The sequence below is a fragment of the Ectobacillus sp. JY-23 genome (genome assembly GCF_023022965.1).
Classification (GTDB): domain Bacteria; phylum Bacillota; class Bacilli; order Bacillales; family Bacillaceae_G; genus Ectobacillus.
This window is the reverse complement of the sequence record NZ_CP095462.1, coordinates 171,880-229,550: the sequence shown is the minus strand read 5'-3', so window position 1 is coordinate 229,550 and position 57,671 is coordinate 171,880. Positions and strand designations below refer to the sequence as shown.

At 38.2% G+C, this 57,671-nt stretch carries 64 protein-coding genes and 1 riboswitch (2 of these 65 only partly in view); of the genes, 29 read left to right on the top strand and 35 right to left on the bottom strand.

The annotated features are described in order from the left end of the window. Positions 1-828, bottom strand: partial view of a DEAD/DEAH box helicase gene (locus tag MUG87_RS01180; RefSeq protein ID WP_247084774.1) — the 5' portion only. The gene continues 339 nt to the left of window position 1, outside the view; 828 of the gene's 1,167 nt are visible here — the first part of the coding sequence; the start codon lies at positions 826-828; the stop codon falls past the left edge of the window. A 13-nt stretch (positions 829-841) separates the two neighbouring features. Beyond that, positions 842-1,354: a hypothetical protein gene (locus MUG87_RS01175; protein WP_247084772.1), complete on the bottom strand. Its 513-nt coding sequence runs from the start codon at positions 1,352-1,354 to the stop codon at positions 842-844. A 151-nt stretch (positions 1,355-1,505) separates the two neighbouring features. Between MUG87_RS01175 and MUG87_RS01170 the strand changes: the two genes are divergently transcribed. Next, entirely contained in the window at positions 1,506-2,441 is a 936-nt protein-coding gene (locus tag MUG87_RS01170; protein ID WP_247084770.1) for an AEC family transporter, read from the top strand. An 83-nt stretch (positions 2,442-2,524) separates the two neighbouring features. Then, the gene (locus MUG87_RS01165) at positions 2,525-2,806 is read left to right on the top strand and encodes a hypothetical protein (RefSeq protein WP_247084768.1); all 282 of its coding nucleotides are present in this window, start codon (positions 2,525-2,527) and stop codon (positions 2,804-2,806) included. Between the two features lie 38 nt (positions 2,807-2,844). Here the strand turns inward: MUG87_RS01165 and MUG87_RS01160 are convergent, their stop codons facing one another. Beyond that, the gene (locus MUG87_RS01160; protein WP_247084766.1) at positions 2,845-3,519 is read right to left on the bottom strand and encodes a class I SAM-dependent methyltransferase; all 675 of its coding nucleotides are present in this window, start codon (positions 3,517-3,519) and stop codon (positions 2,845-2,847) included. Positions 3,520-3,658: 139 nt separating this feature from the next. Here MUG87_RS01160 and MUG87_RS01155 point away from each other — a divergent pair, with 139 nt between their 5' ends. Beyond that, entirely contained in the window at positions 3,659-3,967 is a 309-nt protein-coding gene (locus MUG87_RS01155) for a permease (RefSeq protein WP_247084764.1), read from the top strand. 67 nt (positions 3,968-4,034) lie between these two features. On the opposite strand, the gene MUG87_RS01150 is transcribed toward MUG87_RS01155, so the two are convergent. The 3 genes from MUG87_RS01150 to MUG87_RS01140 form a co-directional block, all read right to left on the bottom strand. Continuing rightward, positions 4,035-4,808, bottom strand: a complete 774-nt coding sequence (locus MUG87_RS01150; RefSeq protein ID WP_247084762.1) for an oxalate:formate antiporter — start codon at positions 4,806-4,808, stop codon at positions 4,035-4,037. Positions 4,809-5,189: 381 nt separating this feature from the next. Continuing rightward, positions 5,190-5,639 carry a GerW family sporulation protein gene (gene ytfJ, locus MUG87_RS01145; protein WP_247087420.1) on the bottom strand — a complete coding sequence of 150 codons (450 nt, stop codon included), beginning with the start codon at positions 5,637-5,639 and terminating at the stop codon, positions 5,190-5,192. A 171-nt stretch (positions 5,640-5,810) separates the two neighbouring features. Next, the gene (locus tag MUG87_RS01140) at positions 5,811-6,233 is read right to left on the bottom strand and encodes a GNAT family N-acetyltransferase (protein ID WP_247087418.1); all 423 of its coding nucleotides are present in this window, start codon (positions 6,231-6,233) and stop codon (positions 5,811-5,813) included. 147 nt (positions 6,234-6,380) lie between these two features. Between MUG87_RS01140 and MUG87_RS01135 the strand changes: the two genes are divergently transcribed. Further along, positions 6,381-7,733, top strand: a complete 1,353-nt coding sequence (locus MUG87_RS01135; protein ID WP_247087416.1) for a MocR-like pyridoxine biosynthesis transcription factor PdxR — start codon at positions 6,381-6,383, stop codon at positions 7,731-7,733. A gap of 177 nt (positions 7,734-7,910) precedes the next feature. On the opposite strand, the gene MUG87_RS01130 is transcribed toward MUG87_RS01135, so the two are convergent. The 4 genes from MUG87_RS01130 to spoIIP all read right to left on the bottom strand — a co-directional run bounded on the left by MUG87_RS01130 (position 7,911) and on the right by spoIIP (position 11,500). Continuing rightward, the gene (locus MUG87_RS01130; RefSeq protein WP_247084760.1) at positions 7,911-8,840 is read right to left on the bottom strand and encodes an SPFH domain-containing protein; all 930 of its coding nucleotides are present in this window, start codon (positions 8,838-8,840) and stop codon (positions 7,911-7,913) included. Continuing rightward, the gene (locus MUG87_RS01125) at positions 8,840-9,262 is read right to left on the bottom strand and encodes an NfeD family protein (RefSeq protein ID WP_247084758.1); all 423 of its coding nucleotides are present in this window, start codon (positions 9,260-9,262) and stop codon (positions 8,840-8,842) included. The genes MUG87_RS01130 and MUG87_RS01125 overlap by 1 nt, the downstream gene beginning before the upstream one ends. Before the next feature lie 267 nt (positions 9,263-9,529). Continuing rightward, entirely contained in the window at positions 9,530-10,270 is a 741-nt protein-coding gene (locus tag MUG87_RS01120; protein ID WP_247084756.1) for a M15 family metallopeptidase, read from the bottom strand. Positions 10,271-10,357: 87 nt separating this feature from the next. Next, on the bottom strand, positions 10,358-11,500 hold the full coding sequence (gene spoIIP / locus MUG87_RS01115) for a stage II sporulation protein P (protein WP_247084754.1): 1,143 nt from the start codon (positions 11,498-11,500) through the stop codon (positions 10,358-10,360). Positions 11,501-11,745: 245 nt separating this feature from the next. On the opposite strand from spoIIP, the gene MUG87_RS01110 reads away from it, so the two are divergent. Beyond that, positions 11,746-12,051 carry a hypothetical protein gene (locus tag MUG87_RS01110; RefSeq protein WP_247084752.1) on the top strand — a complete coding sequence of 102 codons (306 nt, stop codon included), beginning with the start codon at positions 11,746-11,748 and terminating at the stop codon, positions 12,049-12,051. Between the two features lie 21 nt (positions 12,052-12,072). On the opposite strand, the gene MUG87_RS01105 is transcribed toward MUG87_RS01110, so the two are convergent. After that, positions 12,073-12,330 carry an HPr family phosphocarrier protein gene (locus MUG87_RS01105; protein ID WP_247084750.1) on the bottom strand — a complete coding sequence of 86 codons (258 nt, stop codon included), beginning with the start codon at positions 12,328-12,330 and terminating at the stop codon, positions 12,073-12,075. Between the two features lie 173 nt (positions 12,331-12,503). Here MUG87_RS01105 and MUG87_RS01100 point away from each other — a divergent pair, with 173 nt between their 5' ends. Continuing rightward, positions 12,504-12,986, top strand: a complete 483-nt coding sequence (locus MUG87_RS01100) for a DUF456 domain-containing protein (protein WP_247084748.1) — start codon at positions 12,504-12,506, stop codon at positions 12,984-12,986. A 27-nt stretch (positions 12,987-13,013) separates the two neighbouring features. On the opposite strand, the gene MUG87_RS01095 is transcribed toward MUG87_RS01100, so the two are convergent. Together MUG87_RS01095 and MUG87_RS01090 are read right to left on the bottom strand one after the other, a co-directional pair. Then, on the bottom strand, positions 13,014-13,625 hold the full coding sequence (locus MUG87_RS01095) for an NAD(P)-dependent oxidoreductase (RefSeq protein WP_247084746.1): 612 nt from the start codon (positions 13,623-13,625) through the stop codon (positions 13,014-13,016). A gap of 147 nt (positions 13,626-13,772) precedes the next feature. Beyond that, complete coding sequence (locus MUG87_RS01090) at positions 13,773-13,928, bottom strand: hypothetical protein (protein WP_247084744.1); 156 nt, start codon at positions 13,926-13,928, stop codon at positions 13,773-13,775. Positions 13,929-14,123: 195 nt separating this feature from the next. Here MUG87_RS01090 and MUG87_RS01085 point away from each other — a divergent pair, with 195 nt between their 5' ends. The 4 genes from MUG87_RS01085 to MUG87_RS01070 all read left to right on the top strand — a co-directional run bounded on the left by MUG87_RS01085 (position 14,124) and on the right by MUG87_RS01070 (position 17,199). Beyond that, positions 14,124-14,909: an SDR family oxidoreductase gene (locus MUG87_RS01085; RefSeq protein ID WP_247084742.1), complete on the top strand. Its 786-nt coding sequence runs from the start codon at positions 14,124-14,126 to the stop codon at positions 14,907-14,909. A gap of 175 nt (positions 14,910-15,084) precedes the next feature. Continuing rightward, complete coding sequence (locus MUG87_RS01080; protein WP_247084740.1) at positions 15,085-15,411, top strand: alpha-amylase family glycosyl hydrolase; 327 nt, start codon at positions 15,085-15,087, stop codon at positions 15,409-15,411. A gap of 78 nt (positions 15,412-15,489) precedes the next feature. Further along, on the top strand, positions 15,490-15,576 hold the full coding sequence (locus MUG87_RS01075; RefSeq protein WP_124564682.1) for a YjcZ family sporulation protein: 87 nt from the start codon (positions 15,490-15,492) through the stop codon (positions 15,574-15,576). A gap of 117 nt (positions 15,577-15,693) precedes the next feature. Further along, a complete protein-coding gene (locus MUG87_RS01070) occupies positions 15,694-17,199 on the top strand; it encodes a hypothetical protein (RefSeq protein WP_247084738.1) in 1,506 nt (501 codons plus the stop codon). 37 nt (positions 17,200-17,236) lie between these two features. Here MUG87_RS01070 and MUG87_RS01065 read toward each other — a convergent pair whose 3' ends face one another. From MUG87_RS01065 to MUG87_RS01040, 6 genes are all read right to left on the bottom strand, one after another. Beyond that, positions 17,237-17,539: an AzlD domain-containing protein gene (locus MUG87_RS01065; RefSeq protein ID WP_247084736.1), complete on the bottom strand. Its 303-nt coding sequence runs from the start codon at positions 17,537-17,539 to the stop codon at positions 17,237-17,239. Further along, positions 17,503-18,246 (bottom strand): AzlC family ABC transporter permease, encoded by a 744-nt coding sequence (locus MUG87_RS01060; protein ID WP_247084734.1) that lies wholly within the window; start codon positions 18,244-18,246, stop codon positions 17,503-17,505. Before MUG87_RS01060 ends, MUG87_RS01065 begins: the two co-directional genes overlap by 37 nt. Before the next feature lie 116 nt (positions 18,247-18,362). Beyond that, positions 18,363-19,301: a magnesium transporter CorA family protein gene (locus tag MUG87_RS01055; RefSeq protein WP_247084732.1), complete on the bottom strand. Its 939-nt coding sequence runs from the start codon at positions 19,299-19,301 to the stop codon at positions 18,363-18,365. 128 nt (positions 19,302-19,429) lie between these two features. Beyond that, positions 19,430-20,815 (bottom strand): putative polysaccharide biosynthesis protein, encoded by a 1,386-nt coding sequence (locus MUG87_RS01050; RefSeq protein WP_247084730.1) that lies wholly within the window; start codon positions 20,813-20,815, stop codon positions 19,430-19,432. Positions 20,816-20,895: 80 nt separating this feature from the next. Then, on the bottom strand, positions 20,896-21,495 hold the full coding sequence (locus MUG87_RS01045) for an undecaprenyl phosphate transporter UptA (protein WP_247084728.1): 600 nt from the start codon (positions 21,493-21,495) through the stop codon (positions 20,896-20,898). A gap of 477 nt (positions 21,496-21,972) precedes the next feature. Continuing rightward, a complete protein-coding gene (locus MUG87_RS01040; RefSeq protein ID WP_247084726.1) occupies positions 21,973-23,046 on the bottom strand; it encodes a CotH kinase family protein in 1,074 nt (357 codons plus the stop codon). Positions 23,047-23,236: 190 nt separating this feature from the next. Here MUG87_RS01040 and MUG87_RS01035 point away from each other — a divergent pair, with 190 nt between their 5' ends. Continuing rightward, entirely contained in the window at positions 23,237-23,644 is a 408-nt protein-coding gene (locus MUG87_RS01035) for a CotG/ExsB N-terminal domain-containing protein (protein WP_247084724.1), read from the top strand. A gap of 233 nt (positions 23,645-23,877) precedes the next feature. On the opposite strand, the gene MUG87_RS01030 is transcribed toward MUG87_RS01035, so the two are convergent. Together MUG87_RS01030 and MUG87_RS01025 are read right to left on the bottom strand one after the other, a co-directional pair. Beyond that, complete coding sequence (locus tag MUG87_RS01030) at positions 23,878-24,408, bottom strand: hypothetical protein (RefSeq protein WP_247084722.1); 531 nt, start codon at positions 24,406-24,408, stop codon at positions 23,878-23,880. A gap of 47 nt (positions 24,409-24,455) precedes the next feature. Then, entirely contained in the window at positions 24,456-26,120 is a 1,665-nt protein-coding gene (locus MUG87_RS01025) for a peptide ABC transporter substrate-binding protein (RefSeq protein ID WP_247084720.1), read from the bottom strand. A gap of 408 nt (positions 26,121-26,528) precedes the next feature. Here MUG87_RS01025 and namA point away from each other — a divergent pair, with 408 nt between their 5' ends. Then, positions 26,529-27,557 (top strand): NADPH dehydrogenase NamA, encoded by a 1,029-nt coding sequence (gene namA, locus MUG87_RS01020; protein WP_247084718.1) that lies wholly within the window; start codon positions 26,529-26,531, stop codon positions 27,555-27,557. A gap of 28 nt (positions 27,558-27,585) precedes the next feature. On the opposite strand, the gene MUG87_RS01015 is transcribed toward namA, so the two are convergent. The 4 genes from MUG87_RS01015 to MUG87_RS01000 form a co-directional block, all read right to left on the bottom strand. Then, a complete protein-coding gene (locus tag MUG87_RS01015) occupies positions 27,586-28,149 on the bottom strand; it encodes an HD domain-containing protein (RefSeq protein WP_247084716.1) in 564 nt (187 codons plus the stop codon). Between the two features lie 331 nt (positions 28,150-28,480). Continuing rightward, positions 28,481-28,630 carry a hypothetical protein gene (locus MUG87_RS01010; protein WP_247084714.1) on the bottom strand — a complete coding sequence of 50 codons (150 nt, stop codon included), beginning with the start codon at positions 28,628-28,630 and terminating at the stop codon, positions 28,481-28,483. Between the two features lie 102 nt (positions 28,631-28,732). Further along, complete coding sequence (locus MUG87_RS01005) at positions 28,733-29,545, bottom strand: TIGR03943 family putative permease subunit (RefSeq protein WP_247084712.1); 813 nt, start codon at positions 29,543-29,545, stop codon at positions 28,733-28,735. 56 nt (positions 29,546-29,601) lie between these two features. After that, positions 29,602-30,576 (bottom strand): permease, encoded by a 975-nt coding sequence (locus MUG87_RS01000; RefSeq protein ID WP_247084710.1) that lies wholly within the window; start codon positions 30,574-30,576, stop codon positions 29,602-29,604. 609 nt (positions 30,577-31,185) lie between these two features. Between MUG87_RS01000 and MUG87_RS00995 the strand changes: the two genes are divergently transcribed. Both MUG87_RS00995 and MUG87_RS00990 read left to right on the top strand, forming a co-directional pair. After that, positions 31,186-32,370, top strand: coding sequence for a GTP-binding protein (locus MUG87_RS00995; RefSeq protein ID WP_247087414.1), 1,185 nt, complete (start codon positions 31,186-31,188; stop codon positions 32,368-32,370). Between the two features lie 105 nt (positions 32,371-32,475). Continuing rightward, a complete protein-coding gene (locus MUG87_RS00990; protein ID WP_247087412.1) occupies positions 32,476-33,417 on the top strand; it encodes a metal ABC transporter substrate-binding protein in 942 nt (313 codons plus the stop codon). Positions 33,418-33,454: 37 nt separating this feature from the next. Here MUG87_RS00990 and MUG87_RS00985 read toward each other — a convergent pair whose 3' ends face one another. Together MUG87_RS00985 and MUG87_RS00980 are read right to left on the bottom strand one after the other, a co-directional pair. Further along, the gene (locus tag MUG87_RS00985) at positions 33,455-34,396 is read right to left on the bottom strand and encodes a CobW family GTP-binding protein (RefSeq protein WP_247087410.1); all 942 of its coding nucleotides are present in this window, start codon (positions 34,394-34,396) and stop codon (positions 33,455-33,457) included. Positions 34,397-34,463: 67 nt separating this feature from the next. Further along, positions 34,464-34,913, bottom strand: coding sequence for a Dps family protein (locus MUG87_RS00980; RefSeq protein ID WP_247084709.1), 450 nt, complete (start codon positions 34,911-34,913; stop codon positions 34,464-34,466). Positions 34,914-35,108: 195 nt separating this feature from the next. On the opposite strand from MUG87_RS00980, the gene MUG87_RS00975 reads away from it, so the two are divergent. Then, positions 35,109-36,143, top strand: a complete 1,035-nt coding sequence (locus MUG87_RS00975) for a YkvI family membrane protein (RefSeq protein WP_247084707.1) — start codon at positions 35,109-35,111, stop codon at positions 36,141-36,143. Positions 36,144-36,157: 14 nt separating this feature from the next. Here MUG87_RS00975 and MUG87_RS00970 read toward each other — a convergent pair whose 3' ends face one another. Further along, positions 36,158-36,523: a DUF3979 family protein gene (locus tag MUG87_RS00970; RefSeq protein WP_247084705.1), complete on the bottom strand. Its 366-nt coding sequence runs from the start codon at positions 36,521-36,523 to the stop codon at positions 36,158-36,160. Positions 36,524-36,847: 324 nt separating this feature from the next. On the opposite strand from MUG87_RS00970, the gene MUG87_RS00965 reads away from it, so the two are divergent. From MUG87_RS00965 to MUG87_RS00945, 5 genes are all read left to right on the top strand, one after another. Next, positions 36,848-37,576 carry an amino acid ABC transporter ATP-binding protein gene (locus MUG87_RS00965; RefSeq protein WP_247084703.1) on the top strand — a complete coding sequence of 243 codons (729 nt, stop codon included), beginning with the start codon at positions 36,848-36,850 and terminating at the stop codon, positions 37,574-37,576. Between the two features lie 14 nt (positions 37,577-37,590). Beyond that, positions 37,591-38,409 carry a transporter substrate-binding domain-containing protein gene (locus tag MUG87_RS00960; RefSeq protein ID WP_247084701.1) on the top strand — a complete coding sequence of 273 codons (819 nt, stop codon included), beginning with the start codon at positions 37,591-37,593 and terminating at the stop codon, positions 38,407-38,409. Positions 38,410-38,473: 64 nt separating this feature from the next. After that, positions 38,474-39,127, top strand: a complete 654-nt coding sequence (locus MUG87_RS00955; protein WP_247084699.1) for an amino acid ABC transporter permease — start codon at positions 38,474-38,476, stop codon at positions 39,125-39,127. A gap of 11 nt (positions 39,128-39,138) precedes the next feature. Beyond that, positions 39,139-39,843: an amino acid ABC transporter permease gene (locus MUG87_RS00950; RefSeq protein ID WP_247084697.1), complete on the top strand. Its 705-nt coding sequence runs from the start codon at positions 39,139-39,141 to the stop codon at positions 39,841-39,843. A 70-nt stretch (positions 39,844-39,913) separates the two neighbouring features. After that, positions 39,914-40,177: a transcriptional regulator SplA domain-containing protein gene (locus MUG87_RS00945; RefSeq protein WP_247084695.1), complete on the top strand. Its 264-nt coding sequence runs from the start codon at positions 39,914-39,916 to the stop codon at positions 40,175-40,177. Between the two features lie 124 nt (positions 40,178-40,301). On the opposite strand, the gene MUG87_RS00940 is transcribed toward MUG87_RS00945, so the two are convergent. Next, entirely contained in the window at positions 40,302-40,469 is a 168-nt protein-coding gene (locus MUG87_RS00940) for a Fur-regulated basic protein FbpA (RefSeq protein WP_247084693.1), read from the bottom strand. Between the two features lie 11 nt (positions 40,470-40,480). After that, positions 40,481-40,615 (bottom strand): hypothetical protein, encoded by a 135-nt coding sequence (locus MUG87_RS00935; protein ID WP_247084691.1) that lies wholly within the window; start codon positions 40,613-40,615, stop codon positions 40,481-40,483. A 186-nt stretch (positions 40,616-40,801) separates the two neighbouring features. Between MUG87_RS00935 and MUG87_RS00930 the strand changes: the two genes are divergently transcribed. After that, positions 40,802-41,125 (top strand): MerR family transcriptional regulator, encoded by a 324-nt coding sequence (locus MUG87_RS00930; RefSeq protein WP_247084689.1) that lies wholly within the window; start codon positions 40,802-40,804, stop codon positions 41,123-41,125. Positions 41,126-41,286: 161 nt separating this feature from the next. Here MUG87_RS00930 and MUG87_RS00925 read toward each other — a convergent pair whose 3' ends face one another. The 3 genes from MUG87_RS00925 to MUG87_RS00915 form a co-directional block, all read right to left on the bottom strand. Then, on the bottom strand, positions 41,287-42,603 hold the full coding sequence (locus tag MUG87_RS00925; protein ID WP_247084687.1) for a Na+/H+ antiporter family protein: 1,317 nt from the start codon (positions 42,601-42,603) through the stop codon (positions 41,287-41,289). A gap of 428 nt (positions 42,604-43,031) precedes the next feature. Next, entirely contained in the window at positions 43,032-43,937 is a 906-nt protein-coding gene (locus MUG87_RS00920; RefSeq protein WP_247084684.1) for an extracellular catalytic domain type 1 short-chain-length polyhydroxyalkanoate depolymerase, read from the bottom strand. Between the two features lie 214 nt (positions 43,938-44,151). Then, on the bottom strand, positions 44,152-45,192 hold the full coding sequence (locus MUG87_RS00915) for a M42 family metallopeptidase (protein ID WP_247087408.1): 1,041 nt from the start codon (positions 45,190-45,192) through the stop codon (positions 44,152-44,154). 198 nt (positions 45,193-45,390) lie between these two features. Between MUG87_RS00915 and MUG87_RS00910 the strand changes: the two genes are divergently transcribed. Further along, positions 45,391-47,034 (top strand): glutamine--tRNA ligase/YqeY domain fusion protein, encoded by a 1,644-nt coding sequence (locus MUG87_RS00910; protein WP_247084682.1) that lies wholly within the window; start codon positions 45,391-45,393, stop codon positions 47,032-47,034. 74 nt (positions 47,035-47,108) lie between these two features. Here the strand turns inward: MUG87_RS00910 and MUG87_RS00905 are convergent, their stop codons facing one another. Then, a complete protein-coding gene (locus MUG87_RS00905; RefSeq protein WP_124564007.1) occupies positions 47,109-47,306 on the bottom strand; it encodes a cold-shock protein in 198 nt (65 codons plus the stop codon). A gap of 253 nt (positions 47,307-47,559) precedes the next feature. Here MUG87_RS00905 and MUG87_RS00900 point away from each other — a divergent pair, with 253 nt between their 5' ends. The 4 genes from MUG87_RS00900 to MUG87_RS00885 all read left to right on the top strand — a co-directional run bounded on the left by MUG87_RS00900 (position 47,560) and on the right by MUG87_RS00885 (position 51,464). Further along, complete coding sequence (locus tag MUG87_RS00900) at positions 47,560-48,381, top strand: alpha/beta hydrolase family protein (RefSeq protein WP_247084680.1); 822 nt, start codon at positions 47,560-47,562, stop codon at positions 48,379-48,381. A gap of 103 nt (positions 48,382-48,484) precedes the next feature. Next, positions 48,485-49,135 carry an FMN-dependent NADH-azoreductase gene (locus MUG87_RS00895; RefSeq protein WP_247084678.1) on the top strand — a complete coding sequence of 217 codons (651 nt, stop codon included), beginning with the start codon at positions 48,485-48,487 and terminating at the stop codon, positions 49,133-49,135. A 295-nt stretch (positions 49,136-49,430) separates the two neighbouring features. Next, positions 49,431-50,141 (top strand): 23S rRNA pseudouridine(2604) synthase RluF, encoded by a 711-nt coding sequence (rluF, locus tag MUG87_RS00890; protein WP_247084677.1) that lies wholly within the window; start codon positions 49,431-49,433, stop codon positions 50,139-50,141. A gap of 81 nt (positions 50,142-50,222) precedes the next feature. Further along, on the top strand, positions 50,223-51,464 hold the full coding sequence (locus MUG87_RS00885) for a DUF445 domain-containing protein (RefSeq protein WP_247084674.1): 1,242 nt from the start codon (positions 50,223-50,225) through the stop codon (positions 51,462-51,464). Positions 51,465-51,502: 38 nt separating this feature from the next. Here MUG87_RS00885 and MUG87_RS00880 read toward each other — a convergent pair whose 3' ends face one another. After that, positions 51,503-52,906 (bottom strand): amino acid permease, encoded by a 1,404-nt coding sequence (locus MUG87_RS00880; protein ID WP_247084672.1) that lies wholly within the window; start codon positions 52,904-52,906, stop codon positions 51,503-51,505. Between the two features lie 112 nt (positions 52,907-53,018). Then, a riboswitch (Lysine riboswitch) is annotated at positions 53,019-53,196 on the bottom strand. Between the two features lie 241 nt (positions 53,197-53,437). Here MUG87_RS00880 and MUG87_RS00875 point away from each other — a divergent pair. The 3 genes in view from MUG87_RS00875 to MUG87_RS00865 are tightly spaced (at most 2 nt apart) and all read left to right on the top strand, a layout consistent with a single transcriptional unit that may run on beyond the window. Next, the gene (locus MUG87_RS00875) at positions 53,438-54,391 is read left to right on the top strand and encodes an AAA family ATPase (protein ID WP_247084670.1); all 954 of its coding nucleotides are present in this window, start codon (positions 53,438-53,440) and stop codon (positions 54,389-54,391) included. Beyond that, positions 54,391-55,584: a DUF58 domain-containing protein gene (locus tag MUG87_RS00870; RefSeq protein ID WP_247087836.1), complete on the top strand. Its 1,194-nt coding sequence runs from the start codon at positions 54,391-54,393 to the stop codon at positions 55,582-55,584. Before MUG87_RS00875 ends, MUG87_RS00870 begins: the two co-directional genes overlap by 1 nt. A 2-nt stretch (positions 55,585-55,586) precedes the next feature. Further along, positions 55,587-57,671: the 5' portion of a transglutaminase TgpA family protein gene (locus tag MUG87_RS00865; RefSeq protein ID WP_247084668.1), read on the top strand. The gene runs 87 nt beyond the window's last position; only the first 2,085 of its 2,172 coding nucleotides appear in the window; the start codon lies at positions 55,587-55,589; its stop codon lies beyond the right edge, outside the window.

The following is a 57,671-nucleotide window of genomic DNA, read 5'->3' as shown; positions in this document are numbered from 1 at the left end:
AAGTGTTGCTGCACGTTCTTGTTTTTTTGCGTCAGAGTGAATAACGCCTGCTGCCACTTTTCGAAACTGCAGCTTGGATGCCATATCGTCAAGTCGAAACGGATCATTCATAAATGCAACAGCCTTTACATTATCCATATTCACGATTTTGCGAATGTTATCCAGTTTCTCACGTAGTTCGCCAACTACGTACAAATGCTTCACACGACTCGTTTCTTCGCTCCGCTTAATGCGAATGATCGTAGGTTCATTCGCCATCTCTCGGGCTGCATCTTCTGCAATTTTTGGCATCGTCGCTGAATAAAACAACAATTGGCGATCTCGCATTGTTGTTTTTACTATATCTTCTAGCAACCCTTTCATATTTTGTTTGATCATTTGATCAAATTCATCAAATACAATCGTTTTCACTTCATGCATTTTTAGCTTTTTCATACGAATCAATTCTAAAATACGTCCGGGTGAGCCAACAATTATTTGCGGATGTTTTTTTAAGCGCTCCACTTGTCGCTTAATATCCGCACCTCCAACCAAAGATGCACCAGACAAAACGCTTCCTTCTGTAAACTTTTGTACTTCGCTATGAATTTGCATCACTAGCTCACGTGTTGGCGATACAATCACAATTTGTGGATTTGCAATGGCTTCATCCGTTTTTTGTAGCAATGGCAACAAATACGCAAGTGTTTTTCCCGTTCCTGTTGGCGATTCGGCAATTACATCCTTTCCCTCAAGTACAAGAGGCAAACTTTGTGTTTGAACATCAGTAAATGCTTGAAATCCTGCTTTTTCCCAGGCATTTTGTAAAAATGGCTTTAAATCCTTCATCCCTTTATCTCCTTCATCTTTGGTTTCCGAGGATATCCTTGAGCGTATGTAACGTGGTAATCATATACTCTACGACAATAGATAAATCATCTGCATGATCCTCTGTAATGTGCTTTTGGAACGCTACTGATATCTCATTTGTATATACCGGTTGTTTATATTCGTATGAAATTTGTTGTACAATCATGCGCTCCCGGCCCCAAATTTTCTCAACCAGTGCCTGTATATTTTCGCATACGGCAACAGACGACAACTTACAAGTAAAGGTAAGTTCCAAACGACAGCCAGGCATAGCTTGTTGTTCTAAAATTTCCCCAACCAAATTTTGTGCATCTACCGTCAATAAGAGCTTAGCCTGTGTAGTATCTGTCGGCAAACGAAACGAAATATGATACGCCCGGCTCATCGTAGCTAAATCCACACAGTCACTGCGGTTTATAACACAAATGTCTCCATCTAAATCTTTATCGTATATAGCACCTTCTGCGATTACTTTTAAATTATCAAACACAGTCGGATCAAACATGCGAGCCTCCCAAAAAACGGAACGCCTTTCATACTGAAAGGCGTTCCTTCGTCACTATACAGTGTACAAAGAACACTGGATAAAAGCAACCTTTACTGCTATGACACCTTTATAGGAGATTTGAATATCGTACCAAAAAGGAGGGATACATTTGAATCAGTTTATACCTTTGGTTGAACAACTCATAACATTATATGTAATTGCAGGTGTTGGATTTGTTCTAAAACGGCGAAATGTGCTCACACAAGCATCTGACCATGTTATGATGCAAATTGTTTTATTGATTACATTGCCTGCATTAATTGTGTCGTCTTTAGATACACACTTCGCCTTCACACTATTGTCCCACTTTTTTTGGCTTATTGGCATGTCTGCATTTGCTCTATTGACAGCAGTACTCATAGGAAAGCTGTTATCTAACATATGCAAGTTGCATTCAAAGTGCCGCAGCGGTTTTGAAGGTATCTCAGTATTTGGCAATCAAGGTTTTATCGGTTACGCTGTATGCGGCTACATATTAGGCGCAGAAGGTATTATATATACGATTATTTTTAACATCTTATACTTATTTCTCATTTGGACGTATGGTATTCATTTATTTAATAAAGATCATGCTATTTCTCGAACTGAGATTTTTTTGAATGCAGGCGTTCTATCTACTTGTATCGGCTTACTGTTATTTCTCACACCACTTTCCCTTCCAGCTGTTATTTTGCAGCCATTGCAAAACATAGGAGCCATGACCACACCATTATCACTGCTAGCAATTGGGAGCCTGCTTGGGAGCCTGTCGTTGCGATCAGCTGTAACTATTAGTGCCAGTCCCTACATTTGGATTGCTGCATTTACTAAGTTATTGCTTGTTCCACTTTTACTGTTTGCCTTCATTCCCTTTACCCCTAATTTTAGTGTCATTGCTGCAGCAGTCTTACTTGCTGGGATGCCTTCCGCTCCAACAATGTCTCTATATGCATTGAAGTATGGAGGCGATGCAGAATTTACATCTGTTGGAGTCGGTATTAGTACAGTTTTATCCATCGGTACATTACCTTTTATATACATCCTCTTAACTCTATTTTTTTCGTGAAAATCCGCAATAGTTTATTTCTTGTCCAACACACCTTCTACAAGACAAGCATAAGATATATTACATGAAGGGGGTGAAAAAGTATGAGTTGTTTCGGTTACAATAACTATGGAAATGGCGACCGCAATGGCAATAACGTTGCAGGTGCTTATGATGAGAACAGTATCGCTCGATTCTTAAGAACTTTAAGCCCTGGTACACCTGTTGTAATTCAATATGACGATCAAAGACCAGCTCGCGGTATCTTTGAAGGATTCCAAAACGGCAACTTGCTTCTATCTAGATTCAACGGTTTCCCTGGCCTAACACGTGTTAATGTGAACAGAGTTAATGCGGTATCTGTAGGTGGACGTTGCGACGACTAATCGTCTCTAAAAAACAGAGGTTGAAGCCCTCTGTTTTTTCATTGCTTTTCTAAGATGAATAACCATAAAAAGCTCAGGGCTTGTTGTAATTCTTCTGGCATTTGTTTTGCTTCTTTCTCTAACACGCCACGCTTATATACACCTTGTCCTGCTAACACATTAAATCCGTTTTCTTGTGCCAATTTTTTAAACTCCCAGGGCATCATTGTATTGCATACCACATGGTCACCGTACAAGCGACGATAGCTATATGAACGTGGTGCTGCAGTTGGGCCCAGTATCGCTATACACACTTTACCATGCGGCTTTAAAACACGTTTTATTTCCAGTAATGCCTGCCATGGATTCTCTGTCCATTCCAAAACGTTTACAACCATAACTGCATCAAAATTGTTATCTGCAAAAGGAAGCGCTTTTAAGTCAGCCTGCTGAAAAGAGAGCTTTTTATCTTTTACCCGTTTTTGCGCAAATGCAATCATATGCTCCGATAAATCTATGCCAACTGCTGCATAACCCGCCTCATGTAACTTATATGTACCATACCCATCACCACACCCTACGTCTAATACATAAGATCCAACAGGAACAAATTGCTGCATCAATGGAATGATCGTACTTCTACTTCCAGTTTCCCACATGTTTTCACTACTTTTATGCCAGTTTTCTGCACCTTTATCCCATGTTTGTTGTGCTTGCTCATGCCATTTGAACATATCTGTCACCACTTTCCTTTTATTCCGTATATATTCCATGAGAATGCTGGATTTACCTTTGGGAAAATCCGGAACGCATTTTTCTTCGTCACAAACACAACATACTAATACCTCTACACTAAAGAAGGAGGAATAACTTTTGAAACTAAAACGAGGCACAAAACACTATCATATTCGCCGTCATGATGAAGAATATGCAGCTGAAATTACACCGCATGATTCTGTAAACTTACTTACATCTAAGACCAATAAGGGTGTTATACTGGGGTACATTGCTCTATTTATTTCCTTATTTTCTATTGCTTTTTATCCTGTTTTTCTTGGATCAATCGGTATTGTAGCTGGTTTAATTGCTTTACGTTACGGAGCAAAAACGTTAGCTTTTACTGCCATTGGATTCAGCGCATTTTCTATTGTATTTAGCTTGTTTTTTCGTATAGCTATGTAAAAGAACACACCGTACGCGGTGTGTTCTTTTACATGTGTATGATAAAAAAGCTTTACAATCATTCCATCTATTCCGTTTCCCATTTCCATTCTTGTTCTTTTTTATCAAAAATAAGCCACGCACGATCTTGCGCCTGTGCTCTTAGCTCTTCCAGATTTTCCATTACATCGTCTGCATTCGTGTAAGAACCTACTACATACAATGGTATTTCTAATCCTCTTCTCGTTTCCTGTTTATTTTCCAGATCAATGAGAAGACCATCTTCTGTCCAAGGTAACATCTGTTCCATTACCGCTCTAGTAATGGCAGGATATATTTTGGTTTTTTGAAACAATGAAAATCTTTTTTTTCCGAATGCACCTAACTTATACGGAATCACTTTACTGAGAAGACCTGCAAAATCCTGTAGTCTTCTGAAGTACACTTTGTTTAACCAGCCATCATCCGGAGATAGATACACGTATTTATTTTTGAGCAGTGCAAAGAAAGGTTTTCCCATTGGCTCTTTTTTATGAGCTAAGTATAATAACTCTGCTATCTCAATGGGTTCCATTTCTTCTAAATCATTTACATCGTCAAAATCAATCCAGCAAAATTCACGAAACTGTTTTACATCAGCTGAAATCAGCCTTTGTATATTTTCTTCTTCAACATATTCAAACAGCGTATGATAATTATAATCTGTCCATTCGAAATCGTGCTTTAGCAGAAGAACATTGCGAAGCGGTGATGGAATATTGTTAGCAAACTCATGGAAACTGATGCCCGATGTGAGAAAACACTGATTGCGACGGTCTCCATTAATATAAATAGCATTTATTTGGTCAGATCCTCCAGACAAAGCACCTAGCCACCTTTTTATAAATTCATTACGATTCATTCTATCATGAATTTTATCAGAAACATAGAGGAACGCTCAGGAATAGTATTTTTTTACCATTACATTTTCAATACTAATGTAACAAATCCGTTACAAAGAAAGACTTATCATCTATGATGTTCTTTATATATAAACAGAAAATTCAATATTATTTTTAGACAGAAAAGAAAAGTGGCTAATGTGTAGATGCAAGACACATTTAAGAAGCAGTTCTAGTACTTTCTTATAGCTTTTGTTGCTACGTTGGAATAGCTACGTATCATGGATATAATGTCGTTCTTGATTAACAGGTAGATGGTATTAAGAATTGTATAATACAAAAAACCTGTGCTAGCACAGGTTTTAGACAAGATCATTCGGATTTGTTTTCATGTGATTCGTATAATGATCAGTATGTTCATTTTGCTTATTATGCTGTTGCTTATTAGATCCAAACATATTTTGCAGCTTATCGATTGTCTGTGGAGCCAAATCGATTACCTTTTCTACTAAATGTGTTGTGTTTTGCAAATGCATAATGTTAATGCCTTCATCATTCACCACTAAAAAGGCAACTGGTGTAATAGATACTCCTCCTGCACTTCCTCCGCCAAACGCATGATCATCTTCTGCTCGTCTTTCAGCCGAAAAATCACTGCCACCTGCCCCAAAACCGAAAGCTACCTTAGATACCGTTAATACTACTCCGCCATCTGCCGTTTGCACAGGCTCTCCAATAATTGTATTTACATCGACCATTTCCTTGAGGTTTTCCATCGCCGCTCGCATTAAACCCTGAATTGGATGTTCCATCATACATTCCCTCCTATTCTGTTTCTTTCCTAGTTTTTCCGAAAAGTCTTGAAGTAAACATAAAATATAAGGAGGTTCGTACTTTATTAAAAGATTTGCTGTGTTAAAACCCGATGTAGCTAATCAAGGAGAATTTTTCACAGGACTAAAAATAAAATGCAAAGCATACATTTACAACCCTTTACCGAATGAATAACTTTTCTTTATATATCCTTCTCTTTCATAGAAGCGATGAGCATCAATACGCTGAAATCCGGATGTTAATTCTACACTTGTACATCCTTGGTCTTTTCCCCACTGTTCAATATAAGAAAGAAGAGTCTTTCCATAGCCTTTAGAACGATGCTTCGCAGCCGTAATCAAATCATATACATAGACATGCTTTAAAGAATAAAAATTGGTCATAATAGCGACACCACCAAGCGCTACTATTTCTCCATCTACATATAGTCCAATCAAAGTGTAACCACTCTTCTTCATATCTTGATACAATTGCAGATATGTTTTTTCGCTTAAATGCGGTCTAAGCTCTTGCATGACCGAAAACGCATGCAACACCTCGCGTTCTTCTGCTACAAATCGAACATCATGCATCATATACATCTCCTTATCATCAAATTTCTTATTTTCATCGTATAAAAATACTGCCCCTATCGAAAGGGACAGTTTATAATAATTTTACCAAGGCAGATATGAGGTGGTTGAAAATTGACAGAAATAACACTACACCTGCGGCAAGATATGAACATGCCGCTATATATGCAAATTTACGAGCACATAAAACAAGAGATCATACAAGAACATATTACCGTAGGCTCTCGTTTACCGTCGCATCGTAAACTATCCGAGCATTTGCAGGTGAGCCGAAACACGGTAGAGCTTGCCTATGCACAACTCGTGGCGGAAGGATACGTACACAGCATCCCCAAAAAAGGATTGTATGCCGCAGACCTTTCTTATGATATACAACCGGCATCGCCAGGTGTTACGGCTCCTTTTGCACAAATGGAACGGCCAACATTTGATTTCAGTCAAGGCTTGGTCGATGCTTCTGCGTTTCCAATAACATTATGGAAGCGAACGATGATTCAGTGTTTATATGATAATGAAAAAGAATGGTTTACGCCTGAACATATCCAAGGGGAAATTGTACTCCGTGAGCAGCTAACAAATTATTTATATCAATCTAGAGGTGTTGTTTGTACACCGGAGCAAATTGTATTCGGGGCTGGTACACAGCTACTACTTTCCATACTCGTCGAACTTATGGGAGTGACTACTTACGCAATGGAAGAACCTGGTTTCCATAGAGCACGCGCTGTTTTACAAAATAGCCGCCACCCGCTTACTTATGTTGAGATTGATGAACATGGTTTGTCTGTACAAGCATTGCGAAATACAGAGGCAACCATTGTATATATCACACCATCGCATCAGTTTCCATATGGAATGATTATGCCTGTACATCGCAGGCTAGAGTTGTTGGATTGGGCGAAAGAAACAGACGGATATATTATAGAGGATGATTACGATGGGGAGTTTCGCTACATAGGACGCCCAATTCCTGCACTACAAGGTCTTGATGCAAGCAATCGAGTCATTTATTTAGGCACATTCTCGAAAGCATTTTTACCAGCTATGCGCATGAGTTATATGGTTTTACCACCATCCTTACTTGAGGTTTACAAACAGAAGGGGGCACTATATAAACAAACTGTTTCTAAAATACATCAGCTCACGATGTATCATTTTATGAAGAATGGTCATTGGCAGCGCCATTTAAATCGTATGCGAACATTATATAAAAAAAAGCAAAAAAAACTAATTAGCTCTATTCAACATTGGATGGGTACGAATGTTACAATTATTGGCTCCCAATCCGGTCTTCATATTGTACTGGATGTAAAAAACGGTATGACAGAGAGCGAGCTCATTCAAGCGGCTGCCCGCTACGATATCAAGGTATATCCGCTTTCTGTCTATTATGCAAATCCCCCATTTTCCTGCTCTCACATTTTACTTGGGTTCGGTGGCTTAACAGAGCAAGAAATTGAAGTAGCTATAAGCTTGTTACATACAGCCTGGTTTGGATAAGTGGGTCGTGACTTTCTTAAGAAGTAGGGTGGGGGGAAGTTCTCTTTTGATTTCCGCTGCAAGAGTCTCACCTCTTTCCCCTTCAATTAACAGGTACCAATTATCAATATTGCGCTTTAACACAGCAAAGAAATAAAATCCTGCAAATATAATAAAAAGAGCCTGCATGACAGGCTCCTACGACTTCTCTTTAAAAATCTCCCCTATGGCTCCGATGCTACCTAAAGTCTCGACAGCGCCAGTCGGTAGAAATACTTTCGTAGCAGTTCCATTTGCAATCGTCTCCAAGGCCTCAAAAGACTTATAAGCAAGTACCTGCTCTGTTAATCCAGCATCCTTTAGCAATTGAATGCGGCGCTGCTCAGCTACTGCGACAGCCTCAATCGCTTTTGCCTCACCAAGTGCTTCTAGTTCCTTTGCTTGCCGAACTCCTTCAGCTTCCCGAATACGCGCTTCCCGGTCTCCTTCTGCAATTAAAATTTTACTTTGCTTGTCACCCTCCGCGCGAAGAACCATATCTTGCTTTGCTGCCTCTGCTTCTAAAATAATGGCACGCTTGTTTCGTTCCGCCTTCATTTGCTTTTCCATGGATACTTGTACGTCCTTTGGGGGATTGATATCCACAACCTCAACACGTTCAATGCGCACACCCCACTTTTCCGTTGCTTCGTCAAGTGCCAAGCGAATATCGGTAGAAATTTTTTCCCGGCCAGACAAAGTTTCATCAAGCTCCATATTCCCAAGAATTTGCCGCATTGTCGCAGTCGTGATGTTTCGTACACCGTTTGCATAGTTAGAGATACCGTATGTGGCTTGCTCTGGATCGATGACCTGATAAAAAATAATAGTATCAATTTCTACCTGCACGTTGTCTTTTGTGATCACTTTTTGCGGAGGTACACTCGTTTGTTGAATGCGTAAATCATGGTACACACGTACACGATCTAAAATGGGAACGAGAATGTTTAACCCTGCATGCATGGTGCGATGAAATTTACCTAAGCGCTCTACCACCGCTACCTGTTGCTGTGGTATGATTTTTACTGTTAATGCAGCAAATACGACAACAAGAATAATCAGTAGAATGGATAAAATTGTTCCGACCACTAATTCGCCCTCCTAACAGTAAGAACTGTATTTTGCCTATTCACAATTACCACTTTTTCACCTACCCCAATGGTTTCACTCGCTGTAGCACTCCACGTATCACCTCCGACCTTGACAATACCATTTTGTTTCGGTCTGATATCCTGTGTCACTACTGCTTCCCTTCCAACAATTGTGTCAACGGCATCTTTAAACCCTTTGCCAATGCGAAACTTTCCTACAATACGTTTAGAAAAAATGGTTAATGCCAAACTTACAACAGACGCACAAACAACTTGTATCCATAGACTCGGTACAATGAACGCAACTGCGGCACCGACAACAGCTCCCAGTCCGAGCCACAGCAGATAAAATGTAAGTGTAAACATCTCAGCTAAGAGCAAACCTCCGCCCAATAAAAGCCATATGACCCACGTCGCCACAACCTCACCTTCTTTCCTTACAAAGTGCATTTACAGATTCATATTATATATATGTCTATTAGCACCATTTCAGAAAAGGTATATAAAGTTACTTTTCTAACCTCACAGTAACAGTCAACCAAAAGCGCAAGAACTTCTCCCGTGTTGAGCCTCTCTTAGCCACTGACCACAACTGCACATGGCCGGTTCATCATTCACATCTAGATAAGAATTTCGGTTTTTCTACTTGTATATATTTCTTTCTTCCATTCAAAAGATGATCTCTTCTTATTTCTGCATCACTTCCTCAAGCGTTAAACGTCTTTCATAAAGATATCTAGCATGCGGCTCACCCACGTACCGAATATGCCATGGCTCATATGTATAGCCTGTAATTTCCTCCTTATACTCAGGATAACGAATAATAAAACCGAATTTATGTGCATTCTCCTGCAACCATTTCCCTTCCTTAGTTGTGGCGAACGATACATCTAATAAAAAGCGCGTTGACTGTGCCGAAATATCCACAGCCAAGCCTGTTTGGTGCTCGCTTGTACCAGCGACTGCGCTTGACGCAGCTGCGATTTCTTTTCCTTCTTTTTGCTGATACATAGTGTAGAGGGATTTTTGCCTGTCATAAGACCGGTAGGCTGAAACGGCAAATAGATAAATGTCTTGTTTTTCTCCTGCTTGAAACAACGCTGCGAGTTCTTCAGCAGCTTCTTTGCGCAATTTCATCTTTTCCTTATCTCCGTTAAAAGAGAATCGTACATTAGGGATTGTTAAATCAGGCGGTACATAAGAACTTGGCAAACGACGCTGTTTATTGACCAACACTAATAAAGATTCTGGATTGCGAACAATACCTTCTTTTGTGACTGTTGTCTGTGTATCAGGAAACAGTATTTCTCCTTCGTATTGCATACTTTCACGACCTGGATGCATGATATAAAACAGTTCATTGCTCCACACAAATATGCTCACCGCAACAACAACGATTCCCATTGCTATACCGGTAACTAATTTCATATTTCACCCGCTTTGTATCGTAGTCATTTTCCAGTATTGTACTTATACGATACACATTCGCTATTACAATAAATGATTCCTTGTTTATTACCCATTAACACGTTCTGCCTGCCAAAAATATTCACTAAATACTTCTGCAAGCACGTCTATGCTTCGATTCAGCTCTTCTACTGTATTATCTACACCACCTAATTCAATTAAAATCGCTTGTCCAGATAAATCCTGATTGTAAATCCCGTTCCCCGTACGAAAATCTTTACGACCTACTCCTCGGCTGAGCCCTGGATATTTTTTTTCAATCTGCTCATGCAAAGCAAGCGCTAGTTTTTCGTTTTGCGTGTAGTTTTTGTTACCTGCTCCAATAATAAAATAAAATTTGGCATAAGACTTGCCGTTCAATTGTTTTGTTGTGACTGGTTTTCGCGCGCTATCACGATGGATATCAAAGAAATATTGCAAATCTTTGTTACTTGTCATAGCTGTTTGTACAACTTGTCTTGAGACTTTATATGAGCTATTCGAATTCAGACCTTTTGAGATTAACAGTTTTCCAATATCAGTTTTATCATTTGTTGTTCCAATTCCGTAACCCTCCAGCTGCTCACGCAGACGATCTCCAAAGATAGAGATATTAGAAACAGAACTTGAAGCTTTATTTGCATTTGGATCATTCGTTAAGTTAAGCATTGGCAAATATGACTCCCAGCTATGACTATGATAAATAAAAACAACTTTTTTGCTTCCTGTAGAACTAGGGGGTTTTTGCTTCGGAGCTTCAGCAGGTGGGACGGCTTCTCCTTTTCTTTCTTTTGTTAACTCTTCGAGCGGCACGCTAGATTCAATTGGAAGGTTGGAGTAGTTTGTTCCTTCCCCCGCTATTAAAATTTCTGTATCATATTTTGTAAACCCAGGAAGCTCTGTCCCAATCAAACTCCGCACATCATCAAATCGAATATTTGTTACGGTAGATAAAAATAAAGATGATAGAGAAAACTCTTTATTTAAACTTCGGTATTCCTGCGTAAAATAATGGTTTTCCATACCAAACGCGTACATATATCCGTTCATTGAAAGTTCTCCCAAAAAGCTATGTAAATAAGTAGACTTGGCGTGCTTTAAAGAAGTTACCATCATGCTTGTACATAAAAATGTTGATATAATTGCCACTAGAATAAATAAAAAAAGCTTAGATACTCTTGTCTTTTGCACATAAAAATAACTTCGCTTCATTCTATCACCCTTTCTCTAGCAATATATGTACAGATAGTGAGGAATAGAACACGTAATCTTTGTCTATATATAGAAATAGACAAAGTAAGATGATTTTTAGATCAATCAGTTGAAAAGGCCATGTACTGTTAAAGCATAAAAGCGCTCTTTCCGAGGAAAATCATAGACATACAGCAGTTGTACGTTGTTTTACACTGATGTTAAGAAAGCTACTTTTGTTGCTATATGTAAGGTGAGGTGAAATCGTGAAACTATTAATTATATATGCTCCTATGATTGCTTCTGTTGTACTTTATTTCATAACCCGGTACATAAAAATAAAATTGCTACTAGATATTGTTTCATATATAGCACTGTATACGTTCGGGTGTATCTTATCGCTGGCCATTTATGATGTTTTACAAAAAGATGTTGTGTTCATGACAACCATTCATAAAGTGCTGTTAAATAGCTATTTTCTCAGTGCAGGTGCGTACCTTGGCGTATATCTGCTTTATCTCCTGCTTCATATAATTATTAGAGGCATAAAAGAAAACAGAGCCGGCGAATAACAGCTCTGTTTTCCTTTTCAACTATGAAGGCTGATTTGTATGAAACAATTGCTTAACAGCGTGTAACGCCTCCTCTTCATCGTCGCCAAATACACAAATCGTAACACTTTCTCCCTCTTGTAAAAGCAAACTGCAAAGCCCAAGTAGACTTTTCATATTGATTGTTTTATCCTTCGTTTTTAATAGAAAGTCGGCTTCATATAAACCTAATTCTGCAACAAGCTCTTGACAATAGCGCAAGGTCCATTCCTTTTGTAGCGTTGTTTCCCATACCCGCATCAGCCTCGCTCCTTTCTTTTATCGTATCCTTATTACAAAGACAGGAAAAACACAACAACTTTTATACTTTTTAATACGACAAAATGCGCTTTATCTTTCATTCACCTGTCGACATTCTTCTGAGCTCCATGTATCCTTAACTTGTAGTATATAGTTAGAAAGGAGCGTTACTGGTGACAGTCATATTTTGGGTTTTGATTGTTGTTTGTTTTGCACTCGCATTTGTCGGACTCATGTATCCCGTTATTCCTGGCGTACTTGTGCTGTGGGGCGGCTTTCTTATTTATCAATTTGGAATCAATCACCTAGAGCTGACATGGACGTTTTGGGGACTGCAGATTTTATTTACAGTTATTTTGTTTGTTGCTGATTTTATCGCAAATAGCTATTTCCTTAAAAAATACGGCAGTACAAAATGGGGAGAGCGAATTGGTGTTATATCAATTCTAGTAGGTTCGTTTGTTTTTCCTCCGTTTGGTTTATTAATCGTCCCGTTTTTCTCGGTGCTCATGACAGAGCTATTACATAAGAAAAGCGGCAAAGAAGCCTTTGCTGTTGCACTTGCTACGGTTATCAGCTTCTTAAGCAGTTCTGTCGCAAAAGCTGTTATTCAACTACTGATGATTGCAGTATTTATACTTTACGTTGTTTTGTAAGGGGGTGACCTAAAAAGTCAGCCTCTTTTAATATGCAATCCCTACTCGTTTCTTGCTATATTCGCTAGAAGTTAGCTGCTGATATGTAAATAAAGCTGTATCTCCTACTGTAATTTGCTTTCCATGTTCCGGTAGCATATGCGCTTCTGTACGAAAGTCTCCTCTTGCCTCGCCATCAATCAAATGCGTTGGACAAACAATTGTCCAATCTAGATTAGATTGTGCAAGCTCTAAATAAGCCTGTAAGTGATCTTCTGCAGCACGCGTTGATTTTCGTTTTGACTCTCCAGACTGGAAGCGGTATAATTTTGGATTTGTACGCGCCTGCAGAACTCCTGCGGTGCCAACCGTTACAATACGTGACACACCCTCTTGTTTCATTGCTTCTATAATAAACGGCATGCTTTTGGATAAAACAGCGGCCCCGTCCGTACCGAGCGCACTTACTACCACGTCACTTCCACATACAGCTCTTTGGATATCTTCTCGATTGCAGGCATCTCCTGTTATACATGTAACTTGCTTTTCCATCTGTATGTTTCCTCTTACTAAAGCTGTTATCTGATGATGATCTTGCAGAGAAAGGCGCGTAATTTCTTTCCCTGTTCGTCCCGTTGCTCCCAATATACAAATACGCATATCATGCACTCCTTATTTTTTATGGTAATACGCACTTATTATAGAGTATCTCATCTGAAAAAGTCATGAAATAAGCAACGCAAACAGATATGCTTTTACCGTGAGCAAAAGACAAAAAATCTCCCCCGCAATGCGGAGGAGTTTGCTTTATTCTTTCTTTGTATCGTCTTTAGACTGTGTACCTGTTTCTGTATCTTGCTCTTGTTTTGTATCATCTTTTTTTTCTTCCTCATTGCTACAACCCACTACCAGTAAAGAGCTCATTAATGCAAGTGCCGTCAAAGATTTCGTAAACTTGTTCATCTTGATCCTCTCCTTTGGGTAAAATATGTACATTGTTATCTTACCGATAGTATATAAAGGAACTATGAGAAAATCGTTAAACAAAGGTAAATTATTGTAAATTCACCTTTAGAATATTTGCACTCTTACTGTATACTGAACATGTACAAACATTTGCTGTGCACATTCTATATGTTACATAAAGGAGGAATTAGAATGGATTTAAACCTGCAGGGTAAAAGTGCTCTTGTATCCGCTTCCAGTCAAGGCCTAGGCAAAGCCATCGCAACACAATTAGTTCGTGAAGGTGTTAATGTGATGCTGATGAGTAGAAATGAAGAAAAGCTCCAAGACGTGCAGCAGGAATTACAAAAAATCGGGACAGGCCGGGTTATGTACACAGTTTGTGATGTAACCAATTCAGAACAAATCACAGCTGCTGTTGCTGCAACTGTAGAAGCATTTGGCTCTCTTGATATTCTGATTAACAATGCAGGTGGACCAAAGCTCGGCACATTTGAGCAACTTTCCGATGAAGATTGGCAAGGCGCGTTTGAGCTCAATCTACTGAGTCATATTCGTTTGATTCGGGCAGCTCTACCCTACTTGAAAGAAAAAGGTGGTAAGATTATTAACATCGCCTCTTCATCTGTAAAAGAGCCCATTCCCGGTCTGCTCCTCTCCAACACTTTTAGAGTCGGCATTACTGGTTTAACCAAAACATTAGCAAGCGAACTCGCACCATATGGTATTTTAATTAATACTGTAGCACCTGGTCGGATCGCTACAGATCGCGTTGCAGTATTAGACGAAATGAATGCTGCCAAGCATGGTCTAAGCAGAGATGAAATGAGGGCAAACTTTGAGCGTAACATCCCTCTTGGACGCTACGGACAGCCACAAGAGTTTGCAAATGTTGTAACCTTTTTAGTTTCAGATGTTAACACTTATATGACAGGAAATTCACTCCTCGTCGACGGTGGCTTAGTAAAAGGATTGTAATACTTGTACAATAGATGTTTTTAACATAACAACGACAGAAGAATGTGAGTACGCGACCTTCTCGCTCAATGCAGATAATCTTGCGTATGCCGCCCTTGGGTACCTCGTTTCTCTCATTCTTTTCTCCAACCTAAAAAATGTTAGATTTCTATTTTTACTCATATAGACATACTACGTGTTATTTACAGACATTAATGTAGAGCAAGCACTTCAAGATCCAAACTCTGTATTTTATTACTACAAACGCTTACTAACATTGCGTAAGGAGCACCCGGTTATGATTTACGGTGATTTTACAGATTATTTACCGCATCATGAACAAATTTATTTATATACTCGAACGCTTCATGATGTGACATGGCTCATCATGTTAAATAACTCGGACGAGAATTCTGTAATTCCGGAGCAATGGCAACAAAGCAGTACTGCTTTATTAAGCAATTATGATGATGTACAAACCCATCTGCTTCGCCCACACGAAGCGCGTATTTACCAGTTGTAAAAATCCGCACTCGCCTATCTGTCAAAATCCTTGTTTCTACATATTCTATAGTGTAAAAGCCATAAAGGGGGAAGACACATGGGCTACGGATATAACAATGGTTTCGCTTTGCTTGTTGTTCTGTTTATCCTTTTAATTATCGTTGGAGCCGCTTGCTTCTGCTAAAATTGAAACACTATCGAAAAAGCACTGCATTTGCAGTGCTTTTTCTATACATATACCAGCTCATTTCAGTCACACTATACAATATAGCAATGACGATAAAACGTATGTAGGTGGACTATGACAGAAAATAAAAAGCTCACGTTCTTCAACCATTTCAGCGAACAATTAAAGAGTTTTACAGGGCTAGATTTAGAATTTTCAAGCACAACAGATGAAACAGATGTGACATTTCGTCTAAAAACAACCGGTATCTCAGAGCAAACAGCCGAAACGTTATTAGATACTCTGATTGAAAAAATTAATGCTGTACTCAGTTACTACTACAACCGCTCTAATCAATTTGAGGTAAGGCAGTTTATTTCAGCAGTTGAAGAGATTGCACTTCTCATCATTTTTTATTCTGATTCGTTGACTGTTAAAAGCTATGATTTAATGGCCTACTCTTTTATTAACTTATTGAAAGAAGCAAGCATAGAAACTTACGAATCCGCTCATACATCACTCGGTTTTTTTTACTTTCAAAAGCCTTACTTAAATATCCAGCAGGAGCTCCAGCAAATGGGGTTAGAGTACATACCAATTCGTCCCATGAATATCCGAGCTTTCATCAATGACAAACGTTCCTTGCGCTTAATAGATAATAAACACCTTTCACTTGTTGTAAACCATGAATTTCTTGTAACCGGATTTGTTAGGAAACAATCGGACTGTGACCCGATTCGCATTGCCATTATTTCTATGTATAACGAAGTAGATGAATTAAAATTACAATACATGTATTATTCTAGTCTTTATACATATTTAAATGAGCAGTTGGCCGCTAATAAAATCAAATTGTCTCGTGCCACATATGATGCGTTTTCTGCCTATATCTTTTCTAATCTCGATACATTGAAAACAATTCGTGCTCAAAAAGAAAAAAAAATTCCTCCATTTCAATTCTTGGATATTTACAACCGAGAGTTAAATTGGTATACAAACCATAACTTTACATTGCGCTTAGCGAATGGAAATTGGAAAGTTAAACATTACCTGGCATTAAAAGCAATCTTACTGGAAAAGCTACTTCCCTACAACTGTGATCAAACGCTCTCATATTTAGTACGTAACTACTCTCCGATCCAGCCTAATGTTGTAGATATTACTATAAAACGTATAGATCGTATAGTAAGCTTAATTAAAAGACTTTCACAAGCAGGCAAAGGATCGCTTTTCATTATTTTACTCGACCATTCTTGCGATACGGATCGTCCACAAAGACAGCCTATTATTCACGAAGAAGCACGCCAAAAAATTCCTGGTGATTTATTATTAAAAGGAAGTACCTCACTTAACAAGTTCATACATGTTATTCAAAAAGACGATTTTGCTTTAAATATACTGGACGCAGATTTTTTATACTCTGAGTTGCTTGCTTCCATAGACGGAGCTGTTATTTTAGATTCATCTTTTAATTTTTTATCTTTTGGAGAGCTGTTAAATGTGTCGGGGATTGGTACTGAAGCTCTTGGTGCTCGCACTGCAGCAGCTTATGCGGGATCTCGCTTTGGTATTGCTATTAAAGTGTCACAAGACGGCGATGTTCTCGTTTTACATAATTATGAGACTTTAATTGAGATTTAAAAGAGGCTGTCCTAAAAGGCAGCCTCTTTTAGTCTGTTTATAAACGCAAACACACAATGACCACTATCCCTGTCACTACTGTCCAAAGCAGGCTTCTTGTCAAATATGCAACTCCGAAGGACACAGCTGCGGCAATCCATTCTGCTCTCTCTCCTTGCTCTGAAAAAAGGGTCTGTGTTAATAAAGCACTCAAAACTGCAATAGGAATATAACGTAGCCATTTTTGTACCTTTGACGACAAAGAAACCTTGCTCAGCAAAACAAGAGGCAATACCCTTGGTAGTGCAGTAACGATAGCCGCTCCTAAAATGATGATGATGACTTCCCATCTGACTTCCATTTTTCTATCCCCATCCCCACAGTTGCTGCTCCTATAATCGCTAATATGACCGCAACATTTTCAGACCATTGTCCAACGAAGCACGTAATAACGATTGCTACAAGCGCTACAACATAATCTGTTTTTATTTTTCTTGATTTGATTTGCAATACAAAAAGTCCTATAAACATGGCAGTCAAAGCAAAATCCATACCAAATTTTTCTGGATCATGAATCCAACTGCCAAACAATGCTCCCAATATATTGGCTATAATCCAATTAAGATATGCTGTAATATTTAATCCCAACATCCAATAATAGTCACCTTGCTTGCGCTTTTCCAAATATGTTGTAGCTACACCAAAGGTTTCATCTGTTAACAATAAACCTGTCGCCGTATTATGTAACCAAGATACGTGGCGAAAGTAAGGTGCCAGCGCTGCACTCATTAAAAGATGTCGAATATTAACAAAAAACACAGTAATAATAATTGCAATTGCTGGTGCTCCAACGGCAAACATTCCGGCAGCAATGAATTGCGCTGATCCCGCATACACTAAAATGGAGAGAAGAATTATTTCAAGTAAACTCAAACCCGACGCTTTTTCAATAACTCCCGCAGCAAATCCTATACTTAAATACCCAAATATAGTAGGTATACATGCCTTCATTCCAGCGATGAACATATCTTTTTTCGTCAATTTATATACAGCTTTTTCGCTAAGCATCTCTACCTCCCTATTTACACAAGTGCATACTAGTAATATATTGCTTTTACACATAAGAAATTTTTTCACAAAATAACCTCATGCATATATGAAAAAACCGCCATGATAAGCGGTTTCTAAAAATATCGTTTTTTCCAAAAGATAAAAGCCGTTGTACAGGAAAGAATAGCGGCAATAATCATAATAATTCCAAATGCATGCTTATAGCCTTCAAATGGAATATGTACATTCATTCCAAAAAAGCTTGCCACCATGGTCGGTAATGACAGAATAATGGTAATAGAAGTCAATAATTTCATAACACTGTTAAGGTTGTTACTGATTACCGAGCCAAATGTATTCATCATACCATTTAAAATTACGCTATAAATCTCAGCCATCTCAATCGCCTGCTTGTTTTCAATCATGACGTCCTCAAGCAAGTCTTGGTCATCCTCATACATTTTTAAATATTCACTTCGCATAAGCTTTTGAATAACAATTTTATTTGCCTTAAGAGATGTTGTAAAGTAAACTAAGCTTTTTTCTAATGCCAGTAAGGTAAAAATTTCTTTATTTTTCATTGACTTATTGAGTACATGCTCTAAATCATCTGTTTTTCGATTGATTTGTTTTAAGTAGCGCAAGTAATATGTAGAAATAATATATAAAAGCTGCAGGACAAACCGCGTTTTCTTAAAGGTATAAAATCCTTTTATTTTCTGATGAATAAATCGCTCAAATACAGGGTTTTCTTCCAGACAAATGGTCACAAAACAATCCGGCATAACAATCATACCAATTGGAATTGTATCATAAATGGAATTACCTTCTTCATCATGCCGTACAGTAGGAATATCCACGATAATCAGTGTATTGTCGTCTTCCTTTTCAATGCGGGAACGTTCTTCATCGTCAAGTGGATCTTTAATAAAATCCAAATCAACCTGCAAGGATTCTACCAAAAATTGAATTTCTTCTTCTGTTGGGTGCAATGCATTGATCCAGCAACCTTTTTGAATTTCTTCAATTTCCTGTACCTTTCCGTTTTCATCGGTTAAATAAATATTTAACATACTTTCACCCCGATTCACTCACATATCTTTACCTTCTCAAGCATATGCAACTATGAGTAAAATTTCAATAGAAAAAATATATGATATAGCATTGCTAAAACATGAAAAAAACAGAGCCTGACACTCTGCTATCTCATCCGGTTTATATTACTTTTTCCGATGTTACGATATAATAACCATACATTAAAAAGGACCGAAAAACTATAACCGGCATACGTCGCAATAATGGAACCCACATAATCGAAATGGGGTACAAGATACCAATTTAAAAATACCTTAATAACAATACCAATTCCTAAACCAATAATGGTTTTGCGCTGTTGGTTAATTCCCTGCAGCATTGCAGCAGTGACAGAAAAAAGTGAAAATAAAATGCAGGCCGACGCATAATAGCGAAGAATCTGTCCGCCCAGCATAGGGTCATTTTTTGTACTAAATAATAGTGTATATACAGGTTCAGCCAACCATATCATCCCCAGTGCTGCAGGAACAGTCACTGCTAACACCATCATATTTGTACGAATAAAATGTTTATATAACAAATCTCTATTTTCTGCTGTAAATGCTTTTGTCATCTCTGGCACAAGCGACATGCTAAAAGCAGTCGCAAGTGAAACAGGAATGAGAACAACCATTTGTGCAAGACCAATCACTGCGTTTACTTTTTCAGCATCTTTGTATAGGTAACCAATTTTCACAAGGAGATGATTCATTGTATAGGTATCAATGGTTTGATAAATTGGAATAGCTAAGCCTACTATGACAAACGGAATGGAAGATGTAAACAACTCTTTATACAATTTAAAAAAGGAAAGATGCACCGTATGTGTGGGCTTTTTGGCTTGTAGATAAGGACGGCGCTTTATATAAAAGAATAGTAATACTCCTATTCCCCCACATGCGCCAATAAAAGCCCCAAAAGTAGCTACACCAACAGCGAGACCTGTTGCTTCTTTATAAAGGTATAAAACAGTAAATGTACCAATTAAAATCGTCAGTACACGAAATAATTGTTCAATTACCACACTAATTGCAGATGGCCCCATGGATTGAAACCCTTGAAAAAATCCACGTAATAAGCTCATAACAGGTACAAGCAACAACGCAAAACTTACAATACGAATGTTATACGTTACCACCTGCATACTGTTTCCTGTACCACTATCTTCTGTAACGATTAAAGAGGCAAGTGTTGGAGCAAATGCATAAAGAAATAAGAAGGAGGCTGTCCCCATAAGAAGCATGAATACGATGCCACTTCGTAATATTCTTTTGACTGTATAATAATCTCCCATTTGATTATACTTTGAAACCATTTTAGAAACTGCAAGAGGTAGTCCCATGGTCGCTATACTCAACATCAGTGTATACGGTCGATAAGCGTATTGATAGAGCGCGTACCCACTAGCTCCAACCATTGCTGTAAATGGAATAACATACGCAAAGCCCAACAATTTAGAAATAATTGTGGACAATGTTAAAAATAATGTTCCTCTTATAAACTGTGATTTCATGTACGCCTCCACTGTCCTTTTTTAATACAATTTACGGACAACCTCCCCTATTTAGAACAAAAAGCTACCGAATAGGCAGCTTAATGAGATGTTCTTTTTTTCTTCATTTTATATGCAATATAGATAGCTACAAATACAAGTGCGCTCGCTATGAAATACGGTGTATATGGTGCAGCATATTCCTTAATGTGACGCCAGTTCGCACCTAATTTTTCACCCAAATAAATAAAGAAAATAGACCATGGGATGACAGCAAGAACTGTGTACAACGTAAATTTCCACAGTGACATTTTAGCAAGCCCCGCTGGAATAGAAATTGCATGTCTTACAACCGGAATAAAGCGTGCGGAGAAAATAACACCTACACCATATTTGTTAAACCAACTCTCTGCAATATCCAAATGATGTTTATTGATAAGTACGTATTTACCGTATTTCTCGACAAAAGGACGACCGCCATAATAGCCAAGCCAATATAAGAAGATTTGTGCGAGAGTCCCTCCTATTGTACCAGCGATGACTGCTTCTACAAAGTTAACTTTGCCTTGTGACACCATATAGCCTGCATATGAAAGTACAATTTCACTCGGAATGACTTCAATCATTAAACCGAGGGCGATACCAAAATAGCCAAGGCTCATAAAAAATTCTAATAATTGATTAATTACATCTCCAATCATGTGCAGTCCCTCATTTTCTTCTAATTTTCACATCTTCCATTATTCCATGAAATGCAGGACTTGCCAAGGGTTGGATATTATAATAATTTGTTGAAATCCTCGTCAGAAACCCTTTACTTTTATTGAATAGGCTGTGTTAAAGTCTGATGTTGATAATAGACACCTGTTGAATGAAGTGAAGCGGATAAAACTCCTGCGGGAAGCAAACCCCGGACGGAAATTAGCAATGAGCTTTAATACAGCCATTCAATTAAGAAAGAGCCGGCCCCATGGATTAACAGGCACGGCTCTTTTTTTTATATAATTCTATATATTTATTTGCAGGTAATGAGCAACAAAAAGGACAGCAAAAGAACGGCTCATTACATGCTATTGTTCTTCCTGTGAACGCGCTTGTCGTAAATATTGACAGCAACTGCACATAACTCCTTCTTCTGTTGCAACGAAAAAATGTTAGCTTCTCTATTCATATTTATACTAGAGGATTTCTTTTAAATGCTGTTGTAAGAAGCTGCTTCTTTTTTCAATAAATTCATACATAATTTGTGGCTCTCCGTCAAATACAGCAATATCTGATACGTATGGATCGCGTAGTACATGCGGTCGTAATAAAACGTGAAGTGCTTCAATTTTAGGTTTCATATAAGAAACTGTAAACTGATGTGCTAGCGTTTCTTTCATTATTTCCCCATAACGTTTACGGAATGACGGTACATCTAACAGTCTCGCACTCAATGTATTATAACCTTGAATACGAATATAATCGTGTTCTAGCAATCTTCCGTGCACATCTCTGCCCCAAGTCGCATCATAGTCCCATGGAATAATCTCATACAGTCCGGTTTCATCATTGCGATATAATGCATAATTATGAACAAATCCATCAAAGTTCGATGTGCATACAATAGCTGTCAGCCAGCGCAAATATTTCTCAACATCTATATATTTCACAATCTCTTTTTCATATTCAGCACGTGAAATCGTATTAATATTGTAAACAAGATCACACAAGTGTTCCTCGCTATACTCATCCCCATACTTTAATTCATATCCTGCTGACAATGTGGTTTTTACATCTTCATCTAACTCACTGATGAGGGAAAAGTTAGCATCATCGTCTACCGCATACGAAATAGAACCGCTTGGAAGGTTACGATTTCGTAAAAAGTCTTGATCAACAGATTCTAGTTGCAAATAAACCCCCTGAAATCTACCATTGATTGTTACAAGTACGTGCCTCGAGTTTGGAGAAAGCACACCTAAATCATGAAAAAAGTCAAGAGATAGTTTATTCCTCATTAAAGATGGATCTTTAAACTCGGAATTTAAATGTATTTCATGAGCGCCTTGAAAAAACTTTGGCTTATGAAACATCACATGATACGACTTCTTTTCAAATTTTCGAATGTGCGAACCGCGATATACCACATCAATATCGTATTTGCGCTTCTGATACGTTAATTTAGCCGGAACCGGTTCATCACTCCACACATCTTTACGAAGTTCTACAAGATACATAGGATGAATGAATAGGTCATAGGAAGGTAACATGTTTGTCTTCCTTTCTTTATACACTTTTCTTTCTACACTTAATGTATGCTTTTCCCTCCTATTTGACACCTTAGGTACTTACCCATTTTCTAAAAAATCAACGCTTGTCTATTTCATAATCTTTTATATTTCATATTGTAATAGAGAAAAGAGAAGACGAGCTTCTCTGATTAATAAGGAGGGAATTACATTGAAACGTGATATTCGTAAAGCTGTTGAAGAAGTAAAGTCTGCTGGTATGGAGCACTTTATGCACCAAGAGCCACGTTCTTACGACAAAAGAAGCAAATGCTCTCACAAATGTCCTAAGACAAAGTGCAAACACGTGAAAAAGTGTACGTATGTAACAAAATGCACACGTTGGACAAAGAAATACTACTGGACGAAGAAATACTACTGTACAAAGCGTTCTTACTACAAGCATTCTTGCGGCCATAAAGGTCATGGAAAATACGACTACTTTTCTAAGAAATCAAAAGGTAGACGTTCTAAATCTTCTGGTAGAAAAAAAGGGAAATATGATTATTTCTCTAAGAAATCAAAAGGTAAGCGCTCTAAGTTCACTGGTGGCAAAAGAAGCAAAAAAAGTCACCGTTAAAAAAACAGGCCGCACTGCGGCCTGTTTCTACATAGACAAACATACATTTTCACAAAAATGATAAACAACCTGTCTCGCTGTATCATACGTTATGGTATAAGCTCCTTTTTAACATAGACTTTAGAATATCTAAAAACCTATGTTACATCTTATTGACAATATAATTATTGGAGGGTTTTCTTATGAAACGCTATGACCGCGAACAGATTGACAAAGCAGCTAAAGGCCTGCGCTCAGCCGGCATGGAAGATTTTATGAAACAAGGACCGAAGCGTCGTCATCATAAATGTTCCTGCTACTCTAAACGCTCTCACTTCTCTAAACGCTCTCACTTCTCTAAACGCTCTCACTTCTCTAAACGCTCTTACTTCTCTAAACGCTCTTACTTCTCTAAACGCTCTTACTTCTCTAAACGCTCTTACTTCTCTAAACGCTCTCACTTCTCTAAACGCTCTTACTTCTCTAAACGCTCTTACTTCTCTAAACGCTCTTACTTCTCTAAACGCTCTTACTTCTCTAAACGCTCTTACTTCTCTAAACGCTCTTGTTTCTCTAAGCGCTCTTGTTTCTCTAAGCGCTCTTGTTTCTCTAAACGCTCTTGTCACAAAAAGGGCGGTAAGGTTCGCTTTATTAATGTATTTCCAGAAAAGCAGCACCCATGTAAGTCCGATAATAAACCCGAACATTCCCATGATGACAGAACAGATCACCATAAAAAACCACATCATCCATGCCGCCGTACCTTCCGTTTTCCTTGGTAGCATACAAAAAATAACCGACTGCCCAGCAGTCGGTTATTTTTTGTATGCTATTATTTTTTAATGTAGGCCCATTTATAGCTGTAGTCGCCGCCAAAGTTATGGTCATACACATTTTGCACTTTCTCTTTTTGCATATAAGCAAATCCACGCTGATATGTAGGAGAAATCGCAACGTCTTCCATCAAGATTTTTTCAGCATCTTGCATAGCCTTCCAACGTTTTGAAACATCCGTTAATAATTCGCCTTTTGCTTGTTTTACAAGCTCATCATACTTTGGATTTGAATATGACATTTCATTGAACGCACCGTCTGTAACGAACATATCAATAAACGTCATTGGATCTGGATAATCTGGACCCCATCCAGAGAAGGAGAACGCATATTCTTGCTTCTTCTCTAACTCAAGTTTTTGTTTGAACGGTTGTTGTTTAATTGTTACTGTCAATCCGGGAAGATTTTGTTCAAGCTGAGCTTTAATATACTCCCCGACTTTTTTGGATGTATCATTGTCATAGTTTAACATTTCAATCGTAAGTTTATCTTGTCCTAGTTCCTTCTTGGCTTCTTCCCAAAGCTTTTTCGCCTGTGCAGCATTGTCTTTGCCATCACGGAAGTTTTTGTTCGCATCACGGAAATCTTTACCGTCAGGACCTTTTACAAATTTCGTAGGTACAAGTGAATACGCTGGTACCGACCCGTCATTTAGCAATACATTAGCAATACCTTTTTTATCGTATGCCAAGTCAAATGCTTCACGTACTTTTTTGTTTTGAAAGATAGGATCTTTTTGGTTAAAGCGGATGAAGAACAAACGAGAATCAAGACGCGTTTTGAAATCCGGGTTGCCCTTATATTTGTCAACGAATTCCGCTGTCAGGAATACACGGTCAATGTCGCCACTTTCATATAAGTTTACCGCTGTAGACGTTTCTTTTACTACAGACGTGTTAATTTCTTCTAGTTTTACAGTATCTTTATCCCAATAATTAGGATTTTTCTTTAACTTCCAACCTTGCTCATGCTTCCATTCACTCATGACGAACGGTCCGTTGTAAAGCGTCGTATTTGATTCTAAAGCGTACTTGTCACCTTGCGCTTTTACGAACTGTTCATTTTGCGGGAAGTATGTAGGGAATGTTGTTAATTCTAAGAAATATGGAACTGGATTGCTAAGCTCTACAACAAGCGTTTTATCGTCTTTCGCTGTCACACCTAATTGATCAAGCGGTAACTCTTTCTTGTTTACTTTTTCTGCATTTTTAATATCAAATAAAATGAACGCATACTCAGATGCCGTTGCAGGATCTACGGCGCGTCTCCATGCGAACACAAAGTCTTGTGCTTTTACAGGTTCACCATTTGACCATTTTGCATCACGCAGGTGGAATGTATATGTCTTTTTATCTGCACTAACATCTACACTTTTAGCCATACCAGGCGTCGGTTTATTATCTTTGTCAAGACGATATAACCCTTCCATCGCATTAACAAATACTTTAAAAGATACATTATCCGTAGATTTTGATGTGTCCATAGATGGAATTTCCGCTGTTTCGGTCACATTCAGTACTTGTTTAGCAGCAAGAGCTGCCCCAGAACCATTTTCTTCCTTCTTCTTCTCTGTTGTTGATGTTTTTTCATTTCCGCTGCATGCAGTTAAAAACATGCTTGTGGATAGGACTGCAGCTGTTAATACGGTTGCTTTCTTCTTCATGTCCTATGATACCCCCTCCGAGTTAAGTGCAGAAGTTTAAATTTTCAGTATATTTTCGTTATCTGAATCTATCTATCTATAAAACTCCCGCTTGTTTGTATTATACATAATTTTTAGTTAATTTCAAATATTTTTTAAATCAGAATTTAATAATCTGATATACTTTATCCTTCATACATATGATTTTATGTGCAGAATCACATAATTTCGCCATCAAATAACCCTACGTTTGCTATTATCCTCCAATCCACTCAACAGACATTTATACTTAGTATACTTTTTGAAGTTCTATTAAACCCATTAAAGGGTGGGAATATAAAAAACAAATTTTTAATGGCTAAGCGGATTTCTCGCTCTCTAAAAAAACAAATGATAAAATCAATATAGCTACATAAAGGAGGACTTTTTATGGATTCATTATTGTTTTCTCCCTATATGCTAAGGGAGGTTGTGTTAAAAAACCGGATTGTCATGTCACCAATGTGCATGTACTCAGCTGACAATCAAGGTATGGTCAATGCCTTTCATCAAGTTCATTATGCGTCTCGTGCAGCAGGACAAGTCGGTCTTGTGATGCTAGAAGCTACGGCTGTTACACCAGAGGGGCGTATTTCCAATAACGATTTAGGAATCTGGGATGATTCTCATATTGAAGGGTTACAGACTCTGACTCGTTTGATTGGAGAATATGGTGCCAAATCAGCTATTCAACTTGCGCATGCCGGGCGGAAAGCAGCAGTAGACACACCTGCGGTTGCACCTTCTGCTATTCCATACGATGGTATGAAAACACCTCTTGCCCTTTCGACACATGAAATTAAAGATATTGTTGCTGCGTTTCGGGCTGCTGCTGTGAGAGCACGTCAGGCTGCTTTTGATATCATCGAAATTCACGGTGCTCACGGCTACTTGATTAATGAATTTTTATCTCCCCTTTCTAACCTGAGAACAGATGAGTATGGCGGGAGTGCAGAAAATCGTTACCGCTTTTTGCGTGAAATTATTACAGCCATTCAAGGGGTTTGGGCTGGACCTATTATGGTTCGCATTTCTGCCACTGACTATCATCCTGACGGTCTTACACCAGATGATTATGTTCAATTCGCAAAATGGATGAAAGAACAAGGCGTAGATGTAATAGATTGTAGTTCAGGCGCTTTAGTGCCTGCCCAAATCGACGTGTATCCTGGCTACCAAGTTCCGTTCTCTAATCAAATTAAGCATGAAGCACAAATCGCTACTGGAGCAGTAGGGCTCATCACTAGTGGTTTGCAGGCGGAAGAAATTTTGCGAAACGAGCAAGCAGATTTAATCTTCATCGGCCGTGAATTGTTGCGTAACCCATATTTTCCACGCACAGCCGCAAACGAATTAGGGTTTGAATTGAGCGAGCCAAAACAATATGAACGTGCACCTGGTACAATTAAGCGCAGATAAAAAAGAAGCCCTAGCGGCTTCTTTTTCATTAGATTTTTATGTTAAATAACCTTTCTACTTCCGCTTTTAACAATTGATATATCTCAGTATTGGGGATACGTTTGCCAAGTGCTCCCACAACCGATGTATAGTACCATTGCTGCTTATCCTTACCTCGGTTAAAGCGTTTCCATATCTCCTCACCACATATAGAAAACTCTTGTGCTGTGCCCCGAATATTATGCAACTTATCAGCACATGCAATCATACAAGCGTCCATAGAGATACGGCTCAACTTTTCAATTGTCTGTTGTTTACGTTCTTCCCAACTCTTAGTTCGATCTAACTCTGTGCACTCCAGTACAAGTTCTGCAACCACATCGCCAAATTCTTTGCGAATATCTTCGTAACGAATAGTGGTGTCTTCAATTGTATCATGAAGCAGTCCTGCAATTATAACCTCTTCCCGACAGCCTGCGTGTGTTAATAAAAGTGCTACTGTATACGGATGCGTAATATAGGGTACACCATTTCCTTTTCTCGCTTGCTCCATATGTGCAACTGTGGCCATTTCTACAGCCTTCATCCACCTGTCTAATGTACATCGCTCCATTCCTTCACTACTCCTTTAATCTTTTTCATCACGATATCTCCTTCCTCAGTGGTACCAAGGTGCATCGTACCAACGATGGGGAGGAGAAGCGCTGATTGTTTTCTTATACAAAACAGATGAATTTGTTATAGTGTTGTCTTGCACAGTACAGTCTTTTTCTTATAAATTACCTTGTATATCTCTTATTTTCATGAATTATACCATATTTTTCTGTATCTACATATAAATCATAAGAAAGCATGCGAATTATCTTATTTGAAATGATGAATATACAAAACCTTTTCTTCGTAGACTGAAACCAATTTATAAAAAAAGCTGACCCATTAAAAGGTCAGCTGTCTTGATATGGATTCTCCTGCTTGGGCGTGATGGCTGTTGAGCTCCCTAATCCTTTAATTAATTCATGCAAAAATAAAACCACAAATACTAAAGGTATGCATAATGCAATGATAATAACGAGCGCTTCAAATAGATATTCCATCGCAATCTCCCTCTCTGAACGCTATGTCGTCTTGCTTACCTCATATATATGAGGTAAAGCTTTCTACATATGCCGGAAAATCAGGAAATATCACTTCCATTTTTAAAACTTTTGGTACACATACTGCTCTCTCGGTGCATCTATCGTTTGAATAGATTGCAAATTTACAATAGGTAGCAATGTATCAATATACGTAGTAGCTGAAAGTACCCCTTCTACTTGAATCCATTGTCCTTCTGATAGCTGTGATGTTTCGCCAACGGCTAACATGCCTAAAACGGATGAATCTGCAGCACAACATGTAATCCCATGCCTTGCAATAATAATCGTATTCCGGTCCAGCTCATCCTCTCGATGTACAAATCCGATCAAGCGTATTTTCTTACCAGAAAAGCCTTCTACATCTTGCCCAATCACATCCATAATAGAAATATATTCATCATCGGTTACGTCAATCATTGCTGCTTGCTTTAGCTTTTTTTCAAGGTTTTCATAATAACCTTCCGGCGGAGTCGATATTTGCAAAAACGGCTCTTCTTCTATGTCTTGTATAATCATTTGTTCCCCTGTTAAGTTAACCCCCCGTTTAGCAGCAACCCTTCCATCTAACCCAACTGTTGAAAAAACAAAAACTAAAACAATAGGTGATAAAAACAGTGTGTACAAGGAAAGGGATGCCATCGTCGTTTTCGGTAATGTGTGGCGCTCGCATAAACAAACCGCTCCATCGCTTCGAAACAATTGTATGCAGCCAAGCAACAGTGAGGCACCACACATCAACCAAATGAATGGAAACATTTTAGGGGCAATAAAATTTATAATATCTCCTGTTAACAACAGCTTAAATAAAGCCATAGCAAACCCTAGAAAAATGACACCTCGAATTAACATATGAAATCGCATGCGGTCTTGCATTCAATTCCCCCTATCATTATAAGAATTTCATAGTTAGTTTTTTTAGGCCCCATATGTCATCTATACAAAATAGAAACAAGGTAAACTATTATACTAATAACCCCTATTAAAACAAATGCAAATTTCTTTTTAAAATAAGCAAATAGCATGAGTGTATTTTTAAAGTCAAGCATTGGGCCAAATACAAGAAAAGCGAGCAACGGCTTTGCTGGAAATGCATGCTGCAAAGATGCAGCAATAAAAGCATCGGCTTCAGAGCATAGAGAGAGAATATATGCAAATACCATCATAATAAATGGTGAAACAAACTCATTTGCAGCAAAGCTTGTTAATACATCTCTAGATAAAAAAGTTTGAAATATACTAGCAACAAATGCTCCAATTACTACATATTTTCCCGCTTCAAAAAACTCGTCAGCAGCATGATGCATAGTTGTAAAAAACCTTCCATGCACATGTGTTACTTCTACTTGCTCTTCGTAAGGTTGCAATACATCTTTTCTTTCTGTATATAAGATATACATTGCAACACCAATCAATATGGCTGATATCCCTGCCACCACCATTCGATCATATGCCATTTGCGGTGTAGAGCGAAATGCATAATAGGTAGATGCAAATACGATGGGATTTAGGATGGGAACACTCACAATCATTACAATCCCTAAATGAACCGGCAAGCCTTTTTGTATTAAACGACGAACAACAGGAATAATCACGCATTCGCACATAGGAAAAATAAGGCCGATACATGCTGCTGGTAGGATTCCTACAACAGGAAACTTAGGTATCAGTCTCTTAATTTGTGCTTCTGAAATAAAAGTTTGAATACACGCCGAGGCAAATACACCAACTATTACAAATGGCATCGCCTCTAAAAACACACTTAAAAACATGACAATCATATTGCGCCAATCCGGTGCAATACTCATATGCAATGATGCAAGCGCTGTAAAGTCTACTCCTAAAAATAAAAATAATAGACTTAAAAATAAAAGAGCGGCAAGCCAGTCCTTTATGCTCGACGTCATAATTTACCTCCTACTTCATCTTCTATTTCTTTTCTATATGTATCTATCATATGCTTGTCCTATTAATGTATTACCTTATTCATACTTGCACCTTGCGCATCATCATGCCGCATCCTAAGTTACTGATGAAACATCAGTGATTAAATGCTATATAAGGAAAATAACTTTTCTAATATAACAGACCTTAAAAAATAGCTGTGTTAAAGTTCTCTGTTAATTGACGTTGTAGGGGTTCGCCTTCTGCCGGCGATCAGGGATCCTCGTGCTACGCGCCTGCGGAGGATCCCTCTTGACCCGCTGTCTCACTCCTTCCACTCCAATTAACAAGTGCGAATTGCTAATATCAAGCTTTAACACAATCTAAAAAGTTAAAGTGCTTGAATGTCCCACTCGGCATATATGATTCAGATTTTACATGATTATAACCTCATATCATCCGCTCCTAGCCTAAAAGAAAATATCGTTTTTCTAGTTGCACTTATACAAATCGAAATCATAACTATTTATTGCACATTTTATAGAATAGTAGTATACTCGATAAGTATTTTTTAAATCGTAATAATTTTGTTTTAATCTGTATAACAAGTTATTTTACCAGGAGGATATAAGATAATGAAAATACCTGTAACTGTCTTAAGCGGCTATCTAGGTGCTGGCAAAACCACATTATTGAATCACATTCTCACAAACCGTCAAGGGTTAAAAGTTGCTGTAATTGTGAATGATATGAGCGAAGTAAATGTGGACGCAGCATTAGTAAAACAAGGTGGCTTTTCTCGCACAGAAGAAAAGCTAGTTGAGATGCAAAATGGCTGTATTTGCTGCACACTTCGTGAAGATTTAATACTCGAAGTAGAACGCCTTGTTGATGCCGGTGATATTGATTATATCGTTATTGAATCATCGGGTATTAGTGAACCAATTCCTGTTGCACAAACATTTACTTACATTGATGAAGAGCTCGGTATTGATCTTTCAAAGAAATGTCGCCTTGATACGATGGTAACTGTGGTAGATGCAAATCGTTTTTGGGACGACTACGCATCAGGAGAAAGCTTACTGGACCGCCAACAAGGTACAGATGCAAATGATACTCGTGAAGTGATTGACCTGCTCATTGATCAAATTGAATTTGCAGACGTTATTTTATTAAATAAAATTGATTTATTAAATAAAGAAGATGCTAATGAACTGTACAACCTGCTTCATAAGCTAAATCCGGAAGCGAATATTATTTGTACCTCTTATTCTAAAGTTTCTTTGCACGAAGTATTGAACACAAATCTCTTTGATTTTGACAAAGCTAGTCAAGCTGCCGGATGGATTAAAGAGTTAAATGAAGAACATGTTCCGGAAACAGAGGAATACGGGATTTCATCTTTCGTATATAGAAAGAAGCGACCGTTTCATCCTGCTCGCTTCATGAATTTCTTGGAAAATTGGCCGCTTGATGTTGTACGTGCAAAAGGCTTTTTCTGGGTTGCGACTCGCAATGATATGACAGGACTAATCTCACAAGCCGGTTCTTCCATTACAATTCAGGGTGCTGGAGAGTGGGTTGCCACTTATTCACTGGAAGAGCAAAAACAAACGCTCGCAGATGATCCGGATATGTTAAAGCGTTGGGATGACGTATACGGTGACCGCATGACAGAACTTGTGTTAATTGGCATTGATATGAACAAACAGGAAATTCAAGATGCTTTAGATGCATGTGTGCTGACGGATGAAGAAATGAAGATGAATTGGAACTCTTTCACAGATCCGCTCCCTGAGTTTGTGTACGAGGGATAAAAGTTTTTACAAATCGAAATAATTACGATAAAATATGCTATGGACAATATAAGGTGAAAGGAAGAAACATCTATGAAAAAATTTTCTCTGTTGCTTTCGGCAGCACTGGCTCTTTCGGCACTGTCAGCTTGTGGCAACAATGACTCTGCTAAAAAAGAAGCAGATGATAAGTTAGAAGTATATACAACCATTTTCCCGCTTCAAGATTTCACAAAGAAAATTGGTGGTGAACATGTTAATGTAACATCTATTTACCCTGCCGGAGCTGATGCTCATACGTATGAACCTTCTCAAAAACAAATTGTGAAATTGGCGAATTCCGATTTATTTGTATACAATGGTGTTGATTTAGAGCCTTTTGTAGAAGATATTGAAAAATCCTTAGAAAAAGAAGACGTAAAGATGATTGACTCTTCAAAAGATGTTGCTCTAATTAAGTTTGCAGATGAACATGAAAACCAGGCTAACCATGAAGGGCATAATCATGAAAACGAAGATGCTCACAATGAGAATGAGCACCATCACGATTATGACCCTCATATTTGGCTAGATCCCAAAAATGCGTTGAAGCAAGCTGAAAATATTAAAAATGCGCTTGTTGCATTACAGCCAAGCCATAAACAGGACTTTGAAAAAAACTTTAACGATCTAAAAACACAATTACTCGATTTAGAAGCACAACTAAAAGAGACAGTTAATAATTCTAAAACAAAAGAAGTCCTTGTTTCACATGCAGCATACGGATATTGGGAGTATAATTATGGCTTAAAACAAATTCCAGTTGCAGGTTTGTCCTCATCCGATGAACCATCACAAAAACAACTAGCAGCTGTTGCAGAAACAGCTAAAGAACATAACTTATCCTATATTTTATTTGAAACCTTTGCCACACCTAAAGTTGCTGAAGTCATTCAAAAAGAGACAGGTGCAAAAATTCTTCGTTTGCATCATTTATCAACGGTTTCAGAAGAAGAGCTAAAAGATAAAAAAGACTATGTCACTCTAATGAAAGAAAATATAAAAGTATTAGACACTGCTATGAACTAATGAAAAGAAAAAACTTCGCGGTTTTCCGCGAAGTTTTTTATGACGTACAATTTCGAAAATGTTCTTCAAACCATTCTCTATTCAAATGTTTACCGATAATGACAATTTCACTCACACGCTTTTCCTCCCCCCACTCTCTATCATAAGAAGCGGCAAACAGCGTATGAACACCTTGAAAGACGATGCGTCGATTTGTTTGTTTCACATTCAATATACCTTTATAACGGTATAAATATTCTCCAAGTTCTCCAACAACAGCTGTCATCCATTCATTAAATTTATGAAGGTCAATTGGCTTTGTTTCTCTAAGTACACATGTCATTACATCGTTCAGATGCCCGGGATGATGAGAACGAATCTCTAATGTGTCACGCATGCGAAATGTTTGAATACGCAATAATGCTTCTATATTTGTTTCACATGTTACCGCCGGAATAATCTCTGCAGTAGGATTTATGCTTTGCAGCAATGCTTGTAATTCCTTCTGTTTGTCCTGCACAATAAGGTCCGTTTTATTGAGCAAAATCTTATCAGCAAATGCAATTTGTTCTTTTGCTTCTAAGCCTTTTGTAAAGTGTTGTTCGATATGAAAAGCATCCACAACAGTAATGACACCGTTTATTTCATATGCATCTTGAATTACCGGATCAAGAAAAAAGGTTTGGATAATGGGACCAGGATTCGCCAGACCGGTAGTCTCAATGACTAGTCCTTCGAATTGTGCTTCGTTATTTCTCTTAGCCTGCAATAGCTGTTTTAAGGAAATTAATAAGTCTTCTCTTACCGTACAGCATAAACAGCCATTGGTCATTTCCATAATTTCTTCATCGACATTTACAATTAATTTATGGTCAATGCCAATCTTACCAATTTCATTTACGATGACAGCAAGCTTTTGCCCATGCTGTTCAGATAAAATACGATTCAATAACGTTGTCTTTCCTGATCCCAGAAAGCCCGTCAAAATAGTTACAGGTATTTTAAGCAATGTCGTTCTTCCCTTCTGCATGCACCATTTCTTTCATTATAGCACATGCAGCTTTCTATCACTTTAAGAACGCATTTAGCATCCAAACGTGCTTTTCAAGAGAAGTGTGAATGGCAAGCAGCATGTCAGCTGTAGTTTCATCATTGGCTTCGTTAGCTACATCCATCCCTTGCTTTAGCTCTTGGATAAGTGCTGAAAAATCATTAACTAAAATTTGGACCATTTCTTCCGCACTCTCGTTGCTGTTGCTTTCTTGTACTGTAGACATGTCCAAATACTCTTTCATTGTGGCAACTGGTTTACCATGCAATGCTAAAATACGCTCTGCTAATTCATCTACGTATGTCGCAGCTTCATTATATAGTTCCTCAAATTTTGCATGAAGTGTAAAAAATTGTGGCCCTTGTACATACCAATGAAAATTATGTAACTTCACAAACAAAACATTCCAATTTGCAACTTGCTTATTTAATACAGCTACTACATTACCATTCGTTACATTTATCATATCCATCACCTTATCTTTATAATAATTATTATATAATACAAAATATCATTAAAAACAAAACAACACAAACAAAACGTACTAGACATCGACTACAACTAGTATCACCTAAAATAAGACGGAATATGTTATGGCTTGATAAAACAAGGGGCTTCTATTTGTAAGGGCTTGTTCATATGTATGTAGGGGAGGGATCGTATGGATAAGCAACGCTGGAAAATAACAGGAAGAATAGCAGCAACTTATATTGGAACTGTAGTCGGTGCCGGCTTTGCAACCGGACGTGAAATAGTTGAATTTTTTACAATGCATGGTACATATGGAACAATTGGTATTTTTATAAGCGGTTTACTCTTTGTTTGGCTCGGCACAAAGATGATGCTTCTTGCAACACGAATTAAGGCGCACTCCGCACAAGAATTTAATATATATTTGTTCGGCAATATATTCGGCAGACTTATTAATGTTCTGCTGTTAATGGTACTACTGGGTGTTACAAGTGTGATGTTATCGGGAGCAGGTTCTGTATTTAAAGAACAATTGCAATTGCCTCGTAGTATTGGGGTTATCATAACTGTTATTGCTTGTATCCTAGTGTTGACCCGCGGCTTACAAGGGATTTTTGAAGTAAATACACTCGTTGTTCCCATTATGATGTTCTTTATTATAACGATGTATGTTATAACCGTAGCTCAAACCGGACCAACTCTGACAGTGGCTATACCTGCGGAATCTTGGAATATAAAATGGGTGACCAATCCTATTACATATGTGGCCATGAATTTAGCATTGGCACAAAGTGTACTTGTCCCTTTAGCTAGCGAGATAAAAGATGAAAAGGTTATCAAATGGGGCGGTATAGTAGGAGGAGCTGGCTTATTCGGCATCTTACTATGCAGCCAACTCGCTATTTTAACAGTAGATCAATTTTATCAATATGACATCCCAATGGCTGAGGTTGTAAAAAGGTTTAATCAAACCTTTCATTTCTTTTTTGTTCTCGTCATATTCGGTGAAGTATTTACAACCTTAATTGGCAATGTGTATGGCATGAATCGACAGCTACAATCGATGACCGGTTGGCGAAATAACGGCTTTATATACATCATTCTCTTGATTAGCTATATGATTAGCCATGTCGGCTATGGACAATTACTTCACATGTTATATCCTCTTATCGGTTGGGTAAGTCTCATTTTACTTCCTTTAATCGCCATAAAAAAGCATCCGTAAAAAACGGATGCTTTTTAACATTCTTCACACATATCCCAATATAAACTCATTTCAATTGCAAAGTAAGGTTTTAATTGTAGTTTAATCATGCGACTCGGCATTCTCTCAAGCACAAATGCAAGGGATTCCTCATTCTCTTTTAAAAATACTACCTTTTGAATTGCAATATTCTCTACTTTTACAATTGTTTTCTCGTCTCTTTTCCAAATGATTTTAAGTTCGTTTTCATCATTATAATATAAGTGTATAATATTTCCACCATGAACTTCATAATCCACAATTACGTATCCGTTCTCCTCTTCAACAAGTGAGTAGCGTAAATAGTTGTTTCGGTCCTGTGTGGGGTTTGCCTTGAAAAAGGTTTGTAATACCTCTTGCACGACGCCACCTCCTTATTCCAATATTACTAGCATATTGTAGCACATCCACCCTATGTTATAACAGCTTTCAGCTCTTCACATCTTATTTTTACATTACATACCCTTTTAATATGTAAGTATAAAATAACATATCATTTTAGTTTTCAGAAAATATAAAATATTTTATTGACTTATTATTACAAAAAAGCATATAATCTGTCTATAAATATGGAAAAGATTAGTTTATTTTATAAAAAATTCATATTTTAAAAATTTATCCCTTGCATCCCTCTTCAGGGATGACCGTAGTAAAGTAAACACTCATCACAGATAAGGAGGCTTTTTGTGATTACCTTCCAGAACGTTAACAAGCACTTTGGGCAATTTCATGTTCTAAAAGACATCAACTTACATATTAAACAAGGCGAGGTTGTTGTTATTATTGGTCCATCAGGTTCCGGCAAAAGTACACTTCTGCGTTGCATGAACTACCTTGAAAGCATTACAAGTGGCGAATTGATTGTCAATAACGTCAAACTGAACGATAACAAAACAGACATTAATGCGCTTCGCCGCAATATCGGCATGGTTTTTCAGCACTTTAATTTATACCCTCATCGCACTGTTCTTGATAACATCACACTCGCTCCAATGAAGGCGTTAGGAGTTTCAAAAGCAGAAGCTGTCCAAACAGCGATGTTCTATTTAGACAAAGTTGGCATTGGTGAAAAAGCGCATGCTTTTCCTTCTGAGCTCTCCGGTGGGCAGCAACAACGCGTCGCTATTGCACGGGGCTTAGCCATGAAACCAAAGCTCATGCTTTTTGATGAACCTACTTCCGCTCTTGATCCAGAGATGATCGGAGAAGTACTTGATGTGATGAAGGCTTTGACACACGAAGGCATGACCATGGTAGTTGTTACACACGAGATGGGCTTTGCCCGTGAAGTAGCCGACCGCATTTTATTTATGGATGAAGGTCGTATTATCGAAGAAGCAACTCCGGCTGCTTTCTTTGCGAATCCGCGTGAAGAGCGCGCTCGCCAATTTCTCAGCCGTGTGCTAAATCATTAAAGGGGGACAAGACCATGAAGAAATTTTTTCTATTTACACTCATTGCATGTATGCTTACGGCGCTTATCGGCTGCAGCAGTGAAAAGGAATCCGCAAAAGAAACTACTGCGGAGCCCAAAAATGCATTAGAGCAGATTAAACAACGAGGCAAAGTTGTTGTCGGTGTTAAGTACGACACAAACTTATTCGGATTGAAAAATCCGTCAAGCGGCAAAGTAGAGGGATTTGATATTGACATCGCTAAAGCGCTCGCAAAAGAAATACTGGGTGATGAAAAGAAAGTAGAATTGAAAGAAGTTACTTCTAAAACACGTATTCCAATGCTTAAAAATGGTGATATCGATATGATTATCGCGACTATGACAATCACCGAAGAACGCAAAAAAGAAGTAGACTTCTCCGATGTGTATTTTAAAGCAGGACAAGCCTTACTCGTTAAGAAAGGTAGTAAAATTAAAAGCGTAGCGGATATTAAAAAAGGCATGAAGGTATTGGCCGTAAAAGGTTCCACCTCTTCTCAAAATATTCGTCAAAAATCACCTGATGCTACCGTTCTGGAATTTGAAAATTACAGTGAGGCATTTCAAGCTTTGAAAGCTGGACAGGGTGACGCACTAACGACTGACAACGCTATCTTATTCGGCATGCAAAAACAAGATTCAAACTACATTATTGCAGGAGATATCTTTACTGATGAGCCATATGGCATTGCTGTCAAAAAAGATGAAGCAGAATTATTAAAAGCAGTAAATGACTTCTTAAAAAAATATCAATCCAGCGGACAATACGACAAATTATATGAGAAATGGATGGGTGAAAAGCCCAAGAAATAATTTAAAAAAACGAACAGGATGAGATACTCATCCTGTTCGTTTTCACAAGAAAGGAGCATATGAGTTGCTAGATTTTTCTGTACTCTCACAAAATATGGATATGTATGTAGAAGGCTTTAAAAACACTATAGTTTGTAGTATCACTGCTTTGATTGGTAGCTTTCTGCTTGGCACAATCATGGCTGTATTACGAATCTCTCCTTTTCGCATTTTAAATTGGTTCGGTGCTATATATGTAGAATTTATACGTAACATCCCTCTCGTTCTCATTGTATTCATTTTCTATTTCGGCTTGCCAACATTCGGCGTTCGTATGGACGGCTTTCTTGCAGGCACAATTGGTTTGGGCGTTTATACAGCCGCCTTTATCGCAGAAGCTATTCGCGCTGGTATACAGTCTGTTCCAAAGGGGCAATTAGAGGCTGCTCGCTCTTCTGGTCTTACCTATATACAAGCCATGTATTATGTGATATTGCCACAAGCTGTTAAAATTGTCATCCCTCCTCTTGGGAATCAGTTTATTAATTTAGTAAAAAACTCCTCCATTTTAGGAGTAGTTGCCGGACTAGATTTAATGTACTTTGGGGATTTAGTAGCATCTAAAACATTTCTTACATTTGATGTGTATATTTTTGTAGCATTATTTTATTTATCGTTAACTGTGCCACTTAGCATTAGTGTGGCATACTTAGAAAAGCGACTTGCCAGAAGCTACTAGGAGGGATCATATTGGATTTTATAGGAGCATATACAGCAGATCATCTCACATTTTTATTAGAAGGATTTCTTGTCACTTTGGAAGTTGCCATTATTTCCATTATTTTGAGCTTCTTAATCGGCGGTTCTATCGGTATTTTGCGCTACGCAAAAATTCCTGTACTTTCGCACATCTTGATGTTTGTTGTAGAAATCATCAGAAACTTGCCTTTGCTTCTTATTATCTTCTTCACCTACTTCGCTTTACCAGAAATAGGTATTAAATTAGAAATCAAAACGGCTGCCATTGCTGCATTGACTATTTTTGAAGCAGCGATGCTTTCTGAAATTGTCCGGAGCGGACTTCTCTCTATTGAAAAAGGGCAAATTGAAGCTGCCCGTTCTTCTGGCCTTACTTATATGCAAACACTGCAGTATATTGTGTTACCTCAAGCGTTACGCAGAATGGTTCCACCCATTGTTAGTCAGTTTATCTCTCTTTTAAAAGATACATCACTGGCTGTTATTATCGCACTTCCTGAACTTACGCATAACGCCCAAATCATTAATGGACAAAGCATCAATTACACCATTCCAACTTTCTTGTTGATTGCGCTTCTGTACTTCTTAGTAAACTTCACATTATCGCTCCTTGCTAAGCAACTGGAAACAGCTCAAACAGGTAAAAAAGCTAAGAGCAAAACATCTATATATACACCACAAAACTTACAAGCTTAATCATACACTCGTTACATAATCCTTTCTGATTCACTGCACACTACATGTGAGAAGGAAAGGAGGTAGCAAAATGGATGATTTAATTGGAAAGAAAGACATGAAACCAGGTGATGAAGTCTTTGTCATCTACAACAATCCCCACACACCAACAGTTGCAAATATACGTGCAGCGGAGATTGTACAGCACCCAAAAGACCCCAATGATGTCGCGTTATTCTTATATGATACCTTTCATGTAATTGAAGACGACGATGCTTTGTTTACATCAGAGCAAGCCGCGCAGCAAGCATATGATCAGATGCTGAATGAGCGACAATATGATACGTACGAATAAATTATTTTGTCAAAAATGCAGAAGGTGACTTTTGAGTCACCTTCTTTACTATCAATAAGAACTGATTATGCAATCTGCTTCCTACTTAAAAAGTTTATATATAAAGTGACTTTTTGAGGCAAATTCATTTCCACTTTCTTTGTATACTTTGATACGACTCATATACTTGTGCCAGTTCACTTAGTGTCTTTTCGTACAAGTGATCGTCTGAAGTTTTATAAACACCCGCCTCTAACAGTTTCTCAATGTAAAAACGCTTCTGATTTTCAATAAGCTTACGCAGTATGTTCATTTTCTATCCCCCTAGCGATTTTGAATACTTCTAAGTAGTTCAAACGCTTCATTTCCCGCCATGTCCATAAGCTGTTCTAATAACTGGTCGCGCAATAAATCTAACTCCACAATTTTTTCTGCCAACACAATGGATTCCCTACTCATGTTGTACCCTTCTTTCATTTTGATATGATGCTTTTATTGTATGTGACAGTCGCTATATTCTCTTCATTTGCGTTAGATTATCTTACACACTTTTTAATTGATGTGAGAAAACCTTACAAAACAATCGCAATATTACAACAATTAGCGTATAGTAAAAAATAATGCATCCACAAGGAGGGTGACGTCATGTCTGAATCCTATAAACACAAGAAGGTCATTACTATCGGCACAGTTAGTGAAATTACAGGTTTGACAGAACGACAAATTCGATATTACGAAGAAAGAAGGCTGATTTTTCCTGAACGCTCGCAACGAGGAACACGTAAATATTCCTTTCACGATATTGAGCAACTAATGGAGATTGTTGAGAAGATGGAAGACGGTGTACAAACATTTGAAATACGCCAGGAAATGCTAAAAAAAGAGAAAAAACGTGATGAACGCAAGATACGTGATGAAATGATACGTGGACAGTTGAATGCCAGGTTTGGCATTCAACAATCTCCATAAGAGAAAACCTAGCAACCTTTTACCACAAAACATATAGGTGTTGCCTCTACAAGAATGACTTACTTTTTTAGACTCTCGTTAATTGCATAATTCGGAAAAATCATGTATACCATTATCGCTCCGCATATAAAAAAGTCCGCCCATACGGACGGACTTAATTCTTATAACACCATTGCAGCAATAACACCAAAAATTAAAACAGGAATGTTGTAGTGTACAAAAGTTGGTACACAGGTATCCCAAATATGATTATGCTGCCCATCCGCATTTAATCCCGCTGTTGGACCAAGCGTACTATCTGAAGCTGGTGAACCAGCGTCACCTAGTGCACCTGCAGCACCAATGATTGCGATGGTAGCCATTTCACTAAAGCCCAGTTGCATACACAACGGCACAAAGATTGTTGTTAAAATTGGGATAGTTGAGAACGAAGAACCAATACCCATTGTAATCAGTAAACCAATTGCAAGCATAAGAAATGCAGCTAACAATTTATTATCTCCAATCAGCTCTACACTCGTTTTCACAAGAGATTCTACATCTCCTGTTTTACGCAGAACTGCGCTAAATCCAGCAGCCGATATCATAACAAATCCTATAAACGACATCATGCGCATACCATCTGTTAACACTTGCTCAGACTCTTTTACTTTCAGTACGCCTGCAGCAACTAAAATAGTAGTACCGGCCAATGCCCCAAAAATCATAGAATCGGTCTGCAGTTGTACAACTAATGTTACTACAACAGAGATCATTGCAATGAGAATACTTTTGTTTGTATATAACACTCGTTCTTGCTCAGTTGCAACGTTAATAGTTTCATATTGTCTTGGCTTACGATACGTAATAAATACTGCAATGAGCAATCCAACAATCATACCAAGCGATGGAATTGTCATTGCTTTTGGAATCATATCTATATCGATATTCATACCGCTTTCTTTCATATTAGTTTGCATGATTTGGTGAAAGATTGTACCGAATCCAGCAGGAATCCACATATAAGGTGTAATAAGTCCAAAAGTAATAACACTAGCTACCAGACGTCTGTCCACTTCTAATTCATTTAATACTTTCAACAAAGGCGGAATTAAAATTGGAATAAATGCAATGTGCACCGGGATAATATTTTGCGAGAAGCATGATATCATTAATATAATCAGTAAAATTAATACTTTTGAATATGTTTTACGTTTTGAATCTCCCTCTTTGCCCACTAAGCGAATGGCCACATCAATGAGCGCATCTGGTAACCCTGTTTTAGAGAGTGTGACTGCAAATGCACCAAGTAACGCGTAACTGAGCGCGATGCTCGCGTTAGAGCCAAGCCCTTCGGTAAATACAGAAATCGTATCCTGCACACCAAGCCCACCAATGATACCACCGGTAAAAGCACCAATGACAAGCGCCAATACAATGTGCACTCGTAGTAAACTCAAAATTAACATAACTATTACTGCAACTAAAACTGCATTCAATGTAAATCCTCCTTTTTAATAAACGAAATAAGAAAAAACCAAGTGGTCTATTCAACTCCAGCGTATTCCAGTTTTTATGCATTTAGATGATGAAGCACTGGAACTGAACCACAAAAAAGCCATGTAGGTATAGAAATACCCACATGGCTTGGCATTGTGGGTAAACAGGAATAGCCCTGCTTCCCCACAACAAAGTGAGACGCAGAGCTTACAAATGATGATGTTTAATTGTCATGCATACATTAAGTTGCTGCGTCATGATAATCACCTTTCCATTTTTCCGTTTATATTAATCGTACTAAAACTACCATGACTTTTATTATATGTCAATAGTTTTTAAAAAAACAACTATATTTGTTCTAAACTACAAACCAGCTTAACGTACCTTAATACATTTCACCACATCAGTTATATTAACAAATTGTATATTACGAAAATGCTTTTTTAAAAAACTCCCAAATTATTTGTGTAGCATCAGGTCCTTGTTCATCTGTAAAAGACTCCATTTTATTTCCACCAGACCATACATGCCCCATGTTTTCAACCATATATTCCTCTACTATACTTCGTCCCGTGCTATCACGATATATGGTATGGTTGTAGTGATGTCTGCCTTCTATTGGATAGACAGTTACTTCTGGTGGCAGCATGCGATACTTGGAATGATTGCTGTTGGTACGCACCCACTGCATAGCAACTTGATGGCCATTGCATGGATGAACAGTTCGATCTGCCATGCCATGAAAGACAATAACCGGAATTACTTTTTTCATCCCCATTGCCGCATACGCAAGGTCTCCCTGCTGAGCCGGTAGCGGTCCTCCTCTTCTCATAGCGCTGTATGCATGCAAAATACTAGGCGCTGCTTTATATTCAAGTCCAGAACATACCGCAATGGCTGTAAATACATCCGCATATGCTACGCCTAAAATAACACTCATGGCTCCCCCCGCAGATAATCCAGCCACAAACACTTTATCATGAGCAATATCATAATCCCGCTTCACATCCTCCACCATTCCAGCAATAAGAGCAGGTTCCCCTTTTTCTCTTGTTTGGTGAGCAGCGTCAAACCAATTCCAGCATTTATTTGGATTTGCTCCTGTTGTTTGTTCTGGATACATAACAAAAAATTTTTCTTTTTCAGCTAATGCATTCATGTTTGTAGCTGCGGCAAATTGTATAGAATCCTGTGTACAACCGTGTAGCATAACGATAAGTGGAGATGGATACGTGCAGTTATCAGGAACATACAATCTATACTTTCGCTCCCTGTAAATCCTCTCCATAAAATTTCGACTTAAGCGGGACGACCGTTCTTGTTCATTTATCACTGTTGAACTCTCCTCACGCTAGTTTCTATCTCTAGGTATAAAACGCTTTCATTATTGCTCCTATGCACGCAAATGTGCTATAAATCATACTATCTTCACAAAGAACAGGCAACCCTTCATTTTATGTTCTCTTCAATAGAATACGTCGTACATTTGCAAAGTTTTCCTGTTTTCTTGCAGAAAAAAAACACTTCCGTAAAAGGAAGCGTTTTTCCTAAAACATAGGAGAGTATATATATCGCCACAATAGATGTGTTGTATGACGCAGAGCAGAAACGTGCGTACGTTCAAAAGCATGTGAAGCATCGATGCCTGGACCGATCAATCCATGTCTAATATCGTAACCTGCGCGAATCGCAGCTGAAGCATCGGAACCATAAAACGGATAAATATCTACTTTATATCCAATATCATTTGTAATGGCCAAGTTTGTCAAATGCTGACGCAGTTTATAATGATATGGTCCACTCGAATCTTTGGCACAAATAGAAACTGTATATTCATCTGTTGCTTGTCCATCACCAATTGCTCCCATATCAACAGCTATGTACTCGACTGTCTCAGCTGGAATGTTAGAGTTACCACCATAACCGATTTCTTCATTATTTGATATTAAAATATGTATTGTGTAAGGTAAATCTAACTCGCCTTCTTGAATGACTTCTATTAGGTGAAGTAAAATCCCAACACTTGCTTTATCATCTAAATGTCTCGATTTAATAAAGTCACCTGCAATTTGAAAGCGTGGATCAAACGATACGAAATCCCCCACATGAATGCCTAGTTGCTCTGTTTCTGCCTTAGACTTTACCGCTGCATCTAGTCGAACTTCAATATGATCTTCGTCACGCTTTACATCACCTGCATTTTTATACACATGAACAGAAGTTTGATGTACAAGAATTGTACCTGTGTATGTTGTACCATTTGCAGTGTGAATCGTACAATATTCACCCTCTACAGAGTTCCAACGAAATCCCCCTACCATTGTTAGTTTAAGTCGGCCATCACTTTTAATTTCTTTCACCATGGCACCAAGAGTATCGACATGGGCTGTAAGCAGGCGATGTCGTGTCTTGTCTTTACCAGAGAGCGTTGCCAGCAATGCCCCTTTTTTCGTAATTTCAAATGGGACGTTATGTTTGTTCATAAAGGTCGCCACATATGCAATAGCTTCTTCTGTATAACCAGAAGGGCTAGGAATTTCTACAAGGTCTCTTATGTATTGTACAATGCGTTGCTCATCAATTTGCATCAAAATAAAACCTCCTTTTTTATAACTATCATAACACGCTTTGTAGCTATGCTCACAACCAAAGTGAATTTCGGCTTAATTTACAACATAACTAACTAAAAAATGGAGCGCACAAGCTTTCATTCAGCAAACTCTTTACTTATGTTATATAATACAGGTAAAATGATACAATATAGAAAATGAAAGAGGTTGAAATACGTGGAACATAACGCTTCTAATTTTATTAGAAACATTGTAAAAGAAGATTTAGAAACTGGGAAGCACGATCATATTATTACACGTTTCCCGCCAGAACCAAACGGATATTTACATATCGGACATGCCAAGTCTATCGTGCTGAATTTTGAGCTGGCAGATGAATTTGGCGGCAAAACAAATTTACGCTTTGATGATACCAATCCGTTAAAAGAAGATATCGAATTTGTTAACTCCATTAAAGAAGATGTAAAATGGCTTGGCTTTGAATGGGACGGGTTATTTTTCGCATCAAATTACTTTGATGAAATGTACAATCGCGCTGTTCTTCTTATTAAAAAGGGCTTAGCCTATGTTGATGATTTAACAGCAGAGGAAATTCGCGAATATCGTGGCACATTAACTGCACCTGGAAAGGAAAGCCCCTATCGCAATCGATCTGTTACAGAAAATCTAGATTTATTCAAACGCATGCGCGATGGAGAATTTGGTGACGGTGAAAAGGTGCTTCGCGCTAAAATTGATATGACTTCTCCTAATATTAACTTACGTGACCCTGTTATGTATCGCATTGCACATGCAACGCACCATAACACGGGGAATAAGTGGTGCATTTATCCAATGTATGCATTTGCACACCCACTTGAAGACGCACTGGAGGATGTTACACACTCCATTTGTACACTAGAATTTGAAGATCAACGTCCTCTTTACAACTGGTTTATCGAGAATTGCGAGATGGAAAGCAAGCCGCAACAAATTGAATTTGGTCGCTTAAATTTAACAAATACTGTAATGAGTAAGCGGAAATTAAAGCAACTTGTGGAAGAAGGCTATGTAGATGGCTGGGATGATCCGCGCATGCCGACTATTTCGGGGCTTCGCCGCCGCGGTTACACACCGGAAGCAATTCGTACATTCTGCCGTGAAATTGGTGTTGCCAAAACAACGGGCATTGTAGATACAGCAATGCTGGAGCACTTTGTACGTGAAGATTTGAAATTAAAAGCGCCGCGCACAATGGGTGTTGTACGCCCGCTCAAAGTTGTTATTACGAACTATCCAGAGGGTCAAGTAGAATGGCTAGATGCTGAAATTAATCCAGAAAACCCTGAGATGGGTATGCGTAAAATTCCATTTTCTCGTGAAATTTATATTGAACAAGATGACTTTATGGAGAATCCGCCTAAAAAGTATTTCCGCCTCTTCCCAGGCAATGAGGTACGCTTAAAACATGCTTACTTCATCAAATGTGAAGAAGTCATTAAGGATGAGAATGGAAATGTCATCGAATTACGTTGCACATATGATCCAGAAACCAAAAGTGGAACAGGCTTTACCGGCCGAAAAGTAAAAGGAACATTACACTGGGTAGAAGCTACACAAGCTGTACCTGCAGAATTCCGTCTGTATGAGCCACTTATTTTAGACGAAGAAAAAGAAGGCACAACATTCCTCGAGAATGTGAATCCAAATTCATTGCAAATTCTGCAAGGCTTTATTGAGCCGAATATGAGAGAAGTAAAAGCACAGGATAAGTTCCAATTTTTCCGTCATGGTTACTTTAACGTAGACCCAAAACATACAACATCGAAAAAACCTGTATTTAACTTGATCGTTTCCTTAAAAAGTTCTTTTAAGCTTTAATAAAAACCGCTCTCTAAGGAGAGCGGTTTTTATGTATACAAAAAAGAACTCCGAAAACGGAGTTCTTTTCACAATTACTTTTGAACGTTAGCAGCTTGAGGACCACGAGGACCTTCAGTGATTTCGAAAGAAACTGCTTGGCCTTCTTCTAAAGTTTTAAAGCCTTCGCCTTGGATAGCGGAGAAGTGAACGAATACATCGTCTTGACCTTCAACTTCGATGAAGCCGAAACCTTTTTCTGCGTTGAACCATTTTACTTTACCTTGTAACATGTGTTGTACCTCCTGTGTGGACTATCCCACATTATATTACTTATTCTTGCTCTAGATACTCTTTCAAGATGATTGTATAAACATTTCTTCTATCCAGCATATACCGAACAAAAACAATTAACCATATTATAGCACGGTTATTCGAAAAATGGTACAAAAATTTATTTTTGTCAGCTTTATTATTTTCTAAAAATTGCTGTATACTTTGTACATATCATATGTTACACATCACAAAATTTCTAGGAGCCTGCTTATGATTTATCATATTACATACATCTCTAACAATTTGCGAGTAAAAGGTTATTTAGGACTTCCTCCAGGCTTTATATACTCGTTCGAAGAGTTGCAGCAGCATATAACGAACCTATATCAAGCTGCTCTTCCAACAATACCTTTAACGAATGACTTTCCTATAAATAAACAGCTTGGACCTTTTCCTGCCCTCTTGTATTGCAGAGGTGGCATCGGCAAGGTCGGAAAAGTAAAGCTAGAATGGATTGAACAATTTACCCGGCATGGTTATGTTGTATTTGCCCCCTCTTATCGCGGCAATGAGGGCGGCGAAGGGCGCGATGAATTTGGGGGCGCAGAAAACGAAGATGTAGTAGCTGCCTACCATTTCTTACAAAGCCTACCCTTTACAACCACAGTTTCTGTTATGGGCTTTTCACGAGGTGCTATCAATGCTGTGCAAACAACTGTAAAACTGTATGATGTACATAAACTTGTATTATGGGGCGGCGTTTCAGACTTAGCCCAAACATATGAAGAACGCATTGATCTACGCAGAATGTTAAAACGAGTACTAAACGGATCTCCTAACAAGGTACCACATGCATATAAGCATAGGTCCCCGATCTATATGACGCAGTATATACAGTGTCCGGTTTTAATTATGCACGGCACAGCCGATGTACAAGTAGACCATCATCATGGCATGGATATGTATCATGCACTGCAGGAGCAATCACATCCTGTAACATTACATTTATATGAGGGATACGGACATCATCTTCCGCCTATTGTTCACCAACATGCACTTTTACGTATGTTTGAATGGCTGGAACAACAATAATTCCCCAGAATGTACAAAATTGTAAAAACCTACATGTATGTCTAAAAGCAGTCTCTTCATAATATAAAATGAACCGCACGACAACAAGAAAAGAGGGACAAACATGAACAAGCTTTTATATATTACAGCTCACCCATTTGCAAACGAACAAGCAAATGCACCACACTCCTTTAGCCTCGCTGCCGGCGATGCATTTTTACAGGCATATAAAGAAAGTAATGGTACTGATACAGTTACTGAGCTTCATTTATACAAGACAAATATACCTCATATTGATTTAGATGTGTTTAACGGTTGGGGGAAGTTACAACAGGGACAAGCCTTTGACGCACTAAGCTCTGAGGAGCAAACAAAGGTTGCACGTTTGACTGAACTTGTCGATCAATTCGTCAGTCACGATAAATTTGTATTTGTTACACCTATGTGGAACTTCTTATTCCCTCCTATTTTAAAAGCTTATATTGACAGCGTTGCAGTTGCTGGAAAAACTTTTAAGTACACAGAAAATGGTCCTGTGGGCTTATTACAAGGTAAAAAAATACTGCATATACAGGCTTCAGGTGGCGTGTACTCCAGCGGTCCAGCAGAGGGCTTTAATTTTGCGCCAAAATATTTACAAGCAATTGGTACATTTTTTGGTATAACAGATTTTCAAACGCTATTTATAGAAGGTCATGCCGCACAGCCAACCGAAGCTGAACGTATTAAACAAGAAGCAATCAAAAAAGCAAGTGCTATGGGAGCTGCTTTTTAATTCACTTCACAATGTTAGGGGAGTCTTTCAAAAGACTCCCCCTCTCGTTATTCTGATAGTGCAAATATGCTAAGCCACAGCTTTCACATATCGACAACATACAGAGATACATACATGAATTGACTTAGATTTTTACCTTACAGTCATCCCCTTTTGCACCTGTAAAAAAACGTGTTTTACATGCCAAACATCTTTTTAAGAACCCCCTTTGTTTACGTATGACAAGGCATCACCGTTGACTTATTTGGCATATCACGCTACATTTAATTTATAACGCAATGAAGGTGGGTTTCTGTTGAGAATTAATAAATTTATCAGTGAGACGGGTATTGGATCTAGACGCCAAGCAGACCAATGGATCTCCGATAAAAGAGTAACGATTAACGGCGTAATCGCTGAACTTGGTAGTCAGGTTCACGAAGGCGATGATGTACGATTAGATAACAAGCCGGTAAAAGCTAAACCAAAACATGTTTATATCGCTCTTAATAAGCCGATAGGTATCACCTGTACAACAGAGCGACATATCAAAGGAAATATTGTCGATTTTGTCAATCATCCAATGCGGATTTTCCCTATTGGTCGTCTCGATAAAGATTCTAATGGTTTAATTTTATTGACAAATGATGGTGATATTGTAAATAAAATATTACGAGCTGAGCATCATCATGAAAAAGAATATATCGTTCGCGTTAATAAACCTATCACCAATGAATTTTTAAAACGAATGAGTGCTGGTGTGGAAATTTTAGATACAAAAACACTGCCTTGTAAAATTATGAAGGAATCGGATCGTGTATTTCGTATTATCTTAACACAGGGGCTTAACAGACAAATTCGTCGTATGTGTCTTGCTCTCGGCTATCGTGTTGTCAGTTTACAGCGTGTACGTATTATGAACATTCACTTGCAAAATTTGCCGGTTGGCAAGTGGCGCGACTTAACAGAACAAGAGCTTACGCAGTTGTTTAAAAGCTTACAATATAAACAAAACGTGTCGAAATAGCAAATACATATACTAGAGGGCACCGTTGCGGCGGTGCTCTACTCGTTCTGAATGATAAAGTGAACAGGAGAGTGATGCAAGATGGCACCAAAATCCAAATACTTAGCAGGAACATCTTTAGCTGTAATGGGAGCGGGGTTTTTAAGTACTTTACCTCTAGATACGACAACAGGTGTTATTTTACACGGCGCTTTTGAAGCTGGACTGGTGGGGGGACTTGCTGATTGGTTCGCCGTCACCGCTTTATTTCGGCACCCACTTGGCATTCCGATTCCCCACACAGCATTGCTTCCTAAGAACAGACAGCGTGTAACAACAGGACTCATTCATATGCTTGAGCATGAATGGTTAACAAAAGAAAGCATTATGGAAAAGTTACAAAAAGCTGATATTATTTCTAAATTGCTCGCTTGGCTTGAAGCAAAGCTGCACACGAATGCAACCCGAACAGCAGTCATAACCATTGCACGCAAACTACTAGAGCATGTTCAACCAGAGATGCTCGCTCCTTACATTGAAAAAGAGTTGAAACAATATGTGCTGTCAGCTGATACGAAACGTATTGTAACCCTAATTATAGATCGGATTCTACAAGATCGTTACGATGAAAAAGCTTTGGACTATATCTTAATAAAAGCGAAACACTGGGCAGAAAAAGAAGAAACAAAAACTACACTGGGCAACGTTGCTTTAAAGGCCATTCAAAATATAGAATTGGATGGATTTTTACAATTCGCGCTTAAATCATTCATTAACGTAATTGACGCTGACAAATTGGGTGGATTTATACAGGAATTCATTATAGGTGGGATTCATAGCTTACAAAATGAAGAAAATGACAATCGCCGCTCTTTGTTGGAAAAACTGCAGAGTGAACTAGAAAAAGGCAAAAGTAATGAGGAGCTCATAAATAGCATCGATTCATGGAAAACAAGCATACTGGATTCATATAGTATGTCAAGCTTATTAACAGATTTGCTTACAAACATTAAACAAAGAGCACTCACCTTTGTACAAACAGATGCTTTTGTTGAAAGATATGCAATTCCATTGTTAGAAAAAATGGTTGCTTGGCTAAAGCAGCCATCATACAAGATCCATATAGAACATAGCCTACATAAGCAAATTGCTGGATTTATTGAGACAAATCATCATAAAATTGGAAAGTTAGTACAAGAGAACTTAGATAAATTAGACGATAACACACTTATTGCAATGATTGAAAATAACGTCGGAAAAGACTTGCAGTGGATTCGTGTTAATGGCGCGGTTTGTGGATTTATAATTGGTCTTTTGTTAGAAACAGGAAAAATATTCATATAAAAAGCAAGTAGCTCATAGCTACTTGCTTTTTAAACAAATTATTTTTGTTCATATAAAGGATGATGTTTCATTGTACCATAGAAGAAAATGCCACTTGCAAGCAAAATCATGCCGAATGCGAAGGTTTTTAAATCAGCTGTACCCGCTATGATTACCCATATTGAGTACAGCGTAGATAGGGTTGCAATGATAGCATCTAGCATACGCCCTTTTCCATCTTCATACGTTTCACCTGTAATTACCAATTTTAGTTGGAAAACAGAGGCAATAAAGTAAGGTACTAAATAAGAAAGTGTTGCGATATAAATAACAAAGTCAAACGCCGCTGAAATAGAATTAGATACTGTAGAAAAGATGAACAGTTGACCCAATAAGTTTGTTACAATCAGAGAGAAAGTCGGAATACCCTTTTTCCCTTCTTTTAAAAATGCAGGAATAAACAGGCCTTGCTTTGCTGCTTGATGCGGCACCTCTGCACTTAACATTACCCAACCAATCGTAGAACCAAATAAGCTGATGAGACCTACTGCAGCTAAAAGCTTACCCCCTACCGGTCCAAGCACCGTTTCAATTGCATCAATTAGTGGTTTTTCAGACGTAACCAAGACTTGTTGCTCAAGCATTCCCATTACAAGTGTACTAATACCAATATAAATGGCCAGTGCTATGAACAAACCAAGAATCGTTGCTCGCTTTACATCTACTTTCCTTTTCGCTCTCGATGCGAAGACTACAGCGGATTCAACACCGATAAATGCCCATAACGTAGCAACAGCCGCATTGTTAATTTGTCCAAAAAGACCAATTGTAGCGCCAGCTTCATCAGCACGCGGTGCTACAAATGGTAAAATATTTGCCTTTTGAAAAGCGAATAAGCCCACGATTATAAACAACATAAAGCCCGCAACTTTTGCTGCTGTTGCAACAAAGTTTAATTTCCCCGCTTGTTCAATACCTTTTAAAATTATAAAATGTGTGCACCAAAGCAACATCGTACATACCATAAATGTTAAAGCGTTGCCTACTTTTAACGTAAAGCTGCCAATTGTAAATAATTCAGCACGACTTGTTAAAATAGGAAAGAATGTTGATAAATAACCTGCAAATGTAGTAATGATAGCGATATTACCTGCTAAATTTCCAATCCAATATCCCCATGAAGCCATAAATCCAGACAAAATAGATGCTTGTGAGCCAGGTTTAAACAGCTCTTTTGCATAAATTTGCGGCCCGCCGCTCAATTCCGGCTTTCTTGTCCCCAAATTACCAAACACAAGCGCAGTCATCAACACACCAAAACCTGTTAATAACCATGCCCCTAACACCCCAGCAGGACTTGCTGCTTCAGATAAAGAACGCGGTAGCATAAAAATACCTGAACCAACCATATTTCCAACCACCAGGGCTGTTAAAATCCATAAACCTAATTTTCCTTTATTCATTGTTTCGCCTCCGATGTCCTCTTGCTCAAAATATAGAAAACTATCGTTTGTCATGGAATTAGGCATAAAAAAAACACACCTTCTGAAGGTGCGAACGCAATTTCCCCCAGACAAAAAGGATAGTTCATCATGATTTGTATCATGACAGTCCTGTTCCTATTCGGAAACAGTCCCAGCTACCGTAATCAGAGAATAACGGCGCTTCGGCGACACTTCCTTTCCACTGATTTCAACAAGTTCTCTGACTCTCCTTCAGTGTACTATTAAGCATCGCGACCTCTACCTCATCTTGAGCTGACGAGGAAGTAACTATTTTATTAGTATACTTATATTTGCATATAATATCGATATTTGTCAATAAAAAAATTATATTTTTAAAATCCACCTTTCAAAACCTATAGGATTCATACATTTCCGTTTCATATTTTTTATTTAAATGAATTTTCAGACAGGTAATATGGTGTACATTGTCGAATATGTGAATAATTAAACGATATTTATTATTTCATTGCATATGTAAGGAGGACTATCATGATTCAAGATTCATTGCATCCTATCGCGAAAAAAATTATAGAAAACATGGAACATGTAATTGTCGGAAAACGAAAAGAAATTGTACTCACTTTAACGGCTTTACTGGCTAGAGGACATGTTCTGCTAGAAGATGTGCCAGGTGTAGGAAAAACTATGTTGGTGCGTACGCTCGCAACATCGATTGCAGCTGATTTTAAAAGGATTCAGTTTACACCTGATTTACTCCCTTCTGATGTTACAGGGGTCTCTGTATATAATCCAAAGGAATTGCGTTTTGAATTCCACCCAGGTCCTATTATGGGTAATATTGTATTAGCTGATGAGATTAACCGTACCTCTCCTAAGACCCAATCTGCCTTGTTAGAAGGAATGGAGGAAGGAAATATAACAATTGATGGTATTACTAGACCGTTGCCTTATCCTTTTTTTGTGATGGCCACTCAAAATCCTATTGAGTATGAGGGGACTTACCCTTTGCCAGAGGCACAGCTTGATCGATTTATGCTGAAGTTTAAAATGGGATATCCAACACCGGAAGAAGAATTCTTAATTTTAAATGGAAGAAACGCCAAATCACTTTCTTCTCTTCCATCGGTTGTGACAGTAAAAGAATTACAAGAATTACAAAAACAAGTAGATGTAATTTATGTGGATAAAAATCTCAAGCATTATATTGTTAAAATCGTTCAACAAACCCGCTCTTACAATACGATTGAATTGGGGGCTAGTCCGCGTGGCTCTTTAGCTCTACTAAAGGTTGCACAGGCATACGCACTCATTCACGGAAGAGAGTATGTAGTACCTGACGATATTAAAATGTTGGCACCTTATGTATTGGCACATCGACTTATCTTAAAGCTGGAAGCAAAATTTGAGGGTATGACCGCGGAAAGTGTAATAGCAAAAATTGTGACGCGCACTCCCGTTCCTACAGGAGTTGTGCTTTCGTGATGAAACAAGCTAGTAAACAAATTTTTCACAGGTTGGTCTTAATGTTCGGTTTATTTGTCTTGTTTTGTTATACCATGTTTCAAGGTGGTTTTGTGAGCTGGTTTCTGTTGTATGCCTGCACACCTTTTATACTGTACGCATTGACACTCTCCTTTTATGACTTAGCACATATAGAAATTACAAGATCCTTGGAAAAGAAAGAATTTACTGCCGGCGAAACCATCACTGTTACCGTAACCATGAAACGCCCAAATCGCTTTCCTCTTTTATATCTTATTGTAAGAGATGTACTTCCTGCTTCACTTGAACGTACAGAAGTTCCATCCACCATGTTACTGTTTCCATGGTTTAAAAAAAACTTACAATTTCAATATGAGGTTGCCTCTATTCCGCGAGGTGAACATACTTTCTCTACCGTTCATCTTACAACAAGCGATATGCTAGGTATGTGTAACAAGGAGTATTCATCAGCGCTCCTTGACACGCTTCTGGTATATCCACGTTATACATCCATTAGCTTTGCCCAATCCAGTAGAGCCGAGCAAGGTCAACAGTCAACAGCTTCACTTCTTTCAAAAAACGCTTCTATGCCGGCTAGTGTACGTGAATACCGACCAGGAGATCGGTTTTCCTGGATTGATTGGAAAGCAACTGCTCGTAAAAGTATGATTATGACAAAGGAGTTTGAACAACAACGCAGTGATAACATGTTAATCATCATGGATCGGACAAGCTCCCCAATGTTTGAAGGTATAGTAAGCTTTTGTGCATCACTTGTAAAAGCTGCTTTACAGCAGGACGCACACGCTTCTTTTTTATCGATGGGAAAAGAGCGTACCTTCTTTCCCCTTCACAAAGGAAAGATACAGCTTCAAAGCATCTTTTTTCATTTAGCAAAAGTGCAAGATGATAGTAGCTCCTCACTTTTCAACATTTTACAAAGTGAGCTTACCAACAGCAATCGAATAACTTCCTGTATGCTGGTAACAGGGGAGCTTTCTAAAGACATGCACCCCATAGCTGAACTGGTTTCTAAAACGAACAAAACTCTTATTATTTTTGTGATTAAACCTAACGCTTCTGCCTTTTCAGAAACCGAATTACATAGATTAAAAACTTTGCAGCAATACAATATTCGTGTAAAGATGGTTTATGAAAATCAATACGAGAATGCGTTTTTCGAGGTGAGCTAGTATTGAAAAAGGATCATATACAAATGAAACACATCCCATTACTTATTATTTTGTTTTTTATTTTAATACAGTGGCTGAAACCATTACCAATGGTAACAGATATGTACCGCATAGATGTCTTTATCATTTTTATCGGCGCTTGTCTTGTCGGTTCATGGATTGGTATTCGCAAGCTTATATCCATACCTTTAAAAAGCATGCTGCTTATTCTTTTATTGCATACGGCTTCAAGCCATGTATATGGCGAATCAAGTTGGTTAAATGGGTTTCTACATGATGTTACAGCGGATATTGGTCACCTTTTTACAGGAGAATGGAAGAACTGGACTCCTATCGTTCGAACTTTATTATTTTTTATCTTGCTATGGGTCAGTTGCTCACTTTCCTATCAGTGGGTGGTTCAAAAGCAAAAAGGACTGCTATTTTTACTGATTCTATCCATTGTCTATCTTGCCATTTTTGACACATTCTCTCCCTATTACGCCAAACAATCTATTATTGGGGTAACAGCTCTGGGTTTTATTACAATTGGCTTACAAAATACAGCTCGCATCACACCTTTATTTAAAGGCTATCCTATCTTTCATTTACAGCTTTTTGTAGCAATTACATGTTGCATTCTTATTGGTTATTTCGCACCAAAACTTGCACCGCAGTGGCCTGATCCCATCTCTCGTTTCACCTCACTTACATCTGCCAAAAGTGAGGGAACAGCAAAAGTTGGGTATAGCACAGATGATTCACAATTAGGTGGTCCCTTCCTTCCAGATGATACACCAGTATTTTCGGTAATTACAGCAAACAGCTCCTATTGGCGGGTAGAAGTGAAAGATTTCTATACAGGAAAGGGATGGGAAAATTCTGATAGGAGCGAGGCTCAATTGGATGTGGGAATCGTAGACACTCCTTCCCAATTTGTTAATAATGCAATGAATTGGTACGGCCCACTTACAAAAACAGAACCTGCACGGGCTTCTTTCAATTTGAACGGCTTACCCCCTTATTTTATTTACCCAGCAGGACTTATTTCGATTGAAGCCCCGATTGAGTGGCCACTGGATGTAGATATAGTTTCTGAAAAAATACCTATTCCTCCATCGACGGTGGTTGACAGTTACAAAACAAATTTTAGTGTTCCTGAATTTCCTATAGAGGGTTTAAAAAGTGTTAATTCACCTGATGAACTAGAAAATACACCTTATTTCAAAAACATGTACACACAACTTCCTGCGCAGTTGCCACAACGAGTAAAAGATTTGTCTCTTACTTTAACAGCTGACAAAACTAATCGCTACGATAAAGTAAAAGCCATTGAAAACTATTTTGCAGATTTTACGTACGAAATGAAAGATGTGCCTTATCCGCAAGAAAATCAAGATTATGTTGATCAATTTTTATTTGAAACACAAAAAGGATACTGCAACAACTTTTCAAGTGCTATGATTGTATTACTTCGAGCAGCTGATATTCCCTCTCGTTGGGTGAAGGGGTACACTGAAGGAGAAAAAACAAGCGGAACAGCAGAAACCAATTATGAAGATATATATCAAGTAACCAATAACAATGCTCACTCTTGGGTTGAAGTGTACTTTCCGGGGTACGGGTGGGTTCCGTTTGAACCGACAAAAGGGTTTACTAACCCTTATCGTTTTACACAAGAAGTTGTTGCAGCTCCGCAGACAACGAGCGAAACAACCGACCCGATAGCAAAACCAGCTGAAAAACCCCAGAAGGATTTTTCAGAGGAAGTGACGGGTACAACCACTCAAAAGCCAATTATACAATGGACTTGGAAAACCTCAATAGTGATAGTCGTATTTGTACTTATAGTGGCTGTCTTAAGCATAAAACATCGTTTAAGGTTGTTCTTTCTTTTCTTACAGCTTCGTTATCGAAATATGAATGAAAAGAACTTTGCCAGTGCTTATCATGCGCTCGTTAAGCAGCTTGAGCGGATTGGTTTACCTCATAAGAAAACACAAACATTGCGTGAATATGCTTTATATGTAGATGAGCACCTTCGTTCTTCTTATATGCAGCAGCTAACAGGTACATATGAGCAAATTACCTACAGTCAAAGAGAGATT

What these genes read in the sequence shown, in the direction of transcription:
- MUG87_RS01175 (WP_247084772.1), bottom strand. Translation starts at nt 1,354, where the DNA reads ATGTTTGATCCGACTGTGTTTGATAATTTAAAAGTAATCGCAGAAGGT.
- MUG87_RS01165 (WP_247084768.1), top strand. Translation starts at nt 2,525, where the DNA reads ATGAGTTGTTTCGGTTACAATAACTATGGAAATGGCGACCGCAATGGC.
- MUG87_RS01160 (WP_247084766.1), bottom strand. Translation starts at nt 3,519, where the DNA reads ATGTTCAAATGGCATGAGCAAGCACAACAAACATGGGATAAAGGTGCA.
- ytfJ (WP_247087420.1), bottom strand. Translation starts at nt 5,639, where the DNA reads ATGGAACATCCAATTCAGGGTTTAATGCGAGCGGCGATGGAAAACCTC.
- MUG87_RS01140 (WP_247087418.1), bottom strand. Translation starts at nt 6,233, where the DNA reads ATGCATGATGTTCGATTTGTAGCAGAAGAACGCGAGGTGTTGCATGCG.
- MUG87_RS01135 (WP_247087416.1), top strand. Translation starts at nt 6,381, where the DNA reads ATGAACATGCCGCTATATATGCAAATTTACGAGCACATAAAACAAGAG.
- MUG87_RS01120 (WP_247084756.1), bottom strand. Translation starts at nt 10,270, where the DNA reads ATGAAATTAGTTACCGGTATAGCAATGGGAATCGTTGTTGTTGCGGTG.
- spoIIP (WP_247084754.1), bottom strand. Translation starts at nt 11,500, where the DNA reads ATGAAGCGAAGTTATTTTTATGTGCAAAAGACAAGAGTATCTAAGCTT.
- MUG87_RS01105 (WP_247084750.1), bottom strand. Translation starts at nt 12,330, where the DNA reads ATGCGGGTATGGGAAACAACGCTACAAAAGGAATGGACCTTGCGCTAT.
- MUG87_RS01095 (WP_247084746.1), bottom strand. Translation starts at nt 13,625, where the DNA reads ATGCGTATTTGTATATTGGGAGCAACGGGACGAACAGGGAAAGAAATT.
- MUG87_RS01090 (WP_247084744.1), bottom strand. Translation starts at nt 13,928, where the DNA reads ATGAACAAGTTTACGAAATCTTTGACGGCACTTGCATTAATGAGCTCT.
- MUG87_RS01085 (WP_247084742.1), top strand. Translation starts at nt 14,124, where the DNA reads ATGGATTTAAACCTGCAGGGTAAAAGTGCTCTTGTATCCGCTTCCAGT.
- MUG87_RS01075 (WP_124564682.1), top strand. Translation starts at nt 15,490, where the DNA reads ATGGGCTACGGATATAACAATGGTTTCGCTTTGCTTGTTGTTCTGTTT.
- MUG87_RS01070 (WP_247084738.1), top strand. Translation starts at nt 15,694, where the DNA reads ATGACAGAAAATAAAAAGCTCACGTTCTTCAACCATTTCAGCGAACAA.
- MUG87_RS01065 (WP_247084736.1), bottom strand. Translation starts at nt 17,539, where the DNA reads ATGGAAGTCAGATGGGAAGTCATCATCATCATTTTAGGAGCGGCTATC.
- MUG87_RS01060 (WP_247084734.1), bottom strand. Translation starts at nt 18,246, where the DNA reads ATGCTTAGCGAAAAAGCTGTATATAAATTGACGAAAAAAGATATGTTC.
- MUG87_RS01055 (WP_247084732.1), bottom strand. Translation starts at nt 19,301, where the DNA reads ATGTTAAATATTTATTTAACCGATGAAAACGGAAAGGTACAGGAAATT.
- MUG87_RS01050 (WP_247084730.1), bottom strand. Translation starts at nt 20,815, where the DNA reads ATGAAATCACAGTTTATAAGAGGAACATTATTTTTAACATTGTCCACA.
- MUG87_RS01045 (WP_247084728.1), bottom strand. Translation starts at nt 21,495, where the DNA reads ATGATTGGAGATGTAATTAATCAATTATTAGAATTTTTTATGAGCCTT.
- MUG87_RS01040 (WP_247084726.1), bottom strand. Translation starts at nt 23,046, where the DNA reads ATGTTACCTTCCTATGACCTATTCATTCATCCTATGTATCTTGTAGAA.
- MUG87_RS01030 (WP_247084722.1), bottom strand. Translation starts at nt 24,408, where the DNA reads ATGCTACCAAGGAAAACGGAAGGTACGGCGGCATGGATGATGTGGTTT.
- MUG87_RS01025 (WP_247084720.1), bottom strand. Translation starts at nt 26,120, where the DNA reads ATGAAGAAGAAAGCAACCGTATTAACAGCTGCAGTCCTATCCACAAGC.
- namA (WP_247084718.1), top strand. Translation starts at nt 26,529, where the DNA reads ATGGATTCATTATTGTTTTCTCCCTATATGCTAAGGGAGGTTGTGTTA.
- MUG87_RS01015 (WP_247084716.1), bottom strand. Translation starts at nt 28,149, where the DNA reads ATGGAGCGATGTACATTAGACAGGTGGATGAAGGCTGTAGAAATGGCC.
- MUG87_RS01010 (WP_247084714.1), bottom strand. Translation starts at nt 28,630, where the DNA reads ATGGAATATCTATTTGAAGCGCTCGTTATTATCATTGCATTATGCATA.
- MUG87_RS01005 (WP_247084712.1), bottom strand. Translation starts at nt 29,545, where the DNA reads ATGCAAGACCGCATGCGATTTCATATGTTAATTCGAGGTGTCATTTTT.
- MUG87_RS01000 (WP_247084710.1), bottom strand. Translation starts at nt 30,576, where the DNA reads ATGACGTCGAGCATAAAGGACTGGCTTGCCGCTCTTTTATTTTTAAGT.
- MUG87_RS00980 (WP_247084709.1), bottom strand. Translation starts at nt 34,913, where the DNA reads ATGATAAATGTAACGAATGGTAATGTAGTAGCTGTATTAAATAAGCAA.
- MUG87_RS00975 (WP_247084707.1), top strand. Translation starts at nt 35,109, where the DNA reads ATGGATAAGCAACGCTGGAAAATAACAGGAAGAATAGCAGCAACTTAT.
- MUG87_RS00960 (WP_247084701.1), top strand. Translation starts at nt 37,591, where the DNA reads ATGAAGAAATTTTTTCTATTTACACTCATTGCATGTATGCTTACGGCG.
- MUG87_RS00945 (WP_247084695.1), top strand. Translation starts at nt 39,914, where the DNA reads ATGGATGATTTAATTGGAAAGAAAGACATGAAACCAGGTGATGAAGTC.
- MUG87_RS00940 (WP_247084693.1), bottom strand. Translation starts at nt 40,469, where the DNA reads ATGAACATACTGCGTAAGCTTATTGAAAATCAGAAGCGTTTTTACATT.
- MUG87_RS00935 (WP_247084691.1), bottom strand. Translation starts at nt 40,615, where the DNA reads ATGAGTAGGGAATCCATTGTGTTGGCAGAAAAAATTGTGGAGTTAGAT.
- MUG87_RS00930 (WP_247084689.1), top strand. Translation starts at nt 40,802, where the DNA reads ATGTCTGAATCCTATAAACACAAGAAGGTCATTACTATCGGCACAGTT.
- MUG87_RS00915 (WP_247087408.1), bottom strand. Translation starts at nt 45,192, where the DNA reads ATGCAAATTGATGAGCAACGCATTGTACAATACATAAGAGACCTTGTA.
- MUG87_RS00905 (WP_124564007.1), bottom strand. Translation starts at nt 47,306, where the DNA reads ATGTTACAAGGTAAAGTAAAATGGTTCAACGCAGAAAAAGGTTTCGGC.
- MUG87_RS00900 (WP_247084680.1), top strand. Translation starts at nt 47,560, where the DNA reads ATGATTTATCATATTACATACATCTCTAACAATTTGCGAGTAAAAGGT.
- MUG87_RS00895 (WP_247084678.1), top strand. Translation starts at nt 48,485, where the DNA reads ATGAACAAGCTTTTATATATTACAGCTCACCCATTTGCAAACGAACAA.
- MUG87_RS00885 (WP_247084674.1), top strand. Translation starts at nt 50,223, where the DNA reads ATGGCACCAAAATCCAAATACTTAGCAGGAACATCTTTAGCTGTAATG.
- MUG87_RS00880 (WP_247084672.1), bottom strand. Translation starts at nt 52,906, where the DNA reads ATGAATAAAGGAAAATTAGGTTTATGGATTTTAACAGCCCTGGTGGTT.
- MUG87_RS00875 (WP_247084670.1), top strand. Translation starts at nt 53,438, where the DNA reads ATGATTCAAGATTCATTGCATCCTATCGCGAAAAAAATTATAGAAAAC.
- MUG87_RS00870 (WP_247087836.1), top strand. Translation starts at nt 54,391, where the DNA reads ATGAAACAAGCTAGTAAACAAATTTTTCACAGGTTGGTCTTAATGTTC.